Raw genomic sequence first — 57,343 nt, forward strand, 5'->3', positions numbered from 1 at the left:
ACGACGACTAACATCTCCTGGGCGGTGTGGTGCCGGGCGGCGGGAATCGATGGCGTGGACACCGAGCGCGGCCTGCGATTCGATGACTCGTCATTTACGCTGCAGGCGGCGATCAACGGACATGGCATTGCGCTGGCCCGCGGGGTTCTGGTGGCGGACGACGTCGCCGCCGGACGGCTGGTCCGCCTGTTCGAGGTGCGGCTGCCGGGAAGCCTTGCCTATTACGTGGTGGCGCCGCCGCATTACTTTTCCCGGCCCAAGGTGAAGGCCTTCCGCGACTGGCTGTTCGAAGAGGCCGGAACGGGCTGAAAGTCGTGGCGAAAGTCCTGTGCCGATCCGTCGTCTTGAACGGCTTGCGGGCGTGCCGGACCGCTCCTATAGTCCGCGCCCATGAGCGCGAACCCGTCCCCGACACGGTCTTCCCGCACCGCCATCTCCTCGGTATCGAGGGGCTGCGGGCCGGCGAGATCACCCAGATTCTCGACCTCGCCGATGGCTATGTCGAGCAGAACCGCCGCCCCGTGAAGAAGTCCAACCTGTTGGACGGCCGCACGCAGGTGAACCTGTTCTTCGAGAACTCCACCCGCACCCGCACCAGCTTCGAGCTGGCCGGAAAGCGGCTGGGCGCCGACGTGATCAACATGTCGACCGACAGCAGTTCGGTGAAGAAGGGCGAGACCCTGATCGACACGGCGATGACGCTGAACGCCATGCACCTGGACGCACTGGTGGTCCGCCACGCCGATTCGGGCGCGGTGAAGCTGCTGGCCGACAAGGTCAACTGCTCCGTCATCAATGCCGGCGACGGACACCACGAACACCCGACGCAGGCCCTGCTGGACGCGCTGGCGATCCGCCGCCGCCTGGGCCGGCTGGACGGGTTGATCGTGGCGATCTGCGGCGACATCCTGCACAGCCGGGTCGCGCGCTCCAACATCCACCTGTTGAACGCCATGGGAGCGCGGGTGCGCTGCGTCGCGCCGCCGACCCTGCTGCCCTCGCAGATCGAGAGGCTTGGCGTCGAGGTGCATCATTCGATGAAGACCGGACTGCGCGACGCCGACGTGGTGATGATGCTGCGCCTGCAGACCGAGCGGATGAGCGGCCAGTATGTCCCGTCCACCCGCGAGTATTTCTACTTCTACGGCCTCGATTACGAAAAGCTGGAGGTGGCGAAGCCTGACGCGGTCATCATGCATCCGGGCCCGATGAACCGCGGCGTGGAGATCGATTCGGAGGTCGCCGACGACCTCAAGCGCTCGATGATCCTCGATCAGGTGGAACTGGGCGTGGCCGTGCGCATGGCCGTGCTCGACCTGCTGACCCGCGAACGCCGCCAGTCCGACCTTGCGGGAGTCGCCCGATGAGTGCGTCGATGAATGCCCGTGTCGTCTACCGCAACGCCCGCTTGCTGGATCCGGCGACTGGATTGGACCAGCGCGCCGACCTGCTGATCGACGGCGAAACCATCGCCGATTTCGGACCCGGCCTGTTCAGCGATTCCACACCCGAGGGGCCGAGGTCGTCGATCTCGCCGGCCAGTGCCTCGCCCCCGGCCTCGTCGACATGCGCGTGCTGATCGGCGAACCGGGCGAGGAAGAGAAGGACACGATCAAGAGCGCGTCCCGCGCCGCGGCGGCTGGCGGCATCACTGCCATGGCGCTGCTGCCCAACACAGACCCGGTGCTGGACGAGGTCGCCGGGCTGGAGTTCATCGCGCGGCGCGCCCGCGAGGTGAAGTTGGTCAAGGTCTTCGCCTACGGCTCCGCCACGCGCGGCACCGAAGGGAAGGAAATCACCGAGATGGGGCTGCTGAGCCATGCCGGCGCGGTCGCCTTCACCGACGGCACCAAGGCCATCGTCAGTGCCAAGACGATGCGCCGGGCACTCAGCTACGCCAAGACCTTCGGCAAGCTGATCGTCCAGCACCCGGAGGAGCCGTCCCTGGCGTCCGGCGGCATGATGAACTCCGGCGAGATCGCCACCCGGCTCGGCCTCGTCGGCATCCCGCGTGAGGCCGAGATCATCATGATCGAGCGCGACCTGCGGCTGGCCGAACTTACCGGCGGGCGCCTGCATTTCGCCCACATCACCACGTCGGAGTCGGTCGACCTGATCCGCCGCGCCAAGGCACGCGGCCTGAAGGTGACCTGCGACACCGCCCCGCACTACTTCGCCCTGACCGAGACCGACGTCGGCGATTACCGAACCTACGCCAAGGTATCGCCGCCGCTGCGTGGCGAGATGGACCGCCGGGCCATCGTCGAGGGACTGGCAGACGGCACCATCGACGCCATCGCGTCCGACCATGTGCCGCAGGACCAGGACCAGAAGCGCCTGCCCTTCGCCCAGGCCGCCCCCGGCGTGATCGGGCTGGAGACGCTGTTCCCGCTGACGCTGGAACTGGTACACAAGGGCAAGATGCCGCTGCTGAAGGCGCTGGCCTGCGTCACCTCCAATCCGGCGGCGATCCTCGATCTGGCCGTCGGCCGCATCGTGAAGGGCGGGCCGGCCGATCTGGTCGCCTTCGACCCGGATGTTCCCTGGCAGATCGACGTCGGCCGCTTCAAGTCGAAGTCGAAGAACTCGCCCTTCGAGAAACCGCCCGGTCCAGGGCCGGCCGCTGCGCACCATCGTGGATGGCCGCACCGTGTGGCAGGCGGAGGACTGATCCGGTGCTGACTCTCGTGCTTGCCGCCCTGCTGGGCTACCTGCTGGGTTCGATCCCTTTCGGGCTTGTTCTGACCCGGCTGGCCGGACTGGGCGACATCCGCCAGATCGGCTCCGGCAACATCGGCGCCACCAATGTCCTGCGCACCGGCAACAAGCCGCTGGCCCTGGCGACCCTGCTGCTGGACAGCGGCAAGGGCGCCATCGCGGCCCTGCTGGCCCTGTGGTGGGCCGGTCCCGAAGCGGCGGTGCTGGCCGCCGGCGGCGCCATGCTGGGCCACAGCTTTCCGGTTTGGCTGGGCTTCAAGGGTGGCAAGGGCGTGGCGACGGCGATCGGCGTTCTGCTGGCGATTTCCTGGCCGGTCGGTCTGCTCGCCTGCCTGACCTGGATCGTCATGGCGGCGTTGTTCCGCATTTCATCGCTGTCGGCTCTGACGGCGCTGGGGATCAGCCCGCTGACCGGATGGTATTTCGGCGGACCGCTGGTCGCCGGCCTTTGCCTGTTCATCGCCATCCTGGTCTTCATCCGCCACGAGGCGAACATCCGCCGCCTGCTGAAGGGCGAGGAACCGAAGATCGGCGCCGGTAAAAAGAAGACGGCATGAACGGACGGCTTCTCTCTCCGTCGTCGGAGTGGAGAAGCCGCTTTCCCTCGGCTGTTACCATCGGCTCATTGACCGCTGTGGTCGCCCTAGCCGCCGCTGATTGAATGCATTTTGAACACGCGATGCATCGTTCCACCCTGGACAGTCGACAGGGCGAACATGGGCATATACTAGTACATTAAAATCGATCTCTCCTTTCGCATTTGGACTTTCGCTTCCCTAATGGGGTTTTCACGCTTTCTTTATCTTTCTGCTGAATATACTTTGTTGACTCCTAAATGACCAATTTCCTCTAAGCTATATCCATTGTCCCTCAATCGCTTTCCGGAGCGATTTGCCGGACTTTTCTAATAAAATGAAGGTAATTTTTGAAAATTATCAATAAGTCAATTGGGGTCGCGACCTTTTCATCGTTTAGCACTCGTTCAATTTTCCTGACGCATACCTGCGTATGAGGCTTTGCGCTCCCGACGCTCGTTCTGGAGAGGGCTGAGCGTGTGGAAATCATGCGGGGGCTTGTCGATGTTGGGTGCGTTGAAGATTCGGACGCGGGTGAACGCCGGCTTCGGCATGGTTGTTCTTCTGCTGGTGTTGCTCGGGGTGGTATCCTGGCGCTCGGCCCAGCATTCGAACGACAGCCTCAACAGCTTCGCCGGCCAGGGATTGATCGTTGAGCAACTCCAGCAAGTGGATTCGGCCGTGCTGCGTGCCCGAATGGCCTTCCTGCGCTATATGGCGACGGGCAAAGTGGAAAATACCCAGGCGATCTACGCAGAGATGGCGAATGCTGAACGGGAGTTGGCGGCGACGAAGCCGATGATGCCCGATGATGCGTCCCGCCGCCCACTGGACGAGGAGGCTGCCAAGCTGCAGTCCTACATTGCGGCAGTCCGTGACTATCAGGCTCGTCGCACCGAACTCGAACGCCTGACCAAGGAGGTGGTGTACGACGCCGGCTCCGCCCTGCGCGCGCAGCTGGTGGAGATGCGAACGGCCGAAGAGAACGCCAATCACTTCGCGACGGTCGCCACCCTGAACAAGCTGAGCGAAGGCGTGTGGACCACCCGCATCCTGGCCTTCCGCCTGTTGGCCGGCGACAAGGAATATGATTTCGAGAGGGTCGCCATGCGGCTTGGCGAAGCATCCGGCGCCATGAAGGAGTTGGAGGGTATGCCGCTTGCCGAGGGGCAGCAGGCACGAATCGCTGCCGCAAGCAGCTTGCTTGAAAAGCTTGCCACCGGCCTGAAATCGATCGAAGGTCATATGGCGGCGATGGACGAGATCATCAACACCCGCCTCAGCCCCATCGGTACTGCCATCGCCAAGCAGCTCCAGGAGATCCGCGAGCCGGTGTCGGCGGGTCAGGCGGCGTTGCGCAAGGGTGCGATCGAGACGGCGGACAATGCCGAAAAGCTGAGCATGATCCTGACACCGGCGGCGGCGGCGCTTGCCATTCTGCTGGCTTGGCTGATCGGCCGCAGCGTCGCCAACCCGGTGGTGGCAATGACCGGGGCGATGGGCCGGCTGGCGAAGGGCGATCTGACGGTCGATATTCCTGCCGCTGGCCGCCGTGACGAGATCGGCGCAATGGCGTCGGCCGTGCAGGTCTTCCGCGACACCATGATCCAGACCCGGCGTATGGAGCAGGAGGCGAAGGAGGCGGAGATCCGTGCCGCAGCCGACCGTCGCGCCGCAATGCTCCAACTGGCCGACAGCTTCGAAGGCAACGTGCAGGGCATCGTCGAGACGGTCGCCTCCGCTGCGACGGAGATGCAGGGCACGGCCAGCGCCATGTCCGCCACCGCCGACCAGACCAGCGCCCAAGCGACCAACGTCGCTGCAGCGGCCGAACAGGCCTCCGTCAACGTGCAGACCGTTGCCGCGGCGACGGAGGAGCTTTCCGCCTCCATTGCCGAGATCGGCCGGCAGGTCACAGCTTCCACCCGCGTCGCCGCCCAGGCGGTGGAGGATGCTCGGCGGACCGGTCAAGCCATCGAAGGTCTGGTGCAGGCAGCCCAGCAGATCGAGCAGGTGGTGGTGCTCATCAATTCCATCGCCGGCCAGACCAACCTGTTGGCGCTGAACGCAACCATCGAAGCGGCCAGGGCCGGCGAGGCCGGCAAGGGCTTCGCCGTCGTCGCCAGCGAGGTGAAGCAGCTCGCCAACCAGACTGCCCGCGCTACCGAGGACATCCAGGCCAAGGTGAAGGAGATCCAGTCCGCCACCGCAGGTGCCCAGACCGCCATCACCGGCATTGCCAGCACGATCGACCAGATCAGCGACATCTCCACCGGCATCGCCGCCGCCATCGAGGAGCAGAATGCCGCGACCGGCGACATCGCCAACAATGTCGCGCAGGCGGCCCGCGGCACCGGCGACGTGTCCTCCAATATCCTGGGGGTGAATCAGGCGGCGTCGGAGACCGGAACGGCCGCCGGCCAGGTGTTGCATGCGGCCGGCGATCTTGCCCGCGACGCGGAAATGCTGCGCCGGGAGGTTCAGACTTTCGTGGCGACGATCCGCGCGGCGTGATCGAGCACGCATTTCCGACATCGGGCGACGCCGGCGGCGGGGAGGCAACTCCCCGCCGCTTTCGTTTGTAGCCCGTTGATTTCGTTCCGCTTGCCCTGCCTCAATTCGCCCACCGGGGGAAAGACAAGCGGTGCGGCCATGCGTTATGCTGCACGGCAATCCGGGACACGAACCAACAACCCGGCAGGCGAGCCGGCCGCTGACGCCGGTGGATAACGAGACGCTGAGGGAACCGAGAATGGACACTCCGCTGTGGAGCCCGAGTGAGGAGCGCATCGCGCAGGCCAACCTGACCGCCTTCCGCGAGGCGGCGAATGCGCGCTTCGGACTGCGGCTGGACGATTACAACGCGCTCTACAATTGGTCGATCGCGGAGAAGGAACGGTTCTGGCGCTTCCTGTGGGAGTGGGCCGGGCTGACCGGTGACCTCGGCAGCATCGATCTGCTGGACGGCGACAAGATGCCCGGTGCCCGCTGGTTCCCGGAAGCAAGCCTCAGCTATGCCGAGAACCTGCTGGCCGGTGCGCTCGATGAGAATGCCGTCGTGTTCTGGGGCGAGGACAAGGTGAAGTACCGCTGGAGCGGGGCGGAGCTGAAGGCCACCGTTTCCCGCCTGCAGCAGGCGCTGAAGGCCAAGGGCGTCGGCAAGGGCGACCGGGTCGCCGCCATCATGCCCAACATGCCGGAAACGCTGGCGGCGATGATCGCCACCACCAGTTTGGGTGCGGTCTGGTCTTCCTGCTCGCCCGATTTCGGCATTCAAGGCATCACCGACCGCTTCGGCCAGATCGAGCCGAAGGTGGTCTTCTCCCCCGACGCCTATTGGTACAACGGCAAGAGCCACGACGTCCGCGCCAAGGTGGCCGAAGTCCTGAAGGATCTGCCCACCGTCGTCGCCACCGTGATCGTTCCCTATGTGGACAGGGCGCCGGATGTCTCGACCATCCCGGGCGCCATCGGCCTGCAAGACTTCATGGCGCCCTACCCGGTGGCCGAGCCGACCTTCGAACGGGTCGCCTTCGACCATCCGCTGTTCATCCTCTATTCCTCCGGCACCACCGGAAAGCCGAAATGCATCGTCCATGGGACCGGCGGCTCCATCCTTCAGCATGTGAAGGAACACCGGCTGCATTGTGACCTGAAGCGCGGCGACCGGCTGTTCTATTTCACCACCTGCGGTTGGATGATGTGGAACTGGCTGGTGACCGGTCTGGCCAGCGGCACGACGCTGGTTCTCTACGACGGTTCGCCCTTCGCCCCCAGCGGCAACATCCTGTTCGACTATGCGGATGCGGAACAGGTGACGCTGTTCGGCACCTCGGCCAAGTTCATCCAGTCGCTGGAGAAGTCCGGACTGGAGCCTGCGAAGACCCATTCGCTTGCCAGCGTCCGTGCACTCGCCTCCACCGGCTCGCCGCTGATGCCGGAGAATTTTCGAGTTCGTCTATCGCTCCATCAAGCAGGATATCCATCTCGCCTCGATCAGCGGCGGCACCGACATCATGTCCTGCTTCGTACTGGGCAATCCAATCGCCCCGGTCTGGAAGGGCGAGATCCAGACGCGGGGCCTGGGCATGGCGGTGGAGGCGTTCGACGACAACGGCGTCGCGGTGCGCAGCGAGAAGGGCGAACTGGTCTGCACCCGCCCGTTTCCCAGCATGCCCATCGGCTTCTGGGCCGATCCGGACGGGTCCAAGTACCGCTCCGCCTATTTCGACCGCTTCCCCAACATCTGGGTCCATGGTGACTTCATCGAGCAGACAGAACATGGCGGTTGGGTGATCTACGGCCGCTCGGACGCCGTGCTGAACCCCGGTGGCGTGCGCATCGGCACGGCGGAGATCTACCGTCAGGTCGAACAGCTGCCGGAGATCATGGAAGCGGTCTGCATCGGCCAGGAATGGGACGGCGATGTGCGCGTCGTTCTGTTCGTCGTCCTGCGCGAGGGCATGAAGCTGGACGAGGCGCTGGCGGCGACCATCCGCAAGCGGATCAAGGACAATTGCTCCCCCCGCCATGTGCCGGCGAAGATCGTGCAGGTCACCGACATTCCCCGCACCCGGTCCGGCAAGATCACGGAGCTGGCGGTGCGCGACGCCGTCCATGGCCGGCCGATCAAGAACACGGAGGCGCTGTCAAACCCGCAAGCCCTCGACGAGTTCCGCGAGCGGGCAGAACTGAATGGGGCGTGACGTGGCGGTGAAGCTGTTCCTTGACCTGGACGGGGTATTGGCCGATTTCGACCGCGGGGTCGTCGCGGTAACCGGCAAGCGGCCGGAACAGCTGCCGATGAAGGAGATGTGGCGGGCATTGTCCCGCCACTCCGACTTTTTCGGCACGCTGGAGTTCATGCACGACGCGCAGGAACTCTGGCAGTTTTGCGCACCCCACCGGCCGACCATCCTCACGGGCCTGCCGCTGGGCAGTTGGGCACCCGAACAGAAAAAGCGCTGGGTCGCCCGCATGCTCGGGGCCGACGTGCCGGTCATCACCTGCATGGCCCGCGACAAGGCCCGCTATGCCAACCCCGGCGCCGTCCTCGTCGATGACCGCGACAAGGCCCGCGATCCTTGGGAGGAGGCCGGCGGCCGCTTCATCCTCCACCGCAATGCGTCCGATAGCATCGCGGAGCTGGTCAAGCTGGGGTTCTGAACAGGAAAAAGGGGCGGCACCCGGGTGCCGCCCCTTTTATTTCCGTAAGCTTACTCGGCCGCCGCGGCCTTGGTCTCGCGGCTCGTCTTGTACAGCGACACCAGCACGCCACCGCCGATCAGGGCGAAGGTGACACCCAGCGCGATCAACGGGTCGGGCTTGCCGAAGAACTGCGTGTAGAAGATCTTGCCGCCGATGAACACCAGCACCAGAGCCAGCGCGTATTTCAGGTAACGGAAGCGATGGACCATCGCAGCCAGGGCGAAATACAGGGCACGCAGGCCGAGGATGGCGAAGATGTTGCTGGTGTAGACCAGATACGGGTCGGTGGTGATGGCGAAGATCGCCGGCACGCTGTCGACCGCGAACACCAGGTCGGCCAGTTCCACCATGATCAGCGCCAGCAGAAGCGGGGTGGCCGCCCAGCGCATCGCGCCGCCCTGCCCGCTCGGCTCCCTGACGATGAAGTGATTGCCATGGAAGCGGTCGGTGACCCGGATATGCCGCTTCAGGAAACGAAGGGCGGCATTTTCGCCGAGGTTGGTCTCCTCATCCTTCGCGAACAGCATCTTGAGGCCGGTCAGCACCAGGAAGGCGCCGAAGAGATAGAGGACCCAATGGAACTCCGAAACCAGCGCGGCACCGGCGCCGATCATCAGGCCGCGCAGCACGATGACGCCCAGGATGCCCCAGAACAGCACGCGGTGCTGCAATTCGCGCGGTACGGCAAAATAGCTGAAGATCAGCGATATGACGAAGACGTTGTCCAGTGACAGGCTCTTTTCGACGAAGAAGCCCGTGTAGTACTGAAGGCCTGCCTCCGAGCCCATCGAGTACCAGACCCAGCCGCCGAACAGCATGGCGACCGCGATGTAGAAAGCCGACAGCTTCAGGCTTTCACCGACCTCGATAACATGGTCGCGGCGGTTGAGGACACCCAGATCGAGAACCAGAAGCGTCAGCACGACGCCAATGAAAACAAGCCAAATCCAGATTGGTTTTCCCAAAAATTCGAGGAAAACCATCGCAAGCATACCATCCATAGCAAGACCCACTTGATGACGCTGCGTCAGCGGTGAAATCAAGCGGTTCCGACATCACGACCGACGCCTCGGTCGCCAGAGGGACCCGGACCCGAACTTTCTGGCAGATGGTGTCGCCGTTGCCGCGATCAAGATGGTGGAAGAGCGGGTTTTTGCATTTTAAGCAAAGCCGGACCGGGCACTCTTCGACGTCATTGAAATTCGACGGATGCCGACTTTCGGCGAGTCGCGGCGGCCATAACGCGCCTGCGGGCACCGCACAGGGGCGCGGACGCGGAAAACGGCGGCTGCAGTGGCTTTGGCGGCTCCGGGACTCGGCGCTTGATGCAATGCCGCCACAGATCGGGAACGAATGTCGCGCAAGAAAAACACCGATGGTTGCCCAATCTGTGTTCGCTCTTGTGCGGATGGTGCCGTTCTGCCAATAACTCCGAAAAACCGAAACCAAACCGACCAAATGGAGTTTTGCATGAACCAGGCCGAGCTGATCGAAACCGTCGCCACCAACGCCGGCATCAAGAAGGCCGACGCGGCCAAGGTCGTTCAGGCGGTGTTCGAGGGCATCTCCGGCGCGCTGGGCCGCGGCGAGGATGTGCGCCTGGCCGGTTTCGGCATTTTCGAGGTGGCTGAGCGCGCCGCCCGTGAAGGCCGCAACCCCCGCACCGGCGAAGTCGTGGCGATCGCCGCTTCCAAGGCTCCGAAGTTCAAGCCGGCCAAGCAGCTGCGCGATCTGGTGAACGGCTGATACGCACGCAACCACGTCCCAGGGGGAGCGCAGCCATGACCATCGATCAAACCGAATTGCAATCGCTGACCGCCAAGGTCGTTGCCGCCTATGTCGGCAACAACTCGGTGCCGGTCCACGACCTGCCCACGCTGATCAACAGCGTCCAAGTGGCTTTCCGCAATCTGGGCGAGGACAAGCCGACCCAGGCGAAGGCCGAGTTGGTACCGGCGGTCGCGATCAAGAAATCGGTCACTCCGGAATACATCGTCTGCCTGGAAGACGGGAAGAAGCTGAAGATGCTGAAGCGGCATCTGAAGACCGTCTATGACATGACGCCGGACGAGTACCGCGCCAAGTGGGGGCTGCCGGCCGAATATCCCATGGTTGCGCCGAACTATGCCAAGGCCCGTTCGGAAATGGCGACCAAGCTCGGCCTCGGCCGCAAACGTGCGGCGGCCGAGTAACCGGTCTTCATCCGCATGAGCTTTGAAAAAGGCGCGCTCAACCGGGCGCGCCTTTTTTCGCATGCACCCGCCAGGTCCAATGTCGGGGGTGCATGTGAACCGCAAGTTTCGAGCCATCGGCACGCCCTCCCCCGGCTTACCTCCAGTCGGCTCTGATGGGCCTATGACCAATGTTCGGGTGGCGAAGCGGATCGGCCTTCCCATCTAGGGTTCCGGTATGGTTGAGGGACCACGGGCGGTCCTATCACCATCCTCACCGCAGAGGCATAGTTGCCTTCCGCACCGCCGGCTGACCTGCAGCCGATCCATTTCGCGGGTGCGGCATATCGACGGCAGTCCGCCCGGACATGTGCCGGCCGATCGGAAGAGGAACGACTGCCCGAACGTCACCCGTCTGAACGTCAGGGGTCATAGGATTGCCTCCTCTCCCAGACTGCCGGTGCGGGTAGAAGAAGAGCCTGGGTATACGCCGAAAAACACCCGGAACATGCCCTTTCCCGGCTTGATCCGCCGCAAATCCGCGGCCACATTAACATTGTCAAAAGGACGCAGTTCCTTGAGACGCCGGGCAAAATACAAACCCCACAACAGCTAAGGTCGGATCGACGGACGTTATTCCTACGTTCGCGCCACAGTCCGCCGTTGGTTCATCGCCTCGAAGGCGATCCCTGCCATGGGTCCCGACAGGGGCCGGCCCCGATTGCGGGCTGCCCCGTGAAGCGTTGGAGAGGAGGCATTCGCGTGCTGAAGAAACTGCTGACCGGTGAAAGCGCCAGCCTGACCCGCTACATCGAGGAATCCAAGCGCTTCCCCATCCTGGCGCCGGACGTAGAGCGCGACCTCGCCATCGCTTGGCGGGAACGCGGCAGTCCCCAGGCGCTGGAGCAACTCGTGGGCAGCCATCTCCGCTTGGTGATCAAGATCGCCCGCGGCTTCGGTGGCTACGGCCTGCCGTTGGTCGATCTGGTGGCCGAGGGGAATGTCGGCCTCATGCAGGCCGCCCAGAAGTTCGATCCGCAGCGCGGCTTCCGCTTCGCCACCTATGCCACCTGGTGGATCCGTGCCGCTATCCAGGAATACATCCTGCACAGCTGGTCGCTGGTGAAGATGGGCACCACCGCTGCACAGAAGAAGCTGTTCTTCAACCTTCGCCGGCTGAAGAGCCAGATGGCCGAGCTGGAGCAGGGCGACCTGTCGCCGGAGACGGTGGCGACCATCGCCGCCGAACTGGACGTACCGGAAACCGAGGTGGTGGAGATGAACCGCCGCCTCGCCGCCAACGACAGCTCGCTCGACGCCACCCTGTCGACCGACGGCGAGACCAACTGGCTTGAACTGCTGGCGGACGACCGCCCACGCAGGACACCATGCTGGCGGAAGCGGACGAGCTGGCGCTGCGCCGCCGGCTTGTCGGTCAGGCCCTGGACCGGCTGGACGCGCGTGAACGCCGAATCCTCTTCGAGCGCCGCCTGAAGGACGATCCGTCGACCCTCGAAGCGCTGAGCCAGCAATTCTCGTATCGCGCGAACGCGTTCGCCAGATCGAAGTGCGGGCTTTCGAGAAGCTTCAGAAGGCCGTGCTCAGTGCCGCCCAGGCCCTGCGCCGGCCGGCCACCCCGATGGTGGCCTGATCCCACCACGTTTCCCGTCCGGCGCGGGCTCCGCTCCGGACGGGCCTCATGCGGCACCGGCCATCCGGCTGGATTCCGCCGCATCGCTCCCGCGGGCCGTGGCCCGCCTGTTGCCTCCAGACCTGTAAACCTGCAAGCCGGCGGCGCCCTTTGGCTCCGCCGGCTTTTTTTCTTTCCGATGCCGAGTAATAAACCAACGCCCGTGGGGGCCGTCACGACGCTTGATTACGCGCAGTCGAGGTTCTGCGACAAAGTGACTGGTTCAAAGATGCGAGTGCCTGCGCATGATGTGCCGCTCGCGGGAAAGTTTGCAATTTTGGCAATTCTTAGTACGCTCGTCATATCTCAAATGGGAGAGGGGCTCCATGTCGCACGCTGCCCAGACTCAGTCGATCATTGACCGCATCACCTTCCTGCGCATCGACGAGGCGACGAAGGCAACGCTTCGCGAATTCCAGCCCTATCTGGCGCAACGGATCGATCAGATACTGGAGGAGTTCTACGGCTATCTCCACACGGTCCCGCAGGTCGCCCCCATGCTGGTGAACCCGGCGGTGACCGGCCGCGCGCGGGACCTGCAGAAGCAGCACTGGCTGCGCAATGTCTTCACCGGCACCTTCGACGAGGCCTACGTCAATCAGGTCCTGAAGATCGGCCAGACGCATCAGCGCATCGGCCTGGAGCCACGCTGGTATACCGGTGCCTATTGCTTCACCCTGAACAAGCTGATCGAACTGGCTGCCCAGATCCACCGCAAGAAGCCGGAGAAGCTGTCGCAGCTGCTCCAGGCCATCAACAAGGCGGTGTTCCTGGACATGGACCTCGCCACCTCGGTCTATATCGACCTGAACACCGCAGCCATCATCGCGCGGGAACTGGGCAGCACTGCCGACAGCTTCGAACGGGAGGTGAAGGGCGTCGTCCAGGCGGTGGCGAGTGCAGCCCAGCAGCTTCAGTGCACCGCCCAGACGATGAGCCGCACCGCGGAAACCACCAGCGAGCAATCGACCCAGGTGGCCGCCGCCGCGGAAGAGGCGTCCGTCAACATCCAGACCGTTGCGGCCGCGGCCGAAGAACTGACCGCCTCAATCGGCGAGATCAGCCATCAGGTGACGCAGTCCGCCGCCATCGCCAACGCTGCGATGACCGAGGCCGAGCGGACCAACGCCACGGTGCAGGGGCTTGCCGACGCGGCCAGCCGCATCGGTCAGGTGGTGAAGCTGATTCACGACATCGCCAGCCAAACGAACCTGCTCGCTCTGAACGCCACGATCGAGGCGGCGCGCGCCGGCGAGGCAGGCAAGGGCTTCGCCGTGGTGGCGAGCGAGGTCAAGAGCCTCGCCAACCAAACCGCCAAGGCGACCGAGGAGATCAATTCCCAGATCGGCGCCGTCCAGGGCGCCACGCAGGAGGCGGTTGGCGCCATCAGGTCCATCTCCGGCACCATCGCGCGCATCAACGAAATCTCCACCTCCATCGCCACCGCAATGGAGGAACAGGGTGCGGCCACGACGGAAATCGCCCGCAACGTTCAGCAGGCGTCCATCGGTACCCGCGAGGTCAGCGAGACGATCGTCGCCGTCAATGCCTCCGCCAACAATGCCGGCGAAGAGGCCAGGCAGGTTTTGGAGGCGACCAACGAATTGTCGCGTCAGTCCACCACCCTGCGGACGGAGGTCGATCGCTTCCTTGCCCGCGTCCGCGCGGGCTGATAGACGCCAAATCGGCCTGACCCACCAAAAGAAGAAGGGCGCGTTCCGCCGAACGCGCCCTTTTCCCATCTGCACGCCGTCGCGCAAGGCGACAATGCGGTGAAACTGCCGATCAGGGCAGCGTGCGGACCACGAAATCGCTGACTGCGATGTTTTCCGCCTGGGCAGCGTGCCGAACCTCTTCCGCGCTGCGCCAGTGGCTGCGCCCGCCGAGGCTGGTGAGAATGCCGCCACGCATCGCGACGAAAATGCCGGTCCGTCCCAGATTCACAATTCTCATCATGGTCTTATCCCCCGCCCGATTTCTGGCATTTTAGAGAAAAACTATCCAGTTCGTTTTTTGAACAGGAAACCTCTTGGTCCTCAGAAGTTATCAAAACGCGTCATGTGGCGTCAATAAGACTTCAGTTACTCAACTCTTTGCCGGCTTCATAATCCTTCCTTCACCTGAAAGTACCGCCACCACCCCGAAGCCTCGCAGATCCTTCAAACATACGCTTTGCGAAAAATTTTATATTTATTTGCTTGGTTGCCGTTCATTGCCTGCCTCACCGCCATGGCCGAAAGCCCTATCCCGACCGCACAGCGTCGGAACGACGGCACGCCGTGTAGGTTGTCACCGAGGGCCGTGATCCAAGCGGCGACCGAAGGCGGGAAAGCACCTGCGAGGCATCGGCACATGGCAACAGCACACCGCCGCACCGGAACGAGCGGCACGGGCGCCAACGGGCGGTTCGGGACGGAAGCGGGGGAGGAGGACGGCCATGCGACGCTCGCCCTGCCGGTGACCATCCGGCCGGCAAGGCAGGACGACCTGCCGACCCTGGAATGGTATGGCCTGCACTCGCCCCACCGCGAGATAATCGCCGGGGCATTCCGCCTTCAGGAGCGGGGTGACGGCGCGATGCTGCTGGCGGACGTCAACGGCTTTCCCGTAGGGCAGATCTGCATCGATTTCCTGCGCAAGCGGCCGAGCGGCCGGGCCACGCTATGGGCGTTGCGTGTGTTCCAGCCTTTCCGGCGGCTTGGGCTCGGCGTCCGGCTGGTGCGGGCGGCCGAACGGCTGGTGGTCCAGCGCGGCGTGCCCTTCGCCGAACTGGGCGTCGATCGCGACAATGCGGGGGTGCTGCCCTTCTACGAGCGGCTGGGATATGAACATTGCGGCCGGGAACGCGGACAGTTCCTCTACCACACGCCGGAAGGCCGGCTGGTCCGCGTTGCCATCGACCAGTGGCTTTTGCAGAAACGGATGGCGGACGCTGCGAAGCCGGAGGGTGACCGCGGCCTGCGCCTCGCCACCGATTAGGAAATCCGACGTTATTCCGCGGCCAGTGCCGCGCCGGGCGGAAGCGGCACCAGCCGGGCCGACCGCCGTCGTGGCAGATAGATGCGGGCGCCGTCCAGGATGGCGCCCAACTCGCGCATGGCATCGGTTGCCATGCACAGCGCGACCAGCGGAAGCCAGCGGTCGAGATACTGCGCTGCGATCTCGGCGTCGCCGTTCTGCACCGCGGCCAGGGAGTCGAGCAAGGCCGCCTCGTCCGCACTGATGCGGCTGCAGGCCGGGCAGCGTATCTCGGGCTTGCGGGCCCCCGACACGGCGAAGGTGCCGAGCAGCGCGAACAGCGGCAGCAGCGCAGTATTCGGCACGCCGGCGACATTCAGACCGATGCGCATCGACGCCATCGCACCTGCGGTTCCGGCACGGAACCACTGCCGCACGCCGGTCAACAGCGCCCGTTCGGCCGTCGTCAGGTCCGTCACCGTCCAGGGCGACGGCCGCCCTTCTTCCACCGTCCCGCACATGCCGATGCTCCTTCGTTCGGTTGCGTGCGCATCCTAGCGCCACACGCGGAAAACCGCGAGTCATTCTTAGTTGCATACCCGAGCTGTGACAAAATGTGGCTTCCGGGGGGAGTACGGAATGCCGGAAACGACGCGTTAACCACCGGGGCCAATCCTAGACCGACTCGCAGCGTAGGGGATCGGTGGGGATGATGCGGACGATTCGGGGGGCTGTTCTCGGACTGATCGCGACGGTCGGATTGGGCATTGCGGGGGGCATGACGGAGGTCCGCCCCGCGGCGGCCCAGATCGTTCTGAAGCCCGCCTATGGCGAGGCGTCGCTGTCCGGCCCGGCCGGGGCACGCGGTGCGGTGGTGTGGAGCCACGGCCGCTCCGTTGATTCGGAGGATTCCGAGGCCCCTACCCCGCTCTACATGAAGACACTGCGCGACGCCGGATGGGACGTCTTCCGGCTCGACCGCATGCGCGTCAGCGACACCCTGCCCAACAGCGCCCGCGCACTGGCGGGCTATTCTGACATGCTGAAGACCAAGGGCTATCGCCGTGTCGCGCTGACCGGGCAATCTTTCGGCGCCTTCATCTCGCTGATCGCGGCGGGCCAGACCAACGCCATCGACTCCGTCATCGCCACCGCGCCAGCCGCTTTCGGCAACTTCACCGAAGCCTATGACAGTTACCGCGAGAACGCCGCCCAGCTCTGGCCGATCCTGCGAGAAGTCCGTCGGGCTCGGGTGATGATGTTCTTCTTCCACGGCGACGATTTCGATCCGGGCGGACGCGCGGAGCCGGCGCGCAACATCCTGGCGCAGCGTGGTCTAAGCAGCCTGATCGTCGACCAGCCGTCGCTACTGCCCGGCCATGGTGCCGCCAACACCGGTTTGTTCGTCCGCCGCTTCGGCGCCTGCATCGTCCGCTTCGCCGAGGCGCCGCCGAGGCCGAACGATCCGCCCTGCGACGAGTCCTGGGGCCGCAGCCCGAGCGCCGAACTCCTGCAGGCCGCCTTGCCCGCCAACGCCTCCGGCTCTGCCAAGGGCGACGTCGACACCACCGCCGCCCTGCGCCCCTTCATGGGCATGTGGTACGGCAGCTACATCAATGGCCGCGAGGTCGCTCTGTCGGTCGAGAAGGCCGAAGGCGATGCCGTCTATGCCGACTATCTGCTCGGTGCCGGCATGGAGGCCGACCAGCCTTTCGAGCGGGTGCGCCGCAAGGGGCGGATCGAGAATGGCGAACTGGTCTTCGACGAGAAGGGCCGCAACATGCTGCGCTATCGCCTGCGGCCGGACGGCCGGGTCTCCGCCACCTGGCTGGACAAGGACGGCCGCGGCCGGCTGGACACGGTGCTGCGCCGGGTGAACTGAGGCCGTTCCCCTTTGCCGTCCCGAACGCTCAGTCCTGGGTCAGGAAATTGCGGACGATCGCGATCTGGTCATCCGTCATCAGGGACGGAGCGTGGCCGGTGTTGGGTATTTCCACCACTCTCACCAGTCCGGCCGCCCCCGGGCCACGCTCCGCCATCCGCTCCGCCGTCTCGGCGCTCAACAGGTCGGAGTCCGCACCGCGCAGGACCAGCACCGGACAGCGCACGCGGTCCCACAGCGCCCAAAGATCGACATCGCCGACCGGCGCGGTCTTGAAGGCTTCGCCGATACCGGGATCGTAGGCGAGACGGAACCTGCCGTCGGGCAGCGGGCGGGCGCTGTGCTCCGCCATATGGCGCCAGCATTCGTCGCCGATGGTGCCGAACCCCATCAGGACGAAGCGCAGGTAGGATTCGAGCGCCTGCAGATCCTCGAACACCGGGTCCTTGCCGACATAGTCGGCGATCCGCTGCAGGCCGGCTTGGGCGATGAAGGCCCGACATCGTTGATGACCATGCGGCGGATCGGACTGTTGGCCTGGGCCGCCAGCGTCATGCCGATCAGCCCGCCCATCGAGGTGCCGACCCAGTCGACCGTCTCCACTCCCATGCGGGCGATCAGCGCCACCATGTCGGAGCAATATTGCGGATAGCCGTAGAGCGCCGGCACCGGCAGCCAGTCGCTTCGCCCGCGCCCGACCACATCCGGGCAGGCGACCCGCCACCTGTCCGCCAATGCCAGTGCCAGCCGGTCGAAATCGCGGCCGTTGCGCGTCAGCCCATGGACGCAGATCGCGGTCCGTGCGGCATCGTCACGCCCCCACTGCGTATAGGCGACCTTGTGGAAGCCGGCGGCGCTGAGGCCGAGGACGCTGCGTTCGGACATCGGCACGGGCGGGCACTCCTGTTCAGCGGTGAGGGGGCTTATCCCTTTTTCGGCGATTTGACGCTGCGTGGCAACTCCGCCTCGACATCACGCACGGCCGCATCGCGGATGGCGGGGAGTGCGGACGACGGCGCCGCCACCGAACCGTCAAAGGGATGGTGGACTGCGTCGTAGTTCCGCCGGATGATGCGAACGTAATTGCGGGTTTCCTCATAGGGCGGGACGCCCTTGTAGCGGTCCACCGCACCTTCGCCGGCATTGTAGCCGGCCAGCGCCAGCGTCACGTCGCCCTGGAAATAGGCCAGCAGCCAGCGCAGGTACTTCACGCCGCCGGTGATGTTCTGCTTGGGATCGAAGACGTCCCCAACGCCGAACCGGTCGGCGGTGTCCGGGATCAGCTGCATCAGTCCGGCGGCGTCCTTGGGCGACACCGCGTCGGTCCGGAAGGCGCTCTCCGCCTGAATGACCGCCAGTACCAGTGCCGGGTCTACGCCATATTTCGGTGCGATGGTATTGACCAGCGACACGACCTCCGCCGGGGCGGCCCGACTTCACGCACGGGGCCGGCACCAGGGCGGCACCAGGGGCGGATGCGTCCCATGCGGCCGGAACATAGTTGACCAGCCGGCGCGCTTCCAAATGCCCGCGCGAGGCCGCCGCGCGCAGCCAGGCGGTGCCGAGCCGCCGGTCCTTGCGCACACCCTTGCCGAACAGGTAGCGGCGGGCCAGCCGGAAGGCGGCATCGGCGTCGCCCTGCTCCGCCAGTTCGCAATCGCCGGATTTCCTCTTGAGCGAGGGCGGTGGCAGTTCGGCGACCGACGCCGGCTTGCCAGAGGAATTGGCATCCGCCGCGGCAGCCATGGGTACCGATGCCAATCCGGCGCCCGACAGCGCCAGTGCCATCAGCGGCACCATCACGACACGACGAAACGGCAAGCCCAGACCCTCCTGCAAACCCGCGTCATCCTACGGGAAGCGGGAGTATGGTGATGCAACCTGTTCGGGACAAGGGCAGCCCGAAACTCCTCGTTCGGATTGCCGCTTGATGATGTCACGGCCCGCGTCGGCGGCGGCCCTGTTTCTTCGAAGCACCTTCGGGAATGCCGCGGCCCTGGCGGGCGCTGCTGATGCCGATGCTGCCGGGAACTTCCAGTCCGAGGTCCATCGCCTCCAGCCGGCGGAGTTCGTCGCGCAGGCGGGCCGCCTCCTCGAACTCCAGGTCGGCGGCGGCGGCGCGCATGCGCTTTTCCAGGTCGGCGATGACGCTCTTGAGGTTGTGCCCGACCAACTCGTTGGAGTTCAGGCCGGTCTTCACCGTCACATGGTCGCCGCGCTCGAACACGCTTTCCAGGATGTCGCCGATGGCCTTCTTGACCGATTCCGGCGTGATGCCGTGTTGGAGGTTGTAGGCCATCTGCTTCTCGCGGCGGCGCGCCGTCTCGTCGATGGCGTATTTCATACTGTCGGTGATCTTGTCGGCGTAGAGGATCGCCCGCCCATCGACGTTGCGCGCCGCGCGGCCGATGGTCTGGATCAGCGACGTCTTGGAGCGCAGGTAGCCCTCCTTGTCGGCGTCCAGGATTGCCACCAATGCGCATTCCGGGATGTCCAGACCCTCGCGCAGCAGGTTGATGCCGACCAGCACGTCATAGGCGCCCAGCCGCAGGTCGCGGATGATCTCGATGCGCTCCAGCGTTTCCACGTCGGAGTGGATGTAGCGCACGCGCAGGCCCGCCTCGTGCATGTACTCGGTCAACGCCTCTGCCATCTTCTTGGTCAGGGTGGTGACCAGGATGCGATACCCCTGGGCGACCACCTCCTTGCACTCGCCGATCAGGTCGTCGACCTGCGTTTCGGTCGGGCGGACGATCACCGGCGGATCGATCAGGCCGGTCGGACGGACGAGCTGCTCGGTGAAGACGCCGCCGGTGCGCTCCATCTCCCACGGACCGGGGGTGGCGGAGACGAAGACCGTCTGCGGCCGCATGCCCTCCCATTCCTCGAACTTCAGCGGGCGGTTGTCCTTGCAGCTCGGCAGACGGAACCCGTAATCGGACAGGATGGTCTTGCGCGCCAGATCGCCGCGGTACATGCCGCCGATCTGCGGCACCATGACGTGGCTTTCGTCGACGATCAGCAGGGCGTCCTTCGGCAGATACTCGAACAGCGTCGGCGGCGGCTCCCCCGGCGCGCGGCCTGTCAGATAGCGCGAGTAGTTCTCGATGCCGGCACAGGAGCCGGTGGCCGCCATCATCTCGATGTCGAAGGTGACGCGCTGCTCCAGCCGCTGGGCCTCCAGCAGCTTGCCCTCGGCAGCGAATTCCTCCAGCCGGACCTTGAGATCCCTCTTGATCTGGCCGACCGCCTGATGGAGCGTCGGCTTGGGGATGACGTGGTGGCTGTTGGGGTAGACGCGCACCGCCTCCAGCGCCGCCAGCTTCTCACCGGTCAGCGGATCGACCTCGTGGATGGCCTCGATCTCGTCGCCGAACAGCGAGATGCGCCACGCCCGGTCTTCCATGTGGGCCGGGAACAGCTCCACCGTGTCGCCGCGCACGCGGAACAGACCGCGGCCGAAGGCGGCATCGTTGCGCTTGTATTGCAGCTCGGTCAGCTTACGCAGCAACTCCGGCTGGGAAATGATCTCGCCCTTGCGCAGGTCGACGGTCATCTCCGAATAGGTTTCGACCGAACCGATACCGTAGATGCAGGACACCGAGGCGACGATGATGACGTCGTCGCGCTCCAGGAGCGACCGCGTCGCCGCATGGCGCATGCGGTCGATCTGCTCGTTGATAGAGGATTCCTTCTCGATGTAGGTGTCGGTCCGCGCGACATAGGCTTCCGGCTGGTAATAGTCGTAGTAGGAGACGAAATACTCCACCGCGTTGTTCGGGAAGAAGGACTTCATCTCGCCATACAACTGCGCTGCCAGCGTCTTGTTCGGTGCCAGGATCAGCGTCGGGCGCTGCACCGTCTGGATGACGTGCGCGATGGTGAAGGTCTTGCCCGACCCGGTGACGCCGAGAAGAACCTGATCCTTCTCGCCTTGGCGCAGGCCGCCGGTCAACTCCTCGATGGCGTTCGGCTGGTCGCCCGCAGGCGTGTAGTCCGACACGATGACGAACTGCTTTCCGGCTTCCAGCTTCGCCAGTGGCTTGGCGGGAATGGCGGACAGGACGGGACTTGCCATGGGGCGGCGATCCGGATCAGGGAGGGGGGTACGGAACGGGAACCGATTATATGGCCGCAACGCCCCCCTCTGTCGAGCGCAGGCTGAGCGGCACTGCGCCCCGCGCAGAGCTGGACGCAGTGCCGCTCGGGCCCCGCCTTACTGTTGTCCCAGCGCCTTCGGGTTGGAAATTCCCAGCCGCGCCTGGACGATGGCTTCCAGCGAGTCCATCAGCACCTCCTGGCCGTCATGATCGAAGTCGCCGGCGGCGATCTCGATACACAGTCGATGCTGCAGCGCCTCCACCCGCTTGCGGAGGTCGTCGCCGGACAGGGCGTCGTCGGCGTCCTCGCCATAGAGCAGGGCAAGCGCTCCCAGCATCGAATGGCCGGCGGTATCCAGCCCCTTCAACTCCCGTTCGGCGATCTCCAGCGCGTTGGCGACCATCAGCGCGGCAAAGCGGGCTTCGGGGGCGACATGGGGAAGCACGTCCGCGCGAAAGGTGGAAGCGGCGATCTGCAGCAGGCCGCGGGCGTCGGGATTGGCGCGCATCAGGCCACCTTCTCCACAGCGCCGGAAGCCATGCCGCCGATGGAGCGGAGATGGCGCAGCATGTCCATCTCGATTTCCGGCAGCATCCGTCCGGTCAACGCCAATTCCAGCGAGGGTTCGTCGCCGGAACTGTGGCGAAGCCCCTGCTCCACCGCGATAGCGGCCCAGCGAAGGTAGGCCGCCGTCTCCCAATAGGCGACGCGCGCCGGATCGACACGGCGACCGGAGGTCTCTTCGTATCCGGCATAGAAGTCCGCGCGGTCGGCGATGCCGCCGGCTTCGCGATCAGGCCGGCGGAAGCGCCAGGACCGGGCGCAGAACCAGCCCAGATCCTCCATCGGGTCGCTGAATCCGGCGAACTCCCAATCCAGGATCGCGGTCAATGCGCCGTCCTTGACCAGATAGTTTCCGGTGCGGTAATCGCGATGGCACAGCACCACGGCCCCCGGCAGCGGCGCGTTGATTTCCATCCAGCGCAGCCCCCAGGCGATCACCGGATCGCGACGCCCCAGGTCGCCGAACCATCGGCGGTACTGGGCCAGCGTTTCCTGCGCCGGGCAGTCCGGCGCCTCGCCCAACCGCTCCAGCCCTTCGGCTTCCGGCGTGATCCGATGCAGAAGTCCAAGCTGCCGGCCAAGCTCGCGCGCCAATTCAGGCTGCGCCGCCTCCGACCGCGTCACAGCATGGCCGGCGCCCAGCCCTTCGGCCCGGCGCATGATGTAGAAATCGTGGCCCAATATGGCTGGGTCATCGCAGGCGAAGAGTGGTTCCGGCGCCAGCACTCCAGCCGCGAAGGCGGCGCGCAGCACCACGAACTCCCGCAGCTTGCCGATGCTGGCCGAGATGGGCCCGCCGCCTTCGGCCCGCAGCACGCAGGCATGGCGCCCGGCCAGCGGTCCGCCGTCGATGTCCAGAGTCACCGCGAGGTTCAGGGAGATCGCACCGCCGCCGAGCCGTCCATCCTCCGTCACCGTGACGCGGAATGCGCCGGCCTGCGCAGCCAGCCAACTTTCCAGACGGGCACGGTTGTCATCGGACAGCAGCGAAGGCGGGAATTGGTCGGACGCGGTAACGACATGCATGGCGTTCTCCCTCCGAAGGTTGCCGGGCGCGCTGGATCGCGCCTCATTTTCGATTTCAACGGCCGATGGTAGGCACGAAGCGGTGTTGCCGACAAGTTTCACCTTGGTGAGAAAAGCGGTTCCACCCCCAAAAAAGTCGGCCCCTCTCCCGCCGGGCGGGCGGGAAAGGGGCCGTTGTTGCATAAGGCGGAGAGAGCTTACGCCGCGATCGGCTGGTTCGCCCCCTGCTCCTGGCCGGCCGGCTTTGCCTGCTGGGTGGCGGGGACCGGCGCCGGCTTGGTTTCGCGGACCGGCAGCATGTCACCGATACCGAAGGCGACGGCCATCAGGTTCGGCACCGCCATGGCGGCGAGCAGCATCGACCACAGTTCCAGCGACAGGGTGCCCAGCGGGTTGACCATCGCGGCGGTGACGGACGAAGCGACCAGGGCGGCGGACAGCCAGGCCTCGGGCTTGGCGCAGAAGCGGCCGGCGGTACGCTTGCCTCCCTTGGCGGTCACACGGAAGGCGTCGTGCTTGCGGAACAGGCCACGGACGACGGCCAGGGCGACGGTGGTGGACAGCGCCATGCCGACGGCGCAGGCGCCAAGGCTCTCCTTCCAGCTGTTGCCGGAGGCGTAGCGCGAGGCCAGCAGGCTGGAGCCGGCACGCAGGACCAGGGCACCCAGCACGGCGGCGGTGGCGGCAACCGGCGGCAGGTGCAGCGGCAGAACCAGCGAGGCGAAGGTCCAGACCACGGCGGCTGCGGCGGCGAACAGGCCGACGGCGTCGGACCACCAGCGGATCCAGTTGGTGACGTAGCCCAGCTTCTGCCGCGCGCTTAGCTCGGCCGAACCCGGCAGGAACTTCTTCCAGTGGGCGCGGACGATCTGCGTGGAGCCGAACACCCAGCGGTCACGCTGCTTGCGGAACTGCATGAAGTTGTCCGGGGCCAGACCGGCGCCCAGCCGTTCGTCGGTGTAGGCGGCGCGGTAGCCGGCCGACAGGATGCGCAGGCCCAGTTCGGTGTCCTCGCAGATGCCGGCTTCCGACCAGCCGCCGACCCGGTCCATCGCCGACCGGCGCAGCATGATCATCGTGCCGTGGCAGATGAAGGCCTGGGACGACACGCCCTCCTGCATGCCGACGTCGAAGAAGGGACGGTACTCGGCGGTCATGGCGGCCTTCAGAGCCGTCTCGTGGCCGTCGCGGTGTTCCTGCGGAGCCTGGACGATGCCGACCGATGGATCGGCGAAGGTCGGAGCCAGCTTCGACAGCCAGTCGGGCGACACGGTGTAGTCGGCGTCCAGCACGGCGACGATCTCGGCTGCCGGATCGGTGTGACGCAGCGCGGCGTTCAGGGCGCCGGCCTTGAAGCCGGAAATCTTCTTGTACCAGTAGAACTTGAACTTGCGTCCCAGCGCCTGGCACATCTCCTCCACCGGGCGGACGAGATGCTCCTCGTCGGTGTTGTTGATGAGGACGACGACCTCGTAGTTCGGGTAGTCCAGTCGCGACAGCGAGGCCAGCGTGGCGTTCAGCACGTCCGGCTGCTCGCGGCAGGCGGCGACGTGGATGGAGACCATCGGCTTGTGCTCGACGGCGGGAACCGTGTGCGGCAGCAGGGCCGGGGCGCGGCCGGTCAGCAGCCGCCGGGCAACATCCACCAGATCGGCGAAGGCGACGCTCATCATCAGGGCGCCCAGCGCGAAGGCGGATCCCCAGGTGGTGACCGCACCGAAGGTCAGGTACTCGGCGAAGGCACCGGCAACCGCCGAGCCGATGGCGAAGCCGATGATGTTGGCGCCCATCGAGGCGGCCAGCGCGAAGCCGGCGTTGGTTCGGCGGCGGAACACTACGAAGGCCGACAGGGCAAGGCCGACGGCCAGGGCGACGCCCGCGCCGACCCGCTCGCCATAGGAGGCGGCGACGGCGCCGGTCATCGCCCATTTGGGCTGACGGTCGGCATCCAGCACACCCCAGGTCGGGCCGGGCGAGCCTTCGATGGTCGACTTCCAGATGCCGTCGAAAGCCTCGACGACGTTGTAATGAATCCCAAGTGCATTGGCTTCCGCCGCGAAGCCGCGGACGACGGCGGCCTGCGCCTCAGGCGTCGGGTAGGCGTCGTGGAAGTTCTCGCCGCCCGATGGCCAGCCGACCTCACCCACGAACAGGGGCTTGCCCGGATGGGACTTGCGCACGGTGTCGAGCCGGTCGCGAATCCAGGTCAGCGCGTTTTCGACCGGAACGCCTTCCCAGTAGGGCAGCACGTGGACGCCCATGAAGTCGGAGGCCTTCACCGTGGCGTCGGCCTTGATCATCTCCGACCACACGTCGGCGGTGCCGACCTTGATGGTGGCGGGGACGGCGGCGCGCACGCGCTTGATGTAGGCGGCCAGCTCGGCGTCGGTCAGCTCGGCGCGCAGCAGCGTCTCGTTGCCGACGATGATGCGCTTGATGCCGCGGAATTCCTTGGCCAGAGCGACGGCGTGCAGGATCTCGCGCTCGTTCCGCGCCTTGTCCTCGCTCAGCCAGATGCCGAGTGTAACGTCAAGGCCCTTGGAGATCGCGATTTCCGGGACTTCACCCTGCGAGCCCAGCGTGGAGTATGTACGGACGCCATCGGCGAAGCCGACGATGGCGGCCATGTCCTTCTCGATCTCCTTGCGCGGCACCACCGGCTGATCGTTGGGATCGTAGCTGCGGCCCGAGGGCGAGTAGGACACGGATTCGATACGGCCGGGCTCCGCTTCCACCGGCGTCGGCGCATTGCGCCAGGACCAGAAGGACGCGTGCCCGGCGGTCACGGCCAGCAGAGCGGCGGCGATGGCTGCGCGCCGGATCGGGTTCTTCGGGTTGCTCATGGGGAGTTCGCGATGCCCTGTTGCAGGGTGGCCGTTCGCCACCGGACATCCGCACAAACGGCCAGACCGGCTTCCCTATTCCACGCTCCTGGAAAAAATTTTGTGCGCTGCGGCGACCGGAACTTGGCCGGACGGCACCTGTTGGACAACGACCCGTGAAGACACAGCCCAGTTCAGGAGAATTCCCCATGGCAACTCGCCACGAAGACAGCCCCGAACACAAGAAGGCCCACGATCTGGCAGAACAGGCGCTGGACAAGGCCGCCGACGGCGACGCCCGCAAGGCGCGCGACCTGATCGAGGAAGCCAAGCGCATCGATCCCAAGATCGGCGAGGAAATGTCCCGCGAAGCCGCCGAGGATCAGAAGAAGGCCGACAAGTACGTGGACAAGACCGACAAGTGAGCGATCGCCCCCTCCCCATCCCTCCCCCGCTATCGCGGGAGAGGGGTAGGAGCTTTGCAAGAATGCAGCGGCGGTCCCCTCTCCCGCGTTAGCGGGGGAGGGTTAGGGAGGGGGGAGCAACCGCCGCGCCCCCTTACTCCGCCGCCACAGCCTCCGCCACGACCGGCGGCGTCCAGCGCAGGACCGGCTTGCGGGCAGCCGCGGTCTCGTCCAGGCGACGGCGCGGCGTCAGGCGCGGAGCGGCCTGGAAGTAGGCGACATCGCCCGACTTCGCCCGCTCGGCCAGTGCGCGCAGAGCCTCGACGAACTGATCCAGGCTGGCCTTGCTTTCCGTCTCGGTCGGCTCGATCAGCAGGGCACCGTGGACGACCAGCGGGAAATACATGGTCATCGGGTGGAAGCCCTCGTCGATCAGCGCCTTCGCCATGTCGAGCGTGGTAACCCCCGTCCCCTTCAGGAAGCGGTCGTCGAACAGGCACTCGTGCATGCACGGCCCTTCGAAGGAGGCCGTCATCATGTCCTCCAGGCGCGCCATGACGTAGTTGGCGTTCAGCACCGCGTCACCCGACGCCTGCCACAGCCCGTCGGCTCCGTGGCTGAGCATGTAGGACAGGGCGCGGACGAACATGCCCATCTGGCCGTGAAAGGCCTTCATGCGGCCGAAGGCCAGACCGTCGCCGGCGTTCTCCACCAGCGCGAAGCCATCCTTGCCATGCGTCACGTAAGGCACCGGGATGTAGGGTGCCAGCGACTCCGCGAACACCACCGGCCCCGACCCCGGACCGCCGCCGCCATGCGGGGTGGAGAAGGTCTTGTGCAGGTTGATGTGCATGACGTCGATGCCGAGATCGGCAGGACGCACCCGCCCGACGATGGCGTTGAAGTTGGCGCCGTCGCAGTAGAAATAGCCGCCCGCCTCATGCACCGCGTCGGCGATCTCGACGATGTCGCGTTCGAACAGGCCGCAGGTGTTGGGGTTGGTCAGCATCAGCCCGGCCACGTCGGGGCCGAGCTTGGCCTTCAGCGCCTCCAGATCGACGCGGCCGTCGGCGGTCGCCGGAATGGAATCAACGCTGTAGCCGCAGGCGGCGGCGGTCGCCGGGTTGGTGCCGTGGGCGCTTTCCGGCACCAGGATCTTGGTTCGGCCGCTGTCGCCCTTGGCCTCGTGTGCGGCGCGGATCGCCATGATGCCGCACATCTCGCCATGGGCACCGGCGGCGGGCGCCAGCGTCACGGCGGCCATGCCTGTCAGCGTCTTCAGCCAATGGGCCAGCTGGTCCATCAGTTCCAGCGCGCCCTGCACCGTGCTGACCGGCTGCAGCGGATGCACGTCGGAGAAGCCAGGGAGCCGCGCCATCTTTTCGTTCAGGCGCGGGTTGTGCTTCATCGTGCAGGAGCCCAGCGGATAGAACCCACTGTCGATGGCGTAGTTCTTCTGCGACAGCCGGGTGTAGTGGCGGACCACCTGCGGCTCGGCGAGGCCGGGCAGCCCCACCTTGGCGCGCGGCTTCACCGCACCCAGGCGGGAGGCCACCTTCGGCACGTCGGGCAGGTCGACGCCGGTGCGGCCGGCGCTGTCCTGTTCGAAGATCAGCGGCTCTTCGATCTGCAGACCGCGGTTGCCGGTGACGGTGCCGGTCACGCCGTCGAACGAGACGGCACCGGCCGGAATGGCCGAGGGACGGCCCTGGTTGTTCATGCTCATGCCAGAACCTCAGTGAGCGCGGCAGCGAAGGCGTCCATGTCCGCGTCGGTGTTGGTCTCGGTGACAGCGACCAGGAGAAGGTCTTCCATCTCGCCCGGATAGAGGCGCGACACCGGCACGCCGCCCAGGATGCGGCGCTTGGCGAGTTCCTCGACCACCGCGGCGGCCGGCTTCGGCAGCTTGGCGGTGAATTCGTTGAAGAAGCCGTCGTTCAGCACCTCGACACCCGGAACCGCGGCAAGCTTGTCGGCCATCTGGACCGCCTTGGCGTGGTTCAGCTGGGCCAACTGGGTGATTCCCGCCTCGCCCAGCAGGCTGACATGGATCGAGAAGGCCAGCGCGCATAGGCCGGAGTTGGTGCAGATGTTCGAGGTCGCCTTCTCGCGGCGGATGTGCTGCTCGCGGGTGGAGAGCGTCAGCACGAAGCCGCGGCGGCCGTCGGCGTCCACCGTCTCGCCGCACAGGCGGCCCGGCATCTGGCGGACATACTTGTCCTTCACCGTGAACAGCCCGACATAGGGCCCGCCGAAGTTCAGGGCGTTGCCGAAGGATTGGCCTTCCGCCGCGACGATGTCGGCGCCCATGTCGCCCGGCGGGGTCAGCAGGCCGAGCGACAGCGCTTCCGTCACCACGACGATCAGCAGCGCGCCCTTGGCCTGACAGGCGGCGGCAAGGTCGGTGTAGTCGCGGACATGGCCGAACACGTCGGGGTTCTGCACGACGACGCAGGCGGTCTTGTCGTCGACCAGCGCCAGCAGATCCTCGCCACCGGTCGGAGCGGCCGGCAGGGCGACGGCCTCGAACCCGATGAAGCGGGCGTCGGTGGTGGTCACGTCGCGGTAATGCGGGTGCAGGCCGCCGGACAGGATCGCCTTCTTCCGCCGGGTGATGCGGTTGGCCATCATCACCGCCTCGGCGCAGGAGGTGGCGCCGTCGTACATCGAGGCGTTCGCCACATCCATGCCGGTCAGCAGGGCGACCTGGGTCTGGAATTCGAACAGGACCTGAAGCGTGCCCTGGCTCACCTCCGGCTGGTACGGGGTATAGGCGGTCAGGAACTCGCCGCGCTGGACCAGATGGTCGACTGTGGCCGGCACATGGTGGCGGTAGGCACCGGCACCGAGGAAGCTCGGCACAGAGCCCGCCGGCATATTCTTCGCCGCCATGGAACCCAGCAGCCGTTCGACCTCAAGCTCGCCCATATGGTTGGGCAAGCCCCCGATCGGGCCGGCCAGACGGGCCGACTTTGGAACATCGCGGAACAGGTCTTCGACCGATGTTGCGCGGACGGCCTCCAGCATCGACTGCCGGTCGGCCTCGGTCAGGGGCAGATAGCGCATGTTAGTGGGATTCCTCCACGAAGGCCTTGTAGGCCGCTTCGTCCATCAGGGCGTCCAGTTCGGAGGCGTCCTTCAACTGGATCTTGAAGAACCAGCCCTCACCCTCGGCGGCGCTGTTGACCATCGACGGGTCATCGACGAGGGCCTGGTTGGCTTCCACGACGGTGCCCGACACCGGAGCATAGACGTCGCTGGCGGCCTTCACCGATTCGACGACGGCGGCTTCCTTGCCCTGCGCCAGCTCGCGGCCGGCCTCGGGGAGTTCGACGAACACCACGTCGCCCAACTGGCTCTGCGCGAAGTCGGTAACGCCGATGGTGGCAACGTCGCCATCGACCTGAACCCACTCGTGGTCCTTGGTGAATTTCTTGGTCATCTGAAGGAGTCCCTGTTCAATACGGTTGCTTGTGGTTGGGGGCGCCGGGGCATCAGCCCCGGTAATAGCGTTGCGGCACGAAAGGCGTGGCGGCGACGCGGGCGGGCAGCGGCTTGCCCCGCACCACCAGCGTCAGCGGCGTGCCCACCGCCGAATTCGCGATGTCGACATAGCCCATTGCGACCGGCGCACCGGCGGTCGGGCCGAAGCCGCCGCTGGTGATCTCGCCGATGCGATTGCCGTTGGCATCCTGGATTTCCGTGTGCTCGCGGGCCGGCTGGCGGCCTTCCGGCTGAATGCCGACGCGGCGGCGCGTGGCGCCTTCGGTCAGCTGCCGGTGGATGATGTCATAGCCGGGGAAACCGCCCTCGGCACGGCGGCGCTTCGGCAGAGTCCATTCCAGCGCGCCTTCGACCGGCGTGGTGGTGGTGTCGATGTCGTGGCCGTAGAGGCAGAGACCGGCCTCCAGCCGCAGCGAATCGCGGGCGCCCAGCCCGATCGCCTCGACCTCCGATTCGGCCAGCAGCGCACGGGCGATCATCTCCGCATCGGCCTTGTCGCAGGAGATCTCGTAGCCGTCCTCGCCGGTGTAGCCTGAGCGGGTCAGGATCACCGGCACGCCCTTGAAGGTGGCGGACAGGTAGCTCATGAACTTCATGGTGGCGGCTTCCGGCACGAAGCGGGCCATCACCTCGGCCGCCATCGGACCCTGGAGCGCCATCAGCGCCAGATCGTCCAGCAGTTCCACCTCGGCCTTGCCGGCCAGCTTCTCGCGCAGATGGGCGACGTCCTGCTCCTTGCAGGCGGCGTTCACCACCAGGAACAGGTGGTCGCCGGCATTGGTCACCATCAGGTCGTCGAGGATGCCGCCCTGCTCGTTCAGGAACAGCGTGTAGCGCATGCGGCCCTGGGCCAGTCCCTTGATGTCGCCGGGGACCAGCGTTTCCAGGGCGGCAGCCGGGTCGGCCCCGGTCAGGCGGACCTGCCCCATGTGGGACACGTCGAACAGCCCGGCCTTCTCGCGGGTGTGCTGGTGCTCCTTCAGGATGCCCAGCGGATACTGCACCGGCATGTCATAGCCGGCGAAAGGCACCATGCGGGCGCCAAGCTCGACATGGAGCGCGTGCAGCGGGGTGGTCTTGAGAGCAGTTGCGGCCTCGGTCACGCGGGTCCTCCGACAAGGTTTCAGCGCCCGCACCGGGATCGGTGCAGGAAGCTGCCCCCTCTGTCTTGGACCTGAGAGATTCACCGCCGTCCGGTCGAGCCGGACACCCGGTTTACTCCTTCGGTGAGTCGCGGCGGATGAGCGCCGAGGCTGCTTTCCAGAGTTGCCTTATCCCCTTGCGGTCCTTTTGCCTGAGAGTTTCCGGGGGCGGTTGCTCCTTCGGCGCCGCCCGCGAGGCTACCCGTTCCCGGATGTCTCGAAAGCGATCTCTCCCGCGAGGGATCATCGGCGTGATGGCGGCACACTGTCGCGAATGGACAGGTTTGTCAATCGACGGATCCGGCCGACGGATCCGGCGACGGCCATGCCGCTGTCGACCGTCATCCCCGCGAAGGCGGGGATCCAGCTTTCCAGGTCGAACACTTGTGTTCGCTGGATTCCCGCCTTCGCGGGAATGACGGCCGGTAAGGACCGCAGTTGCCGAACGATCGGCAACCTTACTTCTTCATCTGCGTCCGATTGAACTCCAGCTGCTCCGGCGTCAGCTGGAAGCCGAGATAGATCTTCCAGTCCTTGGCGTTGGCGTCCTTGGGCAGCGGGATCCGCGGAGCCAGCTCTTCCCGCGTGCCGGCGCGCGGCTGGCCGGTGACGAAGGTCACGTCGGTGTCGAAATAGGCCTTCGACACCAGCGTGTCGTCCGGCTGGGCCAGCGCCACGAAATACTGGTACTTGGCGGTGTTGCCCGGCAAGGCCGGACCGCGCTCGGCAACCAGGAAGACGTTCACGTTCACCGTGACGCCGCTGCTGGTGTATTCGCAGTTGCCGGTGTAGTCGACCAGCGCCGCGCGCGACTCCAGATCGGTCAGGTCCTTGCCGCCGGGGCGGAAGACCGTCACCTCCTGCAGGTCGCGGACGATGTTGACCTTCGGGCAGGCCAGCGCCGCGTCCGCCGGGTCGTTCGGTCCCAGGCCGGAACAGCCGGACAGCACCGCGACGGCCCCGGCGGCGAGCAACGCAGGGCGGCTCTTACACATCAGGGACGCCAGCGGGCTTTTCCGGGCGGGGGTTCCTATATTACGGTCGCGGCGGTCCATCGGTTCGGCCTGATCGGTTAACGGGCTGTTGGACCGCGACTTTAGTGTCCCAGCTTGACCGGCACAAGACCGCGCGGCGGTTCTATCCCTTGCGACGGTTCGGCACAGGGCCACCTTAGGGCACGTATTCTACGCAAGGGCGGAACAGCGCATATGACCACCACCAATTCCCCGGCCCTCCAGCCCTTGACGATCCTGCTGGCGGCTCCCCGCGGCTTTTGCGCCGGCGTCGACCGGGCGATCCAGATCGTCGAGACGGCGTTGGACCGCTTCGGGGCGCCGGTCTATGTCCGGCACGAGATCGTCCACAACCGATTCGTGGTCGAGAGCCTGGAAGCCAAGGGCGCCGTCTTCGTCGACGAACTGACCGAGGTGCCGGATGGCCGCCCGGTGGTGTTCTCCGCCCATGGCGTGCCGAAATCGGTGCCGCAGGCGGCGGAGGCGCGCGGCCTGTTCTATCTCGACGCCACCTGCCCGCTGGTCAGCAAGGTCCACCGCGAGGCTGAACGCCATTTCGAGGACGGCCGTCAGATCGTCCTGATCGGCCATGCCGGGCATCCGGAGGTGATCGGCACCATGGGCCAGCTGCCGGACGGAGCCGTCGTGCTGGTGGAGAGCGTGGCCGATGTCGCCACGCTGGAAGTCCGGGATCCGGAAAACCTCGCCTACGCCACCCAGACCACGCTGTCGGTCGACGAGACGACGGAGATCCTGGCCGCGCTCCAGGCTCGCTTCCCCGCCATCGCCGGTCCGAAGAAAGAGGACATCTGCTACGCCACCACCAACCGTCAGGCGGCGGTGAAGGCCATTGCGCCGAAGGTGGATGCGCTGCTGGTTCTCGGTGCGCCGAACTCGTCGAATTCCAAGCGGCTGGTGGAGGTGGCGAAGATCCATGGCTGCCCGGCCGCCCAACTGGTCCAGCGCGCCGCCGAGATCGATTGGAGCGCACTGGCCGGCGTCGCCCGGCTCGGCATCACCGCCGGCGCGTCCGCCCCGGAAGTGCTGGTGGAGGAGGTCATCGAAGCCGCCCGCGCGCGATTCGACGTGACGGTGGAGGAGTTGCGCACCGCGACCGAGAACATCGTCTTCAAACTGCCGCGCGCGTTATCGGTGGAGCGGGAGACGGCTTGAGGCTTGCGGGGTTAGCCCCCCACCTTGATCCTCCCCCGCCGGGCGGGGGAGGAGACTGCCGCCTTACGCCGACAAAGCTCCGATCCTCCCCGGCGATCGGACCGGCCTTTAGCCGGCCGACGCCCTTCTACTTCGGCGTCCCCGCCCACACCTGGAACTGCGTGGTCTCCAGCAGCATGTCGCTGTGACCGAAGGCCGCCTTGAACAGCTTGCCGACGCCGGCCGTCCGCTGGGTCACCGCCACCAGGGTGCCGCGCAGCTTCAGATACTGCTTGGTCCCCGCCACCAGCGCGTCGAGCATGCCGAAGTCCTCGTCCTTGCCGCGGTGGAGCGGCGGATTGGACAGGATCAGGCCGAAGCGTTCGCGGGTGCCGAGCCCCGTCAGCCCGTCGCTCAGCACCAGTTCGGCATCCGGCACATTCTGGCGGGCGGCGTGCAGCGCCACCGCGTCGATGTCCAGCAGGGTCAGCGGCGCGTCGGGCTGGCGTTCCCGCACGGCCCGCGCGATCACCCCGGCGCCGCAGCCGAAATCCAGCACCCGGGTGCCGGCGGCGACCTCCGGCAGCACCTTCAGCAGGCATTCGGTGCCGACGTCCAGATGGCCGTGGGCGAACAGGCCGGGGTAGGACACCAGTTCCAGCGTCCGGTCCGGCAGTGTCAGGGTGACGGTCTGCCGCCAATCCTCCAGCGCCCCCTTGGCCGGAGCATCGGTGCGGTGCGTCAGCAGCAGCCTGGCGCGCCGCTTGATGATCAACGTCTCCGCGTCTCCGGCCAGCCCGTCGAGATGCTTCGGCGCGCTGGTCACGCCTTCGTCGTTGCCGCCGGCGATCCACAGCGGAGCACCCGGGGCAAGGCGCGAGGCCAGCGCATGCAACGCCATTTCGAATCCGGCCCAGCCGCGCGGCAGACGCAGCACGGCTCCATCGAACGGCCCCTCGGCCGGCCAGGGCGTGGCCGTCTGTCCGCCGCCCTTGTTTGCGGTGGCGAGCCGGTTCCACACCACCACCTCGGCCCCGCCGTCGCGGAGCGCCTGGGCGATGGCGCCGTCGCTGTCGAAGGCGACGAGAATCCGGCCCTGCGGCCGGATTTCCGACAGGGCTTCGGCGGCCACGGCGGCGACGGTCTGGTCGCGGTCCGTGGCCCGGTTGTCGAGACGTGCCACCGGGTCAGCCCTTGTCGCGCATCAGCCGCGCCTTGTCGCGCTGCCAACTGCGTTCCTTCTCGTTCTGGCGCTTGTCGTGCTTCTTCTTGCCGGTGGCGAGACCGATCTCGACCTTGGCGATGCCGCGGTCGTTGAAGTAGACGGACATCGGCACCAGCGTGACGCCCTTCTGCTTGATGCCGGCCGCGAGCTTGTCCAGCTCGCGGCGGCGGACCAGCAGCTTGCGCGGACGCTTCGGCTCGTGCTGATCGACGCGGCCGGCCTGGAGATATTCGGGGATGTACGCGTTGAACAGGTACAGCTCCCCACCCTTCAGGCCGGCATAGGCCTCGTTCACACTGGCGCGACCGCCCCGCAGTGACTTCACCTCCGACCCGGTCAGCATGATGCCGGCCTCGAGGACGTCGTCGATGAAGAAGTCGAACCGCGCGCGGCGGTTCTGCGCCGCAAATTTTTTCGCTTCCTCGCGCGTCGCCAAATCTCTCTCCTCTACGGCCCGTTCTGTCGTTTAGGACAACAGGCCGGCTTTGGTCATGGCTCCACGCACGGCGGCACGGGCGGTGTCGGACGCCGGAACCAGCGGCAGGCGCACCTCGTCGCTGCCGAGGCCAAGCAGGCTGGCGGCGAACTTCACCGGAGCCGGGCTGGTCTCGACGAACATCGAGTCGTGCAGCGGGGACAGCACGTCGCGCAGACGGAAGGCCTCCTTCAGGTCGCCCTTGGCCCAGGCGGTCTGCATGGCGGAACACAGCGCCGGCGCCACGTTGGCGGTGACGGAGATGCAGCCCACGCCGCCCTGCGCGTTGAAGGCCAGCGCGGTGGCGTCCTCGCCCGACAGCTGGATGAAGTCGGGGCCGACCTCCTGCAGCAGGCGGGACGGGCGGGACAGGTCGGCGGTCGCGTCCTTCACGCCGACGATGTTGGGCAGCTTTGCAAGCCGCGCCATCGTCGCCACAGACATATCCACGACACTGCGGCCGGGAATGTTGTAAATGAAGATCGGCAAATCCGCCGCGTCATGGATCGCCTTGAAATGCTGGTAGAGACCCTCTTGAGACGGCTTGTTGTAGTAGGGCGTGACCACGAGCGCCGCCTGCGCGCCGGCCTGCTTGGCATGGCGGGTCAGCGCGATCGCCTCGTCGGTCGAGTTGGAACCGGTGCCGGCCATCACCGGCACCTTGCCGCCGGCCGCCTCGATGCAAAGCTCCACGACGCGGTTGTGTTCCTCGTGGGACAGGGTCGGCGACTCGCCGGTGGTGCCGCAGGGCACCAGACCGTGCGTGCCTTGGGCGACCTGCCACTCCACGAAGGACTGGAAGGCCTTCTCGTCCACTTTCCCGCCCTTGAACGGAGTCAGAAGGGCGACGATGGAACCGTGGAACATGGCTGCCTCCTCAGTCGGCTTAGCTGGAAAAAAGAGTTGCGCACATTATCCCTCCCCGCCGCCCTCGGCAAGAGCGCCCGGACCGCTGTTTTCGCGGGTCTCCTCACGCTTCTCGCCGCGGTTCCCGGCGCCCTGCCCGCCGCGGCGCTGAGCGCCCAGGACATCGCGATCTATCGCGAGGCTTTCAAGCTCGCCGACAACGACCGGCTGGCCGAGGCGCTGGCCACGGCGTCCCGCGCGCAGGACCCGTTACCGGCGAAGGTTTTGCGCTGGATGGCGCTCGCCACCCCCGGCGGCGGCAGCTTCTCCGACATCACGGCCTTCATCCGCGACAATCCGGACTGGCCCAACATGGCGGCCCTGCGCCGTCAGGCCGAACTGGCGATGCCGGACATCCCGCCGGCCGAGGTGGTGGAGTGGTTCCGCCAGTCGCCGCCGCAGACCAATGACGGCTTCGTCCGCCATGCCGATGCGCTGATCGCCACCGGCAGCGTGGAGCGCGCGACCGGCCTGATCCGCAAGCAGTGGGCCGACGCCAATTTCACCGCGGATGAGGAGGCGACCTTCCTCGCCCATTACACCCCTTATCTGCGCCCGCTGGACCACAAGGCGCGGATCGACCGGCTGCTCTGGGCCAGGCAGGACGCGCCGGTGCGCCGGATGCTGCCCTTCTTCGACGAGGCCTACGACACGCTGATCGAGGCACGCATTGCGCTGGACGGCGACAGCCCGAACGCCGACGCGGCCCTGTCCCGCGTGGCCCCTGCCCTGCGCGACGATCCCGGCCTGATGTTCGACCGTGCCCGCTACCTGCGCCGCAAGGGCGACGATGCCGCCGCGCTGGAGATCATCGCGAGGGCCGGCACCGACCTCGGCCGTCCGCAGGCATGGTGGCCGGAGCGCCATCTGCTGGCCCGCCGGGCAATGGAGCGCGGCGACTTCAACCTCGCCTACCGCTTGGTCCGTACCCATGGCATGACCGAGGGCAGCGCCTTCGCCGACGCCGAGTTCCTGTCGGGCTTCCTGGCGCTGCGCTTCCTCGACAAGCCCTCGGAGGCCTTCGCCCATTTCCACAAGCTCTACCGCTCCGTCTCGGCCCCCATCAGCAAGGCGCGGGGCGCCTACTGGTGCGGCCGGGCGGCGGAGGCGCTGGGGCAGACGGAACCGGCCCGCGACTGGTACGCCAAGGCCGCGACCTACCCCACCACCTTCTACGGCCAGCTGGCTTTCCGCCATGTCTCCAACGGTGCGGTGACCCTGCCGACGCCGCCGGCGGTGTCGAGCGCCGACACCTCCGCCTTCAACCGGCGCGAGGTGGTGCGCGTCGCCCGCCTGCTGGCGGAGATCGGCGGCAGCACCGACGACCGGCTGGGCAGCTTCGTCCGCCGCATCAGCCTGGATGCAAAGTCCCCCGCCGACTACGTGCTGGCCGCCCGGCTGGCGAGTGAGGTCGGCCGCCGCGATCTCGCCGTCGCCGCCGCCAAGGACGCCGCGCAGAACGAGGTATTCCTGGTCGAGGCCGGCTATCCGATGATCGACGCCCGGCCGGCGGCGCCGGAACTGGCGCTGGTCCACGGCATCATCCGGCAGGAGAGCACCTTCAACCCCACCATCGTCTCGTCGGCCGGCGCCCGCGGCCTGATGCAGCTGATGCCGTCCACGGCGCAGCTGGTGGCGGGCAAGCTGGGCCTGAAGCACACGCAAGCCCGGCTGACCTCGGATCCCGGCTACAACGTCACGCTGGGCTCGGCCTATCTGTCGGAGCTGATCGACCGCTTCAACGGATCGTGGGTGCTGGCGATCGCCGGCTACAACGCGGGGCCGAACCGGGTGCGCCAGTGGCTGCAGACCTACGGCGATCCGCGGACCGAGGCGGTGGACGTGGTCGACTGGATCGAGCTGATCCCGATCTCGGAGACCCGTAACTACGTCCAGCGCGTGCTGGAAGCCGTCCAGGTCTACCGCGCCCGCCTGAGCGGCGATCTGGCGGAGCCGAATCTGGACAGGGATCTGCGGCGGTAGGGTGTCGCGGTGGCCCCTTCCCTCGCCCTCGGCGGGAGAGGGGGGAGCTTGCATGGCGGCGGTAGTCCCCTCTCTTGACCAGACCGACCTTCGGCCGGCCGAGAGCGGGGGAGGATTGAGGTGGGGCATCGAAGCCGACATCTCCAAAGCAAAAAGGCCCCGCCTTCCTTTCGGGAGGCGGGGCCTTTCATCCGACATCCGCTGTCGTCACTCCGGAGTGGAGGCTTCGCCATCGGCTTCCGGGGTTCCCATCATGGCGTCGGCGACCAGACCGGCGTTGCCGCGGATCTTGGCCTCGATCGCATCGGCCATCTCGGGGTTGTTGCGCAGGTAGGTCTTGGCGTTCTCGCGGCCCTGGCCGATGCGGGTGCCGTCATAGCTGAACCACGCACCCGACTTGTCGACCACACCGGCCTGGATGCCGAGGTCGAGCAGCTCGCCGACCTTCGACACGCCTTCGCCGTACATGATGTCGAACTCGACCACGCGGAACGGCGGGGCCATCTTGTTCTTCACCACCTTGACGCGGGTCTGGTTGCCGACGACGGTGTCGCGGTCCTTGATCGCGCCGATGCGGCGGATGTCGAGACGCACGGAGGCGTAGAACTTCAGCGCATTGCCGCCGGTCGTCGTTTCCGGGTTGCCGAACATCACGCCGATCTTCAGGCGGATCTGGTTGATGAAGATCACCAGGCAGTTCGACTTTGAGATGGAACCGGTCAGCTTGCGCAGCGCCTGGCTCATCAGGCGGGCGTGCAGGCCGACATGGCTGTCGCCCATCTCGCCTTCCAACTCGGCGCGCGGCACCAGCGCGGCGACCGAGTCGACCACCAGCACGTCGATGGCGCCGGAGCGCACCAGCGTGTCGGCGATCTCCAGCGCCTGTTCGCCGGCATCCGGCTGGGAGATCAGGAGTTCGTCGATGTTGACGCCCAGCTTGCGGGCATAGGACGGATCCAGCGCGTGTTCGGCGTCGACGAAGGCGCAGGTGCCGCCGGCCTTCTGGGCCTGGGCGATGGCATGCAGCGCCAGCGTGGTCTTGCCCGAGCTTTCCGGCCCGTAGATTTCGATGATGCGGCCCTTCGGCAGGCCGCCGATGCCCAGCGCGATATCGAGACCCAGGGAGCCGGTGGAAATGACCTCCGTCTCGACCAAGTTCTCACGGGCGCCAAGCTTCATGATCGAGCCCTTGCCGAACGCGCGTTCGATCTGGCTCAGGGCGGCATCGAGCGCCTTCTGCTTGTCCATGGAATCCTTCTCGACCAAACGAAGCTGTGCGGACGACATGCCCGGTACCCCTCTCTTAGAACACACGGTCGGCGCTCTTGCAACGAAGCTGAATGTACTCTCTTCGTTCTCTTTTGCAAGGGCTGATGTTTCCGGTGCGTTCCTATCTTACGGGGTGTGCCCAGGCGGTTCCTGGAGGCGGTTCCTGGAGGCGGTTCCTGGAGGCGCTTCAGGTCCCTCACCGCGCGTCGCGGATGACCTCCTTCACCTTGGAGGCCAGCTGCTTCAGCGAGAAGGGTTTGGGCAGGAAATGGGCGACTTCGACGCCGTCGATCTCGCCCAGACGGTCCTCGGCATAGCCGGAGATGAAGATCACCCGCATCTCAGGGCGCAGCTTGCGGACATGGCGGGCCAGTGTCGGACCGTCCATCTGGGGCATCACCACGTCGGTGATCAGCAGGTCGATGGACGCGCCGTTGGTCTCGATCTGCTGCAGCGCCGCCTCTCCGTTCTTGGCCTCCAGAACTTGGTAGCCCTTGTTGCGGAGGGCGCGGGCGGAGAAGACGCGCACCGCGTCCTCGTCCTCGACCAGCAGGATGGTGCCGGTGCCGGTCAGGTCGCTGCCGCGGCGCTCACGCGGCTCCGCCGTATCGACGGGGCGCAGTTCGCCCTGATGGTGCGGCAGCAGGATGGTGAAGGTCGTCCCCTCCCCCACCGCCGAATCGACCAGCACGAAGCCGCCGGTCTGCCGCACGATGCCGTAGACGGTCGACAGGCCGAGCCCGGTGCCCGACCCGACTTCCTTGGTCGTGTAGAACGGCTCGAAGATGCGCTGCAGATTCTCCCGCGCGATGCCGCAGCCGGTGTCGATCACGTCGATGGAGACGTAGCTGCCGGGCGGCACCGTCTCATGCTCCCGCCGTTCGGGCTGGGTGACGACGTAGTTGGTGGTGTTGATGGTCAGCTTGCCGCCGCCGGCCATGGCGTCGCGGGCATTGACCACCAGATTGATGATGACCTGCTCCAGCTGGTTCTGGTCGACCTTGACCAGCCCCAGGTCGCGGCCATGGATCATCTTCAGCTCGATGTTCTCGCCGATCAGCCGGCGCAGCAGGTTCGCCAACTCCGCCAGCACGTCGGTCACGTTGATGACGCGCGGCTGCAGGGTCTGCTGGCGCGAGAAGGCCAGAAGCTGCCGCACGAGGTTGGCGGCGCGGTTGGCGTTCTGCTTGATCTGCATGATGTCGCTGAAGGACTGGTCGCCCGGCTTGTGCCGCAGCAGCAGCAGGTCGCAGAAGCCGATCATCGCCGTCAGCAGGTTGTTGAAGTCGTGGGCGACGCCGCCGGCCAGCTGACCGACCGCCTGCATCTTCTGCGACTGGGCGAACTGGGCCTCCAGGCTCTTGCGCTCGGTCATGTCGATGAAATGCAGGATCAGGCCGACACCCAGCCCATTCTTGTCGGCCTGCCCGTTCTTCTCGGCCTCGCCGCGCCCATCCGTGCGCACCGGGTTGGCAAGGCGCCGGGCATAGAGCTGGGCCGTCAGCTCCCGGCCGCCGGACAGCCGGACCTCCAGCGGATGGGCCGGATCGGCGCCGCCCTGGACCGACTTCAGGCGGGCGGTCACCGCCTCGCGCTCCGCCGGGACGATCAGGTCGGCCATCGGGCGGTTGATGACACTGCCGGCCTCGCTGCCGATCAGCGCCAGAAAGGCCTCGTTGCATTCCGTCAGCTGGCCGGTCTCGTCGACCAGCGCGATGCCGATCGGCGCATCCTCGAAAAAGCGCTGGAACCGCTGTTCCGACAGGCGCAGAGCCTCCTGCCATTCCCGCTCGGGCGACAGATCGCGCACCACCGACCGGGTGTGGATCGTCCCGTCGTCGGCATGCACAACGCTCTGCGCCACCGCCACCTGGAACCGGCGGCCGCGCAGCCCCACCATGGTCAGCTCGCCGCGCTGCTCGCCGCCGCCATGGTCGAACAGATCGTAAGGTGCCGCGGACTGCGGCGGAGCGGCCAGAATACCGTGGAGGCATGCCTCCCCATCGGTCAGATCACCTGGAAAGGCATCCAGCCATTGGGCCAGGGTTGCGTTGACGAACAGGAACTGTCCGTTCTGGTCGACGGAGAAGAAGCCGACCGGCGCATGTTCCATGAAATCGGCGAGCTTGGCCTGCTCGCGCAACATCACATGCTCCAACTCGCGCCGCGCGGTGATGTCCTCGATCCGCCAATGGACGGAGCCGGCAAAGCCGGGCACAGGCTGGCCCTGCACCTTGCGCCATTCCGGCGGATTGTGGTCCAGCGCCGGAATCGCCAGTTCGGCGGACGCCGCGGCCCCCGCCCGCACCCGTTCGCGCAGGCGGCGGAACTCGCGCGCGCTGTCGGGATCGTCGGAGAACTGGCGAGCCAGCGCATCCAGCGGCCGTTCGCCGCGGCGCCAGCCGGCAAGCTCGCGGAAAGCTGCATTGACGAAGACCACATCGTCGGCACCGTCGCAGACCAGCTGGCCCGCCGGCATGCCTTCCAGCGCCCCGCCCAGCAGCGCGCCGATGCGCGCCGACCGCCGGACGACGGCGATGCTGCGGCCGATCAGCAGGGCGACGCCCGCTGCCGCCAGCACCGCTCCCGTCCATCCGATCTCTTCCCGGTCCAGCAGCAGGCCGGCGGCCAAGACCAGCAGACCGGCCGGCGCCAGACAGTACTGGAGCAGCATCAGGGGCCCGCCGGACGGTGCCGCGCGGTTGGCTGCGTCGCGTGCGGTGTCGGAAAGGGAAGTCGAATCGTCCACCAGATCTCCAGGCACCAGAACCCCAAGCCCCCAATGTCACAGCGCACGAAAGTCAGTCGTCCCACCCGGTGCCGTCAACCGTTCCAGGCGCGCATCAGTTGCGCAGAGACCGCCCTTTCAGCTTGAAGACATAGGTAATGACTTCGGCGACCGCCCGATAGTGCTCGGATGGAACTTCCTCGTCGATATCGCATGCGGCATAGAGCGCACGGGCGAGAGGCGGGTTTTCTATGACCGGGACATCGTTCGATTCGGCGATCTCGCGAATCTTGAAGGCGACCTGATCCACACCCTTCGCCAGCACCAGCGGTGCGCCCATCTGGCTGGGATCGTATTTCAGGGCCACCGCAAAGTGGGTCGGGTTGGTGACCACCACGTCGGCATTGGGCACGGCGGCCATCATGCGCTTACGCGCGCGCTCGAAGCGAAGCTGACGGATGCGGCCCTTGACCACGGGATCGCCTTCCTGCTGCTTGTGCTCGTCCTTCACCTCCTGCTTCGTCATCTTCATCTTCTTGTCGAACTGGGTCTTCTGCCACAGGAAGTCCCCGGCGGCGATGAAGGTCAGGACCACGAGGACCCAGATCAGCAGGCGATGCGCCAGACTGTCGATCTGCAGCAGCATCGCGATCATGTCGATGCCGATATAGGTTTCGACAGCCCCAAACATCGGCTTCAGCGCCATGTAGGCGACGCCGCCGACCACCGCCAGCTTGGCGATGCTCTTCAGCAGTTCCACCCCCTGGTTGGCCTTGAACAGGTTCATCAGGCCGGGCAGCGGATTCAGCTTGGAGAATTTCGGTTCGATCAGCTTCCAGGAGACATTGAAGCCGATCTGTCCGATGGTCGACAGCACACCGGCCACGACGAACAGCAGGATCGGCAGCCACAGGGCCCACATGGCATCAGCCATCACCCGGAACAGCAGCGCACCGACCCCGGCGCGGTCGAAGGTGATCTGATCCAGATTCTCGAAGTAGTAGTTCAAGCGGAAGACCATCCCCTTCATCGTGCCGGGCAGGATGGCGACCAGCACGACCAGCATCGCCGCGACCATCAACCAGTTCGCGGCCTCGCGGGTCATCGCGAACTGGCCCTGTTTGTGGGCCTCGTCGAGTTTCTTGGATGTCGGCTCCTCTGTTTTGGAGGACTCGTCCGCATCTTCCGACATCGGCGTCCTCCCTCTACAGCGGCTTCAGCAGTTCGATGAAGCTCGATTCGAACCGCGACAGCCAGAACAGCATCATGGCCCCCAGCGTCAGCGCGAACAGGAACAGCCCCATCAGCACCTGGACGGATGTGAAGATCTGGAACACCTGCACCTGCGGCGCCAGCTTGTTCAGCAGGCCGAGCGCCAGCGCGAAACAGGATGCCGGTGATCAGGAAGGGGGCGGACATCTGTACCCCCAGCAGGAAGGTCTTCGACACCAGCTGCCCGATCACGTTCGCCATGTCGTCCACCGGAATCGCCGCTCCCGGCGTGAAGGTGGCGTAGCTGTCGACCACCGCCATGATCAGCAGATGATGCAGGTCGGTCACGAACAGCAGGAGCAGCCCCAGCCAGCCCATCAGCGCGCCCGGCAGCGAGCCCGCAGTGGCCAGCGCGGGGTTGAAGATCTGGGCGTTGGCCAAGCCGCTCTGCAGGCTGATGATGGTTCCGGCGACTTCCAGCGTGCCCATCAGCAGCCGCGCGATGGTGCCGAGGAAGATGCCGATCGTCATCTCGCCCGCCGCCAGCACCAGAAGCTGAAAGGGACCGCCGGGCATCGGCGGCAGCTGCGGTCGGATCACCGGCGCCACCAGCACGCTGACCGCCAGCGCGAACAGCAGACGCGTGCGTGGGGTGATGAAGGCGTCGCCGATGGTCGGCATCACGCTGAAGGCGGTGCCGACCCGCAGGAAGACCAACATCCAGACGAAGATCTGCTCGCCCAGAAGCTGCTGGAGAACGTTCATCCGCCCGCCGCGGCCGCGGTCGGCGCCGGGGCCGGCGTTATGCCGGTGCCCGGCGTGAAGGGTGCGCCGCCATTGTCGTGAGCGCCGACGCCGATGGCGACGATGCGGTCGGCGACCTCATGCTCGAAGAACTCGGTCAGCTTGCCCAGCATGAAAGGCATCAGAAGGATGCTCAGCCCGAAGACCAGCATCACCTTCGGCACCATGGCCAAGGTCTGTTCGCTGATCTGGGTGACGGCCTGAAAGATCGAGATCACGGTGCCGAGAAGCATCATGATGACGAGAATCGGCCCGCACACGATCACCAGCGTGACGATCGAGGTGCGGCAAAGCTCGATGACTTCGGTCTCGCTCATGACGATGGTTGCTTCGGTGCGGGCTGCGTCGATGCGGTTGTGAAGGACGGCCGGCCGTCACATCGGCATGCGCAGGATTTCCTGATAGGCGTTCAGAACCTTGTCGCGAACGGCGGTGACGGTCTGCAGCGTCACCTCGGCGTTGGTCACGGCCTGGACCACGTCGTTCAGGTCCGCCTTGCCGACGGAAGCCAGCGCCGACATGTCCTCGCTCTTCTTCAAGGTGCCGATGCTCTCCTTGGCCGCCTGTTCCAGCACGTCGCCGAAGGAGGCGCCGTCACGCGCGGAAAGGCCGGGGCCGGTCGTCTTGGCGGCGGTGGTGGCATAGGCCGCGGCGGCGTTCAGCGGATTGATCATGGCGGCGGTTCCGGTCGGTCAGGGAGATGGAGCGGTTGGGCGGGAGAAATCAGGTGCGCAGAATGTCGATGGTGCGGGTCAGCATCTGGCGCGCGGTATCGATGGCCGACAGGTTGGCCTCGTAGCTGCGTTGAGCCTCGCGCATGTCCATCGCCTCGACCAGCGAATTGACGTTGGGCAGCAGGACGTAACCCTCGGCGTCGGCCGACGGGTGGGACGGGTCGTAGCGGCGCTGGAAGTCGCCCTTGTCGACGCCGACCTTGGCGACGCGGACCTTGTCCACGTCCATCGCCCGGTCCAGTTCGTTCTTGAAGATCACCGTCTTGCGGCGATAGGGCAGATCGCCCGGCGTTTCCGCCGTGGTGTTGGCGTTGGCCAGATTCTCCGCAATGACCTTCAGGCGCGTGCCCTGAGCCTTCAGGCCCGAGGCGGATACCGCCATCGACTTGTAGAGATCCATAGCAACCGCCTCCTCGAACGCCCGCAAATCCTAAACGCCCACACACCCTAAACGACCGCAAACAAAGCCGGTCAGCCGCCGGAGCGGATCGCCATCTTCATCATCGCGACCTGTTTTTTGTACAGGTTGGTGATGGTCTGGTAATCCATCGCGTTCTGGCCCATCCGCATCATCTGCTCTTCCAGGACGACGTTGTTGCCGTCCGGCGCCGTCTCGTACGGGTCGCGCACCTTCTGTTCCTTGGCGAGGCCGCCGGGACCGCGGGTGCCGGCCAGATGGGTCGGATCGGTCGCCGCCGGGGTCAGCCGCCGGTTGTCGCTCAGCGCGTCACGGAAGCTGAAGGACTTCAGGTCGCGGCCCTTGTACTCTGGCGTGTTGGCGTTGGCGATGTTCTGTGAGATGACTTCCTGACGCTGGGTCAGCCAGTCCATCTTGCGCGACATCAGCTTGAAGATGCCGAGATTTCCGAGGTCCATGGCCCTGATCCCGTCCTTTATGCCTCCGGTCACGCCGACCGACGCCAAACGACCGACGCCGAACCTCCGGCAGAATAGCCATTGGAAGGCCGCACTACCGATGGTCGCCCGTTTGCGTTAACGAAGGATGAATCCCGGTAGTCGCGAGTTGCGCCGGCAGACCGCCTTTACAGTTCGTTAAGCCTACCGGTCCAGGATGCGGGCCAGGAAGGACCCCTTGAAAAGGCCGCCTTTTGTCCGCGCAGTCCCGCTCCCCCGCATCGAATCCGGCCGGTACGCCCCCGCGCCCGTCCGTGCCCATGCCTGCGCGGCGTCCGGTCGCCGTCGCGCTGAAATACGAACTGGGAACCCAGACCCTGCCGCGGATCGTCGCCACCGGCAAGGGAACGGTCGCGGAGCAGATCCTGGAGGTCGCCTTCGCCAACGGCGTCAAGGTGCGCGAGGATGCCGATCTGGTGGAGATCCTGTCGGCGATCGAGGTTGACAGCGACATTCCGGTGGAGGCCATCGCCGCCGTGGCCGAGGTCCTTGCCTACGTCTACCGCGCGAACGGCACCCTGCCGCCGGAACCGCAGCCGGAAGAGCCCGCCAAGCCCATGGCTGCCACGCATATGGAGGACAAGCCGTGACCCGTCCGCCATCCCCTCCCCGTCCCCCTCAGGGTGCCTATTCCGTCGCAGAACTCACCCAACGGGTGGCAAGCCTCGGCGCGGCCCTGGAAGAGGCGCGGGCGGAGGCGGAAGCCGGCGTGCCGATCGACCTTGCCGGGCTGGAGAACAGCGTCGCCCGCCTCTGCGCCGAGGCGGAGGGGATGCCGCGCAGCGAGGCACGGGCCTTGCTCGGCCCGCTCGGCAACCTCGTCGCCGCCTTGGATCCACTGGCTGCCGCTCTGGCCGACCAGCAGGCCAAGCGTGAGCATTCCATCGCCGCCGCACTGGCGGGGCGCGACGATCCGCACACCGCCCGACAGCGCGCCGCCGCCGCCTATGGGCGTACCGGCCCCGGCCGCACAGACGAACTGCCCTGATTAGAGAAAGCCTGCCGCTTCCATGGATCTCGACCAGTATATCCGTTTCCTGATGGCGCTTTTCTTCGTGGTGGCGCTGATCATGGTCGTCGCCTGGGTGATGCGCCGCGTCGGCATGGCCGGCGGCACCGTGCGCGGCCGCGCCCGCCAGCGCCGGCTGAGCGTGGTGGAGGCGCTGCCGATCGACGCCAAGCGGCGGCTGGTCCTGATCCGCCGCGATGACCGCGAGCATCTGATCCTGCTGAGCGCCAACGGCGACCTGCTGATCGACAGCGCGCCGGCCGGCGGCTTCGACAGCGCGTTGGCCAAATCGGCAGACACGGCCCCCGCCGCCCCGCCTGCCGTCGCAGCCGCGGCAGGAAGCCAGCCGCAATGAGGCCGGTCCTCCTCCGCCGCCTCGCGGGCTGCTGGAAGCCGCTGTCCGCCGGGCTGCTGCTTGCACTTGCCGTCGGCGTCTTCGCCGGCCTCGCCGCCGGGCCGGCCCTGGCGCAAAGCCTGACCTTCGACCTGGGCGATGCCGGCGGCACCGCCACCGGCCGCATCGTCCAGATGGTGGCGCTGATCACGGTGCTGTCGCTGGCGCCGTCGATCCTGATCATGATGACGGCCTTCACCCGCATCGTCATCGTGCTGTCCTTCCTGCGCAACGCGCTGGGCGTGCAGCAGGTGCCGCCGACCACGGTGATGATGTCGCTGGCCCTGTTCCTGACCTTCTTCGTCATGGCCCCGGTGTTCGAGCGCAGCTACAACCAGGGCATCCAGCCGCTGATCAACCAGGAAATCGACGAGATGGAGGCGTTCCGCCGCACGGTGGCGCCGCTCCGCGAGTTCATGCTGAACCACACCAGCGAGAAGGATTTGCGGCTGTTCATGGACATGGCGCGCATCCAGTCGGTGCCGGAACCCTCCGACATGCCGCTGCACGTCCTGGTCCCCGCCTTCATGATCTCGGAGATCAAGCGCGGGTTCGAAATCGGCTTTCTGCTGTTCCTGCCCTTCCTGATCATCGACATGGTGGTGTCGTCGATCCTGATGTCGATGGGCATGATGATGCTGCCGCCGACCATGGTCGCCATCCCGTTCAAGATCATCTTCTTCGTGCTGGTCGACGGCTGGTACCTGATCGCGGGATCGCTGGCGCGCAGCTTCGGCACGCTCTGAGGAAGGTTCCCGGGCGAAAGCCACACGCGGAGCGCGAACTGCCCTGCGCACTTCGTCGCATCCCCGGCGCTCGGGCTGCGCCGCGCAAGCGGGCGCTGGCGTCCGCCGTGGTAAACGCGTATGAGGAAGCCGATGAGCGTAGGCGGGGGACCGGCAAGGGGGCCGGACCGCCGGACGGCTCCGAGCTGTCGCAACCGCCGAACCGGGGTTCGACAGTCGGTGCCGTCACCGTCGCACCGGGCGCCATCGCAACGACGGACCAACCTCGGACCGCAACCACCGCATGACTGACACCGCTTTGAAGGCCGCGCCGCCAGACACCGGCAAGCTCGCGACGCTGACCCTGGGCGCGCTCGGGGTCGTTTTCGGCGACATCGGCACCAGCCCGCTCTACACGCTGCGCGAATGCTTCGGCGGCGAGCACGGGCTGGCACTGACCCCCGACAACATCCTCGGCATCATGTCGCTGGTGTTCTGGGCCCTGGTGATGGTCGTCACCGTGAAGTATGTGGGCTTCGTCATGCGGGCCGACAACAAGGGCGAGGGCGGCATCCTGTCCCTGCTGGCGCTGGCGTCGAAGACGCGGCCGGATGCGTCGGGCCGTCTGACCCTGCTGACCGCGCTGGGCCTGTTCGGCGCCGCGCTGTTCTATGGCGACGGCATGATCACCCCGGCGATGTCCGTGCTGTCCGCGGTCGAAGGCCTGGAGGTCGCGGAGCCGGCGCTGGAATCGGTCGTGGTGCCGCTGACGGTCGCCATCCTCATCGCCCTGTTCGCCATCCAAAGCCACGGCACCTCACGTGTCGGCGCGCTGTTCGGCCCGATCATGCTGGCATGGTTCTCGACGCTCGGCATCCTCGGGCTGGTCGAGGTTGTGCAGCAGCCGGGCGTCCTGGTCGCCTTCAACCCACTCTACGCGCTGTCCTTCTTCGCCAACCATGGCGTGGCCGGCTTCCTGGTGCTGGGTGCCGTGGTGCTGGCGGTGACCGGCGGCGAGGCTCTCTATGCCGATATGGGCCATTTCGGCCGCCGCCCGATCCAGGTCGCGTGGCTGGCCGTGGTGCTGCCGGCGCTTCTGCTGAACTATCTGGGCCAGTGCGCGCTTCTGCTGAGCGATCCCTCGGCGGTGCGCAGCCCCTTCTATCTGTTGGCGCCGGAATGGGGGCTCTATCCCCTGATCGGCCTGTCCACGGCCGCGACCGTCATCGCCAGCCAGGCGGTGATCTCCGGCGTCTTCTCGCTGACCCGGCAGGCGGTGCAGCTGGGCCTCTGCCCGCGGCTGGACATCCGCCACACCTCCAACGAGGAGGAGGGGCAGATCTACATCCCCCGTGCCAATTGGGGCCTGCTGGCCGCGGTGCTGGGGCTGGTGGTGCTGTTCCAGTCCTCCAGCCGTCTTGCAGCGGCCTACGGCATCGCGGTGACCGGCGACATGATCATCACCACCACCCTGTTCCTGGTGGTGGCGCGCCGCCGCTGGAACTGGAGCCTGCCGCTCTGCCTTGCCGTCGGGGCGGTGTTCCTGACCATCGAGATCTCCTTCTTCGCCGCCAACGCGGTGAAAATTCCCCATGGCGGCTGGGTGCCTCTGGTGATCGCCGTCCTCACGCTCGGCCTCATGGCCACCTGGCGCCGCGGCCGGGCCGTTTTGACCATGCGGCTGGCCGAGGAATCGCTGCCGCTCGACGCCTTCATCAAGCGGCAGGCGAAGTCCTCCGATATCCTTCGTGTGAAGGGCACGGCGGTCTTCATGACCTCCAGTTCCAACACCGTGCCGATCGCGCTGCTGCACAACCTGAAGCACAATCAGGTCCTGCACGAGCGCGTCGTCTTCGTCACCGTGGTGGTGGAGGACGTGCCGCGCGTTCCCGCCAAGGACCGCGTGGTGGTGGAGGGGCTGGCCGAGGGCTTCTACCGCATCACCGTGCGCTACGGCTTCTCGCAGGAGCCGAACATCCCGAAGGCGCTGCGGCTGTGCAAGGCGTTCGGACTGGAGTTCGACGTGATGGCGACCTCCTTCTTCCTCGGCCGTGAAACGTTGATTCCGAAGATGAACTCGCAGATGGCGCTGTGGCGCGAGAAGCTGTTCGTCGTGATGTCCCGCACATCGGTCAGCGCCACCGACTTCTTCAAGCTGCCGCCCAACCGCGTGGTGGAGTTGGGAACGCAGGTGCAGTTGTAGGGCGGGCAAAGCGGTTTGCCCCCTGTCCTCCTCGCGGGGCAGGGAGCAACAGCAACTCGGAAGACTTACCTCATCCGAGAGAAGAAAATCGGCGCCCCGCCGGAAAATATCGGTGATCTGCCCGGAAGCCTCCCCCGTAACGGTGATGTGTCCGCGGGAAGCGGACCTTCACCGACAAGAGGGAATGCTATGAAGAAGGTTGCCACCGTGGCGATCGCCACCCTTCTTTTTGCCGGTTGCGCCAATGCCGCCATGGAGAAGATGGTCGGCGGCGCGCCGATGTACCCCAACAAGACCATCGTGGAGAATGCGTCCCAGTCGAAGGACCACACCACGCTCGTCGCCGCCGTGAAGGCCGCCGGGCTGGTCGACACGCTGAACGGCAAGGGCCCCTTCACTGTCTTCGCCCCCACCAACGACGCCTTCGCGGCCTTGCCCGCCGGCACCGTCGACACGCTGCTGAAGCCGGAGAACAAGGGTCAGCTGACCAAGGTGCTGACCTATCACGTCGTGCCGGGCAAGCTGGACGCCAGGGATCTCGTGGCCGACATCAAGAAGGGCAACGGCAAGGCGATGCTGAAGACGGTGGAAGGCATGCCGCTGACCTTCACCCAGACCGGCGATGCCGTGATGGTCGCCGACGCGTCGGGCAACATGGCCCGTGTCACCATCGCCGATGTCCAGCAGTCGAACGGCGTGGTCCACGTCATCGACAAGGTTCTGCTGCCGAAGTAACGGCGCGCAAGGGGCGGCGGGACGGGTCCGTTCCCCCCGCAGGGTGCGTCCCGCCGCCTCAAGACCCTGTCAGCACGCCTATCAGGACGTCGGTTTGTCCGCCGCCTGCTTGCCGCCGCGATATTCCTTCAGGAACTTCTTGAACATATCCACCTCCGCCACGCGGGAGCGGATGGTCCCCACGTCGATCAGTCCCATCGCCTGTTCGGGGCGGGTCAGGATGCGGAAGGCGTCCTCGTTCGGCCCGCCCTTCATCGACCCTTCGAAGTCCTTCTTCAGCAGGTTCAGTCCGTTGCCGTCGCCGGCCAGCGCCAGCGCGACCGCCCGGTTCAGTACCAGTTGCGACATGTTGGGGTCCAGCGGCTTGCCGGGCGCCGGCGGCGGTCCGATGACCTTGTTCAGCGCCAGCGCCGCGGCATCCCACTTCTGGCCCTTCCAGGCGATGTCGACGCGCAACAGGTTGGCATTGCCGCTGTCGTCCTGCGCCAGCAACTGCATCGCCTCGTCGCCGCGATTGAGTTCGGCCAGCGCCTTGGCCTGCATCAAACGCCGTTCCGCCGCCAGTTCGGCCGGCAGCCCGGCGATGTTCGACAGCTCCAGCGCCTTCAGCGCCTCTTCCGGCTTGTTGTCGAGCAGACGGACGGAGGCGAGCCGCGTGCCGATCCGCGCCTTGTCCAGGCCGGACAGGCGGAATTCCACCTGATGCTGCAGCAGGTCGGCGGCCCGGTTCAGCAGGTCGATGGAGATCAGCCGCTCCGCCAACTGCCGGATGATCTCGTCGCCGGCCTCGCCCACCGGGGTCAACTCGCGGAACTGGTCGTAAAGCTGCAGCGCGTCCAAGGTCGGCAAGCGCTGCGCCCCGTCCTTGAACAGGTCGGCGAAGATACGCGACATCTCCCTGGTGATCGCCTCCGCCCGCGGCGTGTCGGCGACCAGGGCCGCCGTTTCCTTCATGGTGTTGAAACCCTTGGCATATTCGCCGCCGGCGATCAGCACCTCGCCCATGCGCGAGCGGATCTGCATCTCCAGGTCGTCGCCGCGCCAGGTGAAGGTCAGGCCGGCCAGCTGCTCCGCCGCTGCGGTCGGCGACATCTTGCCTTCGGAAAGCTCCAGGTTGGTCAGCGCCAGCCCGGCCTTGGCGCGATAGAAGCGGTCGTAGCTGTTGAAGGCGGCGGTCAGCTGCTGGCGCGCCTGATCGGTTTCGCCGGTCTGGGCATAGAGCAGGCCGCGCAGATACTGGGTCTGCGGATTCTCTTCCTGTTCCGGGCCGCTGTGTTCGATCACGCGGTCGAACAGCCGCTTGGCGGTGGCGGTGTCGCGCGTCTCAAGCGCCGCCTCCGCCGCCCGCAGGCCGAGCTTGCCGATCATCGGTTCCGGATAGCCGTTCAGGATCTGGCCCGACGCCTTGAACCCGGCCATCGCCTTCGGCCAGTCGCGCCGGTCGGCGGCGATGGCGGCACGCCACAGGTTGGCTTCCGGGTTGTTGGCCAGCGACGGAATCGACAGGTCGGCCTCACCGCCCTCCAGATCGCCGGCCAGCACGCGGGCGGCCCCGCGCAGGGCGCGGAATTCCGGCCAACCCTCCAGGTCCGGCTGGTTCTGCTGCAGAACGTCCAGCAGGCCCAGCGTCTCCTGACCGAAACCGTTGGCGAAATAGAAGCGGGCGAGGTCGAGCTGCGCCTTTGCCCGCTCCGACTCCGGGGCGTTGACGACGGCGAGCTGGAGGTCCTGGCGCGCCTGGGTGAAATTGTCGAGGTCGCCGTGCTTCCAGGCCGGCAGGTTGAACAGTCGGCGCCCCTGCGCCTGGGCCGGCTGCGCCTTCGGCGGCTCCATGGACGAAGCACCGCCGGTCGGCGGAACGGGCTGCGGGGCGGCGGCAAACTGCGCCGGCACCGGCTGCGGTGCCGACTGCTGTGCCGGGGCGGGCATGGCGCCGAGCGGCGGTGCCACGGCAGGATTGCCGGCATCGGCGGCAGGCGAGAGGTGCAGGCCGCCGGCGGTGGTCAGCTCCACCCCCTCCTTGATCGCGCGGACCGTCACATTGTCCGAGATCGGCCGCACCACGACCCCCTGGAAGGAGGGCATGACCTCCAGATCCGGGTATCGATGCGGCTCGGGCAGGCCGCGCCCCGGGCTGGGCAGCGGCACCACCTGAATGCGGTCGCCGACGTCGGGATCGGCGAACTGGACGACGTTGGCGGCGTCGGGGGCGCGAACCAGCAGCCGGGCGCCCAGCAGGAAATCGGGATCGGGCTCGACCCGCAGGTCGCCGGCGCTGCCCATGTTGGCGGGACGGCCGGAGGACAGGATGCGCCAGATGGTGCCCTGCCGCTCCACAGTCGGCCATACCATCGGACCGATCTTGGTGCGGAACACGCTGCCGCCGGTGGCCGGAACCGGCTCCACCGCCCCCATCAGTTCGGATCCGGGGCCGCTGAGCTTGCCGGCGCCGATTGGCATGGGCCGGTCGAACACCACATAGAGTTGACCGGCGCGCGGATAGACCGCGATGGACGACGGCCCGCCGGTCTCGAAGGTCAGAACCGGCCCCTTGGGTCCGGCCGCCGGCTGCGCGTTGGCATCCGCCGGCGTCGTCGGTGCCGCCTTGGCTTCCGCCGGAGGTGCCGGTTGGGCGCCAGCGGCCGGGGTGGCGGCGGGTGTCGCGGTCGCCGCATTGGCGGCGGTGGCCGAGCGGCTGGTCGTCGTCGACGCAACGATCGGCCCGTCGGCGGCCGGTGCCTGACTGCTCCCCTGGCCGCCCTGCGGCGGCATCGTCCCTTGCGATCCCGCTACCGGCGGCGTGGCTTCGGTCTTCGGCAGCCCGGCGCGCGATCCCGGATTGCCGACCGACAGAATCACGGATTTTCCCGACGCGCTGTCGCTGACCTCGGCATCCTGCGGCACGGCCAGGGTAACGGCCAGCGCACCGTCCGGCTGACGGTAGGACTCCACGTTCTTGATGTTGCGCAGCTTCGCCTTGGCCACTGCCGACAGGTCGGCGGTGCCGCCCTTTTCGAAGAAGACCGTCACGGCCGCCCCGTCGCGCTTGACCGAATAGCCGACCGGTGACGGCCAGTCGAAGGTCAGGCGGCTCTGGTCAGGTTGGTCCGCCCCCCGCACCCGAACCCGGCCGGCGGACGGCACCGGCTTGGCGGGCGCCGCATTTGCGGGTTCCGTCGGCGCGGATGCCGTCGCAGCGGAACCCGCCGCTACGGATTGGGCCGCAGCGGGCGACAGGTCGATGGCGACGGCGTTGCCGTTGCGGAAGCTCTTCAGCGAGACCGGACGTTTCAGGTCGAAGGAGACCGTCTTGCCGTCCGCCTCCACCCGGCCGCCGGCCAGATAATCGGGCAGCGCCCGAACCAGACGGTCCAGTTGGGCGTCGATCGGTTCGGTGAAGGTGACGACCAGCCGGCCGCCGTCCACCGTCGCCGTGTAATCCACCTTGCCCGGCCAGTCGAAGACCAGCCGTCCGAATTCCTTGTGGGTGCCGCCGCGCACCGGCACGGTGGCGGCATCGGCCGACAGAGGGAACAGCAGGACCGGCACGGCCAGCAGCGCCACCGCCGCGGCACAGCCGCGCAGCCAGCGCCTTCTCCGATATGCCGACCGGTCAGTCACCTCAATCCGCTCCTTCCTCTCGCACCACGATATCCACCGGCAGGCGCCCGCCGCCAGCCCCTTCGACCGGCATCATCACCGCCCGCGCCACCAGATCGCGACGATAGCCGGTCTCCCGCAACGCGGCGGAGACGGCGACCGCCCTGGTCAGCGCCCGTTCCCAGGCCACGCCGCCGGCCGGATCCTCGCGCTCCGCATGGCCGACCAGCTCGATCCGGTTGCCTATGCGGCCGATGACGGCGCCCAGCAGGAACAGCACCCGCCGCCCCTCCTCGGTGAAGGCGGCGCCGGTCGGGTCGAACATCCGTTCTCCCGGCAGGCGGATGACGACGCGGTCGTCCTCGCGCCGGACATCGACCACCGACAGCTCGGCATTCGACCGCAGCTGACTGCCCAACAATGCCGCGAGATAATGCAGGTCGATGGCCGCCCGCTGCTCCACCGCCTGGGCGTTGAAGGCTGCCGACGGATCGGCCGGCCGGTCGGACGGTGCGGCGGCGGTCGACCGCGCGGCGGGGATCGAGTCCGCCACGCCCTTCGCCAGACGGGTCCAGCGTTCGGCCTCCGGCTCGCTCATCGAATACATCAGGACGAAGAAGGCGAGCATCAAGGAGATCAGGTCGGTGAAGCTGATGAGCCACAGCGTCTTGCGCTGACCGCCGCGATCCTCGGCTCCCGATCTGCCGGATATGTTGGGAACTCGGATCATTTCCGCACCTCCGGCCTGCGCCTGGCCGTCCCATCCTCATCCCAGCGCAGGGAGAACAACAGTCGCACGCCCCCGGGCTCGCCGCGCTCGATACCGACGGTGACGTTGCGGGCCGGTGCTCCGTCGGCGATCAATGCACGTGCCAAGGCGCCGGCGCGGGCGACCGGTCCCGGCGGCTGGCTGGGCGTTCCCGTCGGGCCGATGCCCAGCAGCGCGTCCAGCTCCACCCGCTCGCCCTGGCGCGACTGGCGCAGCGCGTCGGCGATCCGGTCGATCAGTCCCTGACGGTCCGGCCGCAGCATCATGGTGCCGGGGACGAACAGGTCGTCGGCGGGCAGGCGCACCTCCAGCAGCTGGCCGGGTGCGACCACTTCCACCTTCGCGACCGCGATCTCGGTGGCGAACAGCGTGCCGACGCCGTCGAGCCGCTGCACCGCGAAGACCGTCCCGGCGCGCGAGGCCACCGGCTCCGTCCCATCGCGCAGGCGCGGATCGATGACGAAGCTCGGGAAGGTCCGCTCCAGCGAGGCGGCGACCGCCTTCACCTTCTGCACGGTCTGCACCGAATGGGCGTTCAGCACGATGAAGAAGACCAGCAGCAGCAGGAACAGCGACAGCAGAAGCAGGATGCTGCCGTTGTTGGGATTGGCATGCCCCTCCCCGCCCCCACGGCCGGCCCGCAGCGTCAGAAGCCCGGCGCCAGCCGGACCCGCTCCGCGGCTTTGGGTCGTCCGACCGCTGGTGAGCCCACTGGAGGGTTTGCCGGCCAGCATGGCGTCAGTCGAAGCTGGCGAGCAGGCGGTCGATCTCGTCCTGGTCCATTGCGTTGCCCGGCAGCTGCGGCCCATGCAGAAGCTGCTGATCCGCCTCCTCCGCGCTCATCGGTTCGTAATGGACGGCGGCCTCGGCATCCTCCGCCGCCAGCTTGGCCAGCCGGGGGGCGTGGTTCTGGCGCACTTCGCTGCCGAAGGCGGCGACGATCATGTCGACCTTCGATTCGATGTGCTTCAGCGTCCGCACCACCTTGCTGATGCGCTGGCCGGTAATGTCCTGGAAGTTGCAGGCCTCGTAGATCGCCGTGATCTGGTCGTTCAGCTTGGCCGCGGTTTCCGCATCCGACTGCCCGGCGATGGCGCCGATGGCGTCGCAGGCGTCGAAGATGGCGAAGGTCGCCTTCTCCGTCGCGCCGATCACCGCGTCCAGTTCGTCCGTGGCTGTGCGGATATGTTCGTCGCGGATTTCCGCGGGCTGGAGCGCCGCGATCTCCTGCTTGGCCGTCTCGATATATTTGGCGAGGTCGACGACCTCCTTGTAGAGCCGCAGGTCGGTGGCGGAGATGTCGCCGTCCATGCTGCCCAGGATGGTCCGGAGGATGTCCGTCACCTCGTCCCGCGACAGGGGCTTGGCGGCCTCGGCGAAGGCGGCGTCGAGGCGCTGTCTCAGAAGCTTCTGTTCCGTCACGGCGGAATGGGCGGAGAAGGTCATCGGGCGTGTCCAGCGAGAGGGGCCAGGGCCTTGGCGGAATAATGCCGGATCCTCCCCGGTCGGCGCCCTCCAGCGAGCGCCCGTCGGTGCCGCAGGGCGGAGGTTCGATGCTCCGACCGCTTGTGGCGCCCAACCGTCCCAGGAACTGTCCGAGCCGACCAAGCCTATGGCGCGAGGGTTAAGAGCCCGTAAAGACGGCCCTGCCGTAGCGCAGCCGTGGCCCGTTCGCCACAGTGTGAGCCACCCGTGATCGACCGGAGTGCTACCGCAGCGGGTGGGCGGAGCGGGTGATCAGAACAGGCCGGCGGCGGCCGGCGCGCCCAGCAGGGCGATCAGGACGAGGATGGTGACGGCAACCAGCCGTTCCGCCGGCGACCAGCGTTTCCAATCTTTCCTGAAGCTTTTCAGTTCGTCGGCCATGACAGACCTTCCGGTTTCGAGAACTACACTGCAACGCAACGAAACTGCACCGGGTCCAGTTGATGCATGGTTAACACCCAGCACAGGAGCATTCTTCCAACCGAACTGGCACAGAAATGCCACAGTCGCCGTGTCCCGGCCGATGATGCAGGTCAAAGATCGGCCAAATTTTCGACATTGCCCAGCACCCGCGCGGCGATGATCGGTGCGCCGGCGGCGTGCCTCTTACGGCCGCTTCCGTAACCCGCCGGCAATTCCTAGATGATACGCTCTAGACCAAGCCGCCGGGGTCGGCCGGGCGGCACCGATGGGGGATGCGGATGGCGAAGGGAACCGACCTGAAGATCGGGCTTGCGCTGGGCAGTGGGGCCGCTCGGGGCTGGGCGCATATCGGCGTCCTGCGCGCGCTGGAGGAGATCGGGCTCGAACCGGACATCATCTGCGGCACCTCCATCGGAGCCGCCGTCGGAGCCGCCTATCTGACCGACCAGATGGACGAGCTTCAGGCCTGGGCGCAGAAGATGGGCTGGCTCGGCATGCTGGGCATCATCGATCTCACCTTCCGGCGCGGCGGGCTGGTCGCCGCCGAAAAGGCGTTCGGCCGCTTCGACAACGACCGCAGCAACATCCTGATCGAGAATTTGCGGCTGCCTTTCGCCACGGTTGCCACCGACCTGTCGACGGGGCGCGAGATCTGGCTGCGCGACGGGCCGCTGATGTCGGCGGTGATGGCGTCGGCCGCCATGCCCGGCCTGTTCCCTGCGGTGCGGCGCGACCATCACCTGCTGGTGGACGGCGCTCTGGTCAACCCGGTTCCGGTGTCGCTCTGCCGGGCGCTGGGGGCCGACGTGGTGGTGGCGG

The 57,343-nt window shown here is 66.6% G+C and carries 50 protein-coding genes, 6 pseudogenes and 1 riboswitch (1 of these 57 cut by a window edge); of the genes and pseudogenes, 23 read left to right on the forward strand and 33 right to left on the reverse strand.

The features are described 5' to 3' along the window. From F1643_RS15525 to F1643_RS15555, 7 genes and pseudogenes are all read left to right on the forward strand, one after another. Positions 1–309 (forward strand): LysR substrate-binding domain-containing protein (locus F1643_RS15525; protein WP_255542853.1); only part of this gene is annotated, 309 nt, incomplete at its 5' end. 68 nt (positions 310–377) lie between these two features. Beyond that, on the forward strand, positions 378–1,367 hold the full coding sequence (locus F1643_RS15530; RefSeq protein ID WP_194914195.1) for an aspartate carbamoyltransferase catalytic subunit: 990 nt from the start codon (positions 378–380) through the stop codon (positions 1,365–1,367). Between the two features lie 8 nt (positions 1,368–1,375). After that, positions 1,376–2,671: pseudogene (locus F1643_RS15535) on the forward strand (dihydroorotase family protein). After that, positions 2,640–3,275, forward strand: a complete 636-nt coding sequence (gene plsY / locus F1643_RS15540; RefSeq protein ID WP_206692514.1) for a glycerol-3-phosphate 1-O-acyltransferase PlsY — start codon at positions 2,640–2,642, stop codon at positions 3,273–3,275. Before F1643_RS15535 ends, plsY begins: the two are co-directional and overlap by 32 nt. A gap of 534 nt (positions 3,276–3,809) precedes the next feature. After that, positions 3,810–5,807 carry a methyl-accepting chemotaxis protein gene (locus F1643_RS15545; RefSeq protein WP_194914121.1) on the forward strand — a complete coding sequence of 666 codons (1,998 nt, stop codon included), beginning with the start codon at positions 3,810–3,812 and terminating at the stop codon, positions 5,805–5,807. Positions 5,808–6,045: 238 nt separating this feature from the next. After that, positions 6,046–7,999, forward strand: a pseudogene (locus F1643_RS15550) (acetoacetate--CoA ligase). A 1-nt stretch (position 8,000) separates the two neighbouring features. Then, on the forward strand, positions 8,001–8,459 hold the full coding sequence (locus F1643_RS15555; RefSeq protein ID WP_370540632.1) for a hypothetical protein: 459 nt from the start codon (positions 8,001–8,003) through the stop codon (positions 8,457–8,459). A gap of 50 nt (positions 8,460–8,509) precedes the next feature. Here F1643_RS15555 and F1643_RS15560 read toward each other — a convergent pair whose 3' ends face one another. Then, complete coding sequence (locus F1643_RS15560) at positions 8,510–9,502, reverse strand: TerC family protein (protein WP_194914123.1); 993 nt, start codon at positions 9,500–9,502, stop codon at positions 8,510–8,512. 469 nt (positions 9,503–9,971) lie between these two features. Here F1643_RS15560 and F1643_RS15565 point away from each other — a divergent pair, with 469 nt between their 5' ends. The 4 genes and pseudogenes from F1643_RS15565 to F1643_RS15580 all read left to right on the forward strand — a co-directional run bounded on the left by F1643_RS15565 (position 9,972) and on the right by F1643_RS15580 (position 14,035). Then, complete coding sequence (locus tag F1643_RS15565; RefSeq protein WP_012974184.1) at positions 9,972–10,247, forward strand: HU family DNA-binding protein; 276 nt, start codon at positions 9,972–9,974, stop codon at positions 10,245–10,247. Positions 10,248–10,282: 35 nt separating this feature from the next. Beyond that, positions 10,283–10,693, forward strand: coding sequence for a MucR family transcriptional regulator (locus tag F1643_RS15570; RefSeq protein WP_149221700.1), 411 nt, complete (start codon positions 10,283–10,285; stop codon positions 10,691–10,693). Between the two features lie 741 nt (positions 10,694–11,434). Further along, positions 11,435–12,323 (forward strand): annotated as a pseudogene (gene rpoH, locus F1643_RS15575) (RNA polymerase sigma factor RpoH). Positions 12,324–12,688: 365 nt separating this feature from the next. After that, on the forward strand, positions 12,689–14,035 hold the full coding sequence (locus tag F1643_RS15580; protein WP_194914124.1) for a globin-coupled sensor protein: 1,347 nt from the start codon (positions 12,689–12,691) through the stop codon (positions 14,033–14,035). Positions 14,036–14,147: 112 nt separating this feature from the next. Here F1643_RS15580 and F1643_RS15585 read toward each other — a convergent pair whose 3' ends face one another. Continuing rightward, a complete protein-coding gene (locus F1643_RS15585; protein ID WP_194914201.1) occupies positions 14,148–14,318 on the reverse strand; it encodes a hypothetical protein in 171 nt (56 codons plus the stop codon). A 396-nt stretch (positions 14,319–14,714) separates the two neighbouring features. Between F1643_RS15585 and F1643_RS15590 the strand changes: the two genes are divergently transcribed. After that, the gene (locus F1643_RS15590) at positions 14,715–15,341 is read left to right on the forward strand and encodes a GNAT family N-acetyltransferase (RefSeq protein WP_194914125.1); all 627 of its coding nucleotides are present in this window, start codon (positions 14,715–14,717) and stop codon (positions 15,339–15,341) included. Positions 15,342–15,352: 11 nt separating this feature from the next. On the opposite strand, the gene F1643_RS15595 is transcribed toward F1643_RS15590, so the two are convergent. After that, positions 15,353–15,841, reverse strand: coding sequence for a hypothetical protein (locus tag F1643_RS15595; RefSeq protein ID WP_194914126.1), 489 nt, complete (start codon positions 15,839–15,841; stop codon positions 15,353–15,355). Between the two features lie 188 nt (positions 15,842–16,029). Between F1643_RS15595 and F1643_RS15600 the strand changes: the two genes are divergently transcribed. Further along, positions 16,030–17,202, forward strand: a complete 1,173-nt coding sequence (locus tag F1643_RS15600) for an alpha/beta hydrolase (RefSeq protein WP_194914127.1) — start codon at positions 16,030–16,032, stop codon at positions 17,200–17,202. A 28-nt stretch (positions 17,203–17,230) separates the two neighbouring features. Here F1643_RS15600 and F1643_RS15605 read toward each other — a convergent pair. The 7 genes and pseudogenes from F1643_RS15605 to F1643_RS15630 form a co-directional block, all read right to left on the reverse strand. Continuing rightward, positions 17,231–18,087: pseudogene (locus F1643_RS15605) on the reverse strand (alpha/beta fold hydrolase). 38 nt (positions 18,088–18,125) lie between these two features. Continuing rightward, on the reverse strand, positions 18,126–18,614 hold the full coding sequence (locus F1643_RS23450; protein WP_370540633.1) for a lytic transglycosylase domain-containing protein: 489 nt from the start codon (positions 18,612–18,614) through the stop codon (positions 18,126–18,128). 163 nt (positions 18,615–18,777) lie between these two features. Next, positions 18,778–19,002 (reverse strand): annotated as a pseudogene (locus tag F1643_RS24960) (murein transglycosylase); the annotation flags it as partial. 136 nt (positions 19,003–19,138) lie between these two features. After that, positions 19,139–21,280 carry an excinuclease ABC subunit UvrB gene (gene uvrB, locus F1643_RS15615; RefSeq protein WP_194914128.1) on the reverse strand — a complete coding sequence of 714 codons (2,142 nt, stop codon included), beginning with the start codon at positions 21,278–21,280 and terminating at the stop codon, positions 19,139–19,141. A 138-nt stretch (positions 21,281–21,418) separates the two neighbouring features. Continuing rightward, positions 21,419–21,811 carry a DUF6285 domain-containing protein gene (locus F1643_RS15620; protein ID WP_194914129.1) on the reverse strand — a complete coding sequence of 131 codons (393 nt, stop codon included), beginning with the start codon at positions 21,809–21,811 and terminating at the stop codon, positions 21,419–21,421. Further along, positions 21,811–22,893 (reverse strand): phosphotransferase family protein, encoded by a 1,083-nt coding sequence (locus F1643_RS15625; RefSeq protein ID WP_194914131.1) that lies wholly within the window; start codon positions 22,891–22,893, stop codon positions 21,811–21,813. The genes F1643_RS15620 and F1643_RS15625 overlap by 1 nt, the downstream gene beginning before the upstream one ends. Before the next feature lie 197 nt (positions 22,894–23,090). After that, on the reverse strand, positions 23,091–25,736 hold the full coding sequence (locus F1643_RS15630) for a glycosyltransferase (RefSeq protein ID WP_194914132.1): 2,646 nt from the start codon (positions 25,734–25,736) through the stop codon (positions 23,091–23,093). 188 nt (positions 25,737–25,924) lie between these two features. On the opposite strand from F1643_RS15630, the gene F1643_RS15635 reads away from it, so the two are divergent. Further along, positions 25,925–26,140: a hypothetical protein gene (locus F1643_RS15635; RefSeq protein ID WP_194914133.1), complete on the forward strand. Its 216-nt coding sequence runs from the start codon at positions 25,925–25,927 to the stop codon at positions 26,138–26,140. A 133-nt stretch (positions 26,141–26,273) separates the two neighbouring features. Here F1643_RS15635 and gcvPB read toward each other — a convergent pair whose 3' ends face one another. The 6 genes from gcvPB to F1643_RS15665 form a co-directional block, all read right to left on the reverse strand. Next, the gene (gene gcvPB, locus F1643_RS15640) at positions 26,274–27,845 is read right to left on the reverse strand and encodes an aminomethyl-transferring glycine dehydrogenase subunit GcvPB (RefSeq protein WP_194914134.1); all 1,572 of its coding nucleotides are present in this window, start codon (positions 27,843–27,845) and stop codon (positions 26,274–26,276) included. Beyond that, a complete protein-coding gene (gcvPA, locus tag F1643_RS15645; RefSeq protein WP_194914136.1) occupies positions 27,842–29,185 on the reverse strand; it encodes an aminomethyl-transferring glycine dehydrogenase subunit GcvPA in 1,344 nt (447 codons plus the stop codon). Before gcvPA ends, gcvPB begins: the two co-directional genes overlap by 4 nt. A 1-nt stretch (position 29,186) precedes the next feature. Next, a complete protein-coding gene (gene gcvH, locus F1643_RS15650; RefSeq protein ID WP_194914138.1) occupies positions 29,187–29,561 on the reverse strand; it encodes a glycine cleavage system protein GcvH in 375 nt (124 codons plus the stop codon). A gap of 52 nt (positions 29,562–29,613) precedes the next feature. Beyond that, on the reverse strand, positions 29,614–30,726 hold the full coding sequence (gcvT, locus tag F1643_RS15655) for a glycine cleavage system aminomethyltransferase GcvT (RefSeq protein WP_194914139.1): 1,113 nt from the start codon (positions 30,724–30,726) through the stop codon (positions 29,614–29,616). A gap of 169 nt (positions 30,727–30,895) precedes the next feature. After that, positions 30,896–31,011, reverse strand: a riboswitch (glycine riboswitch). Next, positions 31,009–31,149, reverse strand: coding sequence for a hypothetical protein (locus F1643_RS15660; RefSeq protein ID WP_194914140.1), 141 nt, complete (start codon positions 31,147–31,149; stop codon positions 31,009–31,011). It overlaps the preceding riboswitch by 3 nt. Before the next feature lie 74 nt (positions 31,150–31,223). After that, the gene (locus F1643_RS15665; RefSeq protein WP_194914141.1) at positions 31,224–31,760 is read right to left on the reverse strand and encodes a lipoprotein; all 537 of its coding nucleotides are present in this window, start codon (positions 31,758–31,760) and stop codon (positions 31,224–31,226) included. Between the two features lie 213 nt (positions 31,761–31,973). Between F1643_RS15665 and ispH the strand changes: the two genes are divergently transcribed. Then, positions 31,974–32,951, forward strand: a complete 978-nt coding sequence (ispH, locus tag F1643_RS15670) for a 4-hydroxy-3-methylbut-2-enyl diphosphate reductase (RefSeq protein ID WP_149221717.1) — start codon at positions 31,974–31,976, stop codon at positions 32,949–32,951. A 127-nt stretch (positions 32,952–33,078) separates the two neighbouring features. On the opposite strand, the gene F1643_RS15675 is transcribed toward ispH, so the two are convergent. The 3 genes from F1643_RS15675 to dapA are packed head-to-tail and all read right to left on the reverse strand — an operon-like array spanning position 33,079 to position 35,497. After that, positions 33,079–34,113 carry a methyltransferase gene (locus F1643_RS15675; RefSeq protein WP_194914142.1) on the reverse strand — a complete coding sequence of 345 codons (1,035 nt, stop codon included), beginning with the start codon at positions 34,111–34,113 and terminating at the stop codon, positions 33,079–33,081. A 4-nt stretch (positions 34,114–34,117) separates the two neighbouring features. Continuing rightward, positions 34,118–34,591: an SsrA-binding protein SmpB gene (gene smpB, locus F1643_RS15680; protein WP_109074785.1), complete on the reverse strand. Its 474-nt coding sequence runs from the start codon at positions 34,589–34,591 to the stop codon at positions 34,118–34,120. 30 nt (positions 34,592–34,621) lie between these two features. Beyond that, positions 34,622–35,497, reverse strand: coding sequence for a 4-hydroxy-tetrahydrodipicolinate synthase (gene dapA, locus F1643_RS15685; RefSeq protein WP_194914143.1), 876 nt, complete (start codon positions 35,495–35,497; stop codon positions 34,622–34,624). Positions 35,498–35,533: 36 nt separating this feature from the next. On the opposite strand from dapA, the gene F1643_RS15690 reads away from it, so the two are divergent. Then, positions 35,534–37,519, forward strand: a complete 1,986-nt coding sequence (locus tag F1643_RS15690) for a lytic transglycosylase domain-containing protein (protein WP_194914144.1) — start codon at positions 35,534–35,536, stop codon at positions 37,517–37,519. Positions 37,520–37,726: 207 nt separating this feature from the next. Here F1643_RS15690 and recA read toward each other — a convergent pair whose 3' ends face one another. From recA to flgB, 9 genes and pseudogenes are all read right to left on the reverse strand, one after another. Further along, positions 37,727–38,806 carry a recombinase RecA gene (gene recA / locus F1643_RS15695; RefSeq protein ID WP_194914146.1) on the reverse strand — a complete coding sequence of 360 codons (1,080 nt, stop codon included), beginning with the start codon at positions 38,804–38,806 and terminating at the stop codon, positions 37,727–37,729. Between the two features lie 178 nt (positions 38,807–38,984). Continuing rightward, the gene (locus F1643_RS15700) at positions 38,985–41,537 is read right to left on the reverse strand and encodes an ATP-binding protein (RefSeq protein WP_194914147.1); all 2,553 of its coding nucleotides are present in this window, start codon (positions 41,535–41,537) and stop codon (positions 38,985–38,987) included. Between the two features lie 94 nt (positions 41,538–41,631). Next, complete coding sequence (flhB, locus tag F1643_RS15705; RefSeq protein ID WP_194914148.1) at positions 41,632–42,708, reverse strand: flagellar biosynthesis protein FlhB; 1,077 nt, start codon at positions 42,706–42,708, stop codon at positions 41,632–41,634. Between the two features lie 13 nt (positions 42,709–42,721). After that, positions 42,722–42,859 carry a hypothetical protein gene (locus F1643_RS23455; protein ID WP_370540636.1) on the reverse strand — a complete coding sequence of 46 codons (138 nt, stop codon included), beginning with the start codon at positions 42,857–42,859 and terminating at the stop codon, positions 42,722–42,724. Between the two features lie 97 nt (positions 42,860–42,956). After that, a pseudogene (locus F1643_RS23460) lies at positions 42,957–43,493 on the reverse strand (flagellar biosynthetic protein FliR); the annotation flags it as partial. Continuing rightward, a complete protein-coding gene (locus F1643_RS15715) occupies positions 43,490–43,849 on the reverse strand; it encodes a flagellar biosynthetic protein FliQ (protein WP_014247800.1) in 360 nt (119 codons plus the stop codon). The gene F1643_RS15715 and the pseudogene F1643_RS23460, both read right to left, overlap by 4 nt. Before the next feature lie 57 nt (positions 43,850–43,906). Continuing rightward, a complete protein-coding gene (gene fliE / locus F1643_RS15720) occupies positions 43,907–44,206 on the reverse strand; it encodes a flagellar hook-basal body complex protein FliE (RefSeq protein WP_111066344.1) in 300 nt (99 codons plus the stop codon). A gap of 49 nt (positions 44,207–44,255) precedes the next feature. Further along, positions 44,256–44,666 (reverse strand): flagellar basal body rod protein FlgC, encoded by a 411-nt coding sequence (flgC, locus tag F1643_RS15725; protein WP_194914151.1) that lies wholly within the window; start codon positions 44,664–44,666, stop codon positions 44,256–44,258. Between the two features lie 71 nt (positions 44,667–44,737). Next, entirely contained in the window at positions 44,738–45,142 is a 405-nt protein-coding gene (gene flgB / locus F1643_RS15730; protein WP_194914154.1) for a flagellar basal body rod protein FlgB, read from the reverse strand. Between the two features lie 299 nt (positions 45,143–45,441). Between flgB and F1643_RS15735 the strand changes: the two genes are divergently transcribed. The 6 genes from F1643_RS15735 to F1643_RS15760 all read left to right on the forward strand — a co-directional run bounded on the left by F1643_RS15735 (position 45,442) and on the right by F1643_RS15760 (position 50,247). Continuing rightward, a complete protein-coding gene (locus F1643_RS15735) occupies positions 45,442–45,771 on the forward strand; it encodes an EscU/YscU/HrcU family type III secretion system export apparatus switch protein (protein WP_188092217.1) in 330 nt (109 codons plus the stop codon). After that, positions 45,768–46,169: a hypothetical protein gene (locus F1643_RS15740; protein ID WP_194914156.1), complete on the forward strand. Its 402-nt coding sequence runs from the start codon at positions 45,768–45,770 to the stop codon at positions 46,167–46,169. Before F1643_RS15735 ends, F1643_RS15740 begins: the two co-directional genes overlap by 4 nt. Before the next feature lie 22 nt (positions 46,170–46,191). Beyond that, positions 46,192–46,545 carry a flagellar biosynthetic protein FliO gene (locus F1643_RS15745; protein ID WP_194914159.1) on the forward strand — a complete coding sequence of 118 codons (354 nt, stop codon included), beginning with the start codon at positions 46,192–46,194 and terminating at the stop codon, positions 46,543–46,545. Next, positions 46,542–47,330: a flagellar type III secretion system pore protein FliP gene (gene fliP, locus F1643_RS15750; protein ID WP_194914161.1), complete on the forward strand. Its 789-nt coding sequence runs from the start codon at positions 46,542–46,544 to the stop codon at positions 47,328–47,330. The genes F1643_RS15745 and fliP overlap by 4 nt, the downstream gene beginning before the upstream one ends. Positions 47,331–47,613: 283 nt before the next feature. Further along, complete coding sequence (locus tag F1643_RS15755; protein WP_194914163.1) at positions 47,614–49,512, forward strand: potassium transporter Kup; 1,899 nt, start codon at positions 47,614–47,616, stop codon at positions 49,510–49,512. A gap of 189 nt (positions 49,513–49,701) precedes the next feature. Continuing rightward, entirely contained in the window at positions 49,702–50,247 is a 546-nt protein-coding gene (locus F1643_RS15760) for a fasciclin domain-containing protein (protein WP_194914164.1), read from the forward strand. A gap of 81 nt (positions 50,248–50,328) precedes the next feature. On the opposite strand, the gene F1643_RS15765 is transcribed toward F1643_RS15760, so the two are convergent. From F1643_RS15765 to F1643_RS23465, 5 genes are all read right to left on the reverse strand, one after another. Continuing rightward, positions 50,329–53,868 (reverse strand): tetratricopeptide repeat protein, encoded by a 3,540-nt coding sequence (locus tag F1643_RS15765; RefSeq protein WP_194914165.1) that lies wholly within the window; start codon positions 53,866–53,868, stop codon positions 50,329–50,331. A 1-nt stretch (position 53,869) separates the two neighbouring features. Further along, positions 53,870–54,577, reverse strand: coding sequence for a flagellar motor protein MotB (locus F1643_RS15770; RefSeq protein WP_149221735.1), 708 nt, complete (start codon positions 54,575–54,577; stop codon positions 53,870–53,872). Continuing rightward, the gene (locus tag F1643_RS15775) at positions 54,574–55,350 is read right to left on the reverse strand and encodes a flagellar motor protein MotB (RefSeq protein ID WP_194914168.1); all 777 of its coding nucleotides are present in this window, start codon (positions 55,348–55,350) and stop codon (positions 54,574–54,576) included. Before F1643_RS15775 ends, F1643_RS15770 begins: the two co-directional genes overlap by 4 nt. 4 nt (positions 55,351–55,354) lie before the next feature. Continuing rightward, on the reverse strand, positions 55,355–56,062 hold the full coding sequence (locus tag F1643_RS15780) for a protein phosphatase CheZ (protein ID WP_149221737.1): 708 nt from the start codon (positions 56,060–56,062) through the stop codon (positions 55,355–55,357). A gap of 291 nt (positions 56,063–56,353) precedes the next feature. Next, positions 56,354–56,482, reverse strand: a complete 129-nt coding sequence (locus F1643_RS23465; RefSeq protein WP_255542855.1) for a hypothetical protein — start codon at positions 56,480–56,482, stop codon at positions 56,354–56,356. 320 nt (positions 56,483–56,802) lie between these two features. On the opposite strand from F1643_RS23465, the gene F1643_RS15785 reads away from it, so the two are divergent. Beyond that, positions 56,803–57,343 carry the 5' portion of a patatin-like phospholipase family protein gene (locus F1643_RS15785; protein WP_194914170.1) on the forward strand. The gene runs 470 nt beyond the window's last position, so only the first 541 of its 1,011 coding nucleotides appear in the window; it begins with the start codon at positions 56,803–56,805; its stop codon lies beyond the right edge, outside the window.

The sequence above is a fragment of the Azospirillum sp. INR13 genome (assembly GCF_015390205.1).
Taxonomy (GTDB): Bacteria; Pseudomonadota; Alphaproteobacteria; order Azospirillales; family Azospirillaceae; genus Azospirillum.

Excerpts from the sequence above, each read along its gene's own strand:
- plsY (WP_206692514.1), top strand. The coding sequence starts at position 2,640 with ATGGCCGCACCGTGTGGCAGGCGGAGGACTGATCCGGTGCTGACTCTC.
- F1643_RS15560 (WP_194914123.1), bottom strand. The coding sequence starts at position 9,502 with ATGGATGGTATGCTTGCGATGGTTTTCCTCGAATTTTTGGGAAAACCA.
- F1643_RS15565 (WP_012974184.1), top strand. The coding sequence starts at position 9,972 with ATGAACCAGGCCGAGCTGATCGAAACCGTCGCCACCAACGCCGGCATC.
- F1643_RS15570 (WP_149221700.1), top strand. The coding sequence starts at position 10,283 with ATGACCATCGATCAAACCGAATTGCAATCGCTGACCGCCAAGGTCGTT.
- F1643_RS15580 (WP_194914124.1), top strand. The coding sequence starts at position 12,689 with ATGTCGCACGCTGCCCAGACTCAGTCGATCATTGACCGCATCACCTTC.
- F1643_RS15585 (WP_194914201.1), bottom strand. The coding sequence starts at position 14,318 with ATGATGAGAATTGTGAATCTGGGACGGACCGGCATTTTCGTCGCGATG.
- F1643_RS15590 (WP_194914125.1), top strand. The coding sequence starts at position 14,715 with ATGGCAACAGCACACCGCCGCACCGGAACGAGCGGCACGGGCGCCAAC.
- F1643_RS15595 (WP_194914126.1), bottom strand. The coding sequence starts at position 15,841 with ATGTGCGGGACGGTGGAAGAAGGGCGGCCGTCGCCCTGGACGGTGACG.
- F1643_RS15600 (WP_194914127.1), top strand. The coding sequence starts at position 16,030 with ATGATGCGGACGATTCGGGGGGCTGTTCTCGGACTGATCGCGACGGTC.
- uvrB (WP_194914128.1), bottom strand. The coding sequence starts at position 21,280 with ATGGCAAGTCCCGTCCTGTCCGCCATTCCCGCCAAGCCACTGGCGAAG.
- F1643_RS15620 (WP_194914129.1), bottom strand. The coding sequence starts at position 21,811 with ATGCGCGCCAATCCCGACGCCCGCGGCCTGCTGCAGATCGCCGCTTCC.
- F1643_RS15625 (WP_194914131.1), bottom strand. The coding sequence starts at position 22,893 with ATGCATGTCGTTACCGCGTCCGACCAATTCCCGCCTTCGCTGCTGTCC.
- F1643_RS15630 (WP_194914132.1), bottom strand. The coding sequence starts at position 25,736 with ATGAGCAACCCGAAGAACCCGATCCGGCGCGCAGCCATCGCCGCCGCT.
- F1643_RS15635 (WP_194914133.1), top strand. The coding sequence starts at position 25,925 with ATGGCAACTCGCCACGAAGACAGCCCCGAACACAAGAAGGCCCACGAT.
- gcvPB (WP_194914134.1), bottom strand. The coding sequence starts at position 27,845 with ATGAGCATGAACAACCAGGGCCGTCCCTCGGCCATTCCGGCCGGTGCC.
- gcvPA (WP_194914136.1), bottom strand. The coding sequence starts at position 29,185 with ATGCGCTATCTGCCCCTGACCGAGGCCGACCGGCAGTCGATGCTGGAG.
- gcvH (WP_194914138.1), bottom strand. The coding sequence starts at position 29,561 with ATGACCAAGAAATTCACCAAGGACCACGAGTGGGTTCAGGTCGATGGC.
- F1643_RS15665 (WP_194914141.1), bottom strand. The coding sequence starts at position 31,760 with ATGTGTAAGAGCCGCCCTGCGTTGCTCGCCGCCGGGGCCGTCGCGGTG.
- ispH (WP_149221717.1), top strand. The coding sequence starts at position 31,974 with ATGACCACCACCAATTCCCCGGCCCTCCAGCCCTTGACGATCCTGCTG.
- dapA (WP_194914143.1), bottom strand. The coding sequence starts at position 35,497 with ATGTTCCACGGTTCCATCGTCGCCCTTCTGACTCCGTTCAAGGGCGGG.
- recA (WP_194914146.1), bottom strand. The coding sequence starts at position 38,806 with ATGTCGTCCGCACAGCTTCGTTTGGTCGAGAAGGATTCCATGGACAAG.
- flhB (WP_194914148.1), bottom strand. The coding sequence starts at position 42,708 with ATGTCGGAAGATGCGGACGAGTCCTCCAAAACAGAGGAGCCGACATCC.
- F1643_RS15715 (WP_014247800.1), bottom strand. The coding sequence starts at position 43,849 with ATGAGCGAGACCGAAGTCATCGAGCTTTGCCGCACCTCGATCGTCACG.
- fliE (WP_111066344.1), bottom strand. The coding sequence starts at position 44,206 with ATGATCAATCCGCTGAACGCCGCCGCGGCCTATGCCACCACCGCCGCC.
- flgC (WP_194914151.1), bottom strand. The coding sequence starts at position 44,666 with ATGGATCTCTACAAGTCGATGGCGGTATCCGCCTCGGGCCTGAAGGCT.
- flgB (WP_194914154.1), bottom strand. The coding sequence starts at position 45,142 with ATGGACCTCGGAAATCTCGGCATCTTCAAGCTGATGTCGCGCAAGATG.
- F1643_RS15735 (WP_188092217.1), top strand. The coding sequence starts at position 45,442 with ATGCCTGCGCGGCGTCCGGTCGCCGTCGCGCTGAAATACGAACTGGGA.
- F1643_RS15745 (WP_194914159.1), top strand. The coding sequence starts at position 46,192 with ATGGATCTCGACCAGTATATCCGTTTCCTGATGGCGCTTTTCTTCGTG.
- fliP (WP_194914161.1), top strand. The coding sequence starts at position 46,542 with ATGAGGCCGGTCCTCCTCCGCCGCCTCGCGGGCTGCTGGAAGCCGCTG.
- F1643_RS15755 (WP_194914163.1), top strand. The coding sequence starts at position 47,614 with ATGACTGACACCGCTTTGAAGGCCGCGCCGCCAGACACCGGCAAGCTC.
- F1643_RS15760 (WP_194914164.1), top strand. The coding sequence starts at position 49,702 with ATGAAGAAGGTTGCCACCGTGGCGATCGCCACCCTTCTTTTTGCCGGT.
- F1643_RS15770 (WP_149221735.1), bottom strand. The coding sequence starts at position 54,577 with ATGATCCGAGTTCCCAACATATCCGGCAGATCGGGAGCCGAGGATCGC.
- F1643_RS15775 (WP_194914168.1), bottom strand. The coding sequence starts at position 55,350 with ATGCTGGCCGGCAAACCCTCCAGTGGGCTCACCAGCGGTCGGACGACC.
- F1643_RS15780 (WP_149221737.1), bottom strand. The coding sequence starts at position 56,062 with ATGACCTTCTCCGCCCATTCCGCCGTGACGGAACAGAAGCTTCTGAGA.
- F1643_RS23465 (WP_255542855.1), bottom strand. The coding sequence starts at position 56,482 with ATGGCCGACGAACTGAAAAGCTTCAGGAAAGATTGGAAACGCTGGTCG.